Source organism: Streptomyces sp. MMG1533, assembly GCF_001279775.1.
Lineage (GTDB): Bacteria > Actinomycetota > Actinomycetes > Streptomycetales > Streptomycetaceae > Streptomyces.
The window spans coordinates 113564-158414 of the sequence record NZ_LGDG01000003.1; the positions used below are offsets into that span (position 1 = coordinate 113564).

40 protein-coding genes and 2 pseudogenes (1 of these 42 only partly in view) are annotated in these 44851 nt (G+C 70.1%); 18 read left to right on the forward strand and 24 right to left on the reverse strand.

The annotated features are described in order from the left end of the window. The 4 genes in view from ADK57_RS02235 to ADK57_RS02250 are tightly spaced (at most 8 nt apart) and all read right to left on the reverse strand, a layout consistent with a single transcriptional unit that may run on beyond the window. Positions 1-1319, reverse strand: partial view of an acetyl/propionyl/methylcrotonyl-CoA carboxylase subunit alpha gene (locus ADK57_RS02235; RefSeq protein ID WP_053747601.1) — the 5' portion only. It extends 523 nt beyond the left edge of the window; the window shows 1319 of its 1842 coding nt (coding positions 1-1319); it begins with the start codon at positions 1317-1319; its stop codon lies off the left edge, out of view. A gap of 8 nt (positions 1320-1327) precedes the next feature. Beyond that, positions 1328-2926 (reverse strand): acyl-CoA carboxylase subunit beta, encoded by a 1599-nt coding sequence (locus tag ADK57_RS02240; RefSeq protein WP_053747602.1) that lies wholly within the window; start codon positions 2924-2926, stop codon positions 1328-1330. After that, positions 2923-4605 (reverse strand): acyclic terpene utilization AtuA family protein, encoded by a 1683-nt coding sequence (locus ADK57_RS02245; protein ID WP_053747603.1) that lies wholly within the window; start codon positions 4603-4605, stop codon positions 2923-2925. The genes ADK57_RS02240 and ADK57_RS02245 overlap by 4 nt, the downstream gene beginning before the upstream one ends. After that, complete coding sequence (locus tag ADK57_RS02250) at positions 4602-5396, reverse strand: TIGR03084 family metal-binding protein (protein ID WP_053747604.1); 795 nt, start codon at positions 5394-5396, stop codon at positions 4602-4604. The genes ADK57_RS02245 and ADK57_RS02250 overlap by 4 nt, the downstream gene beginning before the upstream one ends. Before the next feature lie 107 nt (positions 5397-5503). Between ADK57_RS02250 and ADK57_RS02255 the strand changes: the two genes are divergently transcribed. After that, positions 5504-6244 carry a class I SAM-dependent DNA methyltransferase gene (locus ADK57_RS02255; protein WP_053747605.1) on the forward strand — a complete coding sequence of 247 codons (741 nt, stop codon included), beginning with the start codon at positions 5504-5506 and terminating at the stop codon, positions 6242-6244. Between the two features lie 133 nt (positions 6245-6377). On the opposite strand, the gene ADK57_RS02260 is transcribed toward ADK57_RS02255, so the two are convergent. The 4 genes from ADK57_RS02260 to ADK57_RS02275 form a co-directional block, all read right to left on the reverse strand. Beyond that, positions 6378-7325, reverse strand: coding sequence for an EamA family transporter (locus tag ADK57_RS02260; protein ID WP_053747606.1), 948 nt, complete (start codon positions 7323-7325; stop codon positions 6378-6380). 179 nt (positions 7326-7504) lie between these two features. Continuing rightward, positions 7505-8626 (reverse strand): lipid II:glycine glycyltransferase FemX, encoded by a 1122-nt coding sequence (locus ADK57_RS02265; RefSeq protein ID WP_053747607.1) that lies wholly within the window; start codon positions 8624-8626, stop codon positions 7505-7507. 393 nt (positions 8627-9019) lie between these two features. Next, complete coding sequence (locus ADK57_RS02270) at positions 9020-9688, reverse strand: HAD-IA family hydrolase (protein ID WP_053747608.1); 669 nt, start codon at positions 9686-9688, stop codon at positions 9020-9022. A 41-nt stretch (positions 9689-9729) separates the two neighbouring features. Further along, the gene (locus ADK57_RS02275) at positions 9730-12666 is read right to left on the reverse strand and encodes an FAD-binding and (Fe-S)-binding domain-containing protein (protein WP_053747609.1); all 2937 of its coding nucleotides are present in this window, start codon (positions 12664-12666) and stop codon (positions 9730-9732) included. 104 nt (positions 12667-12770) lie between these two features. On the opposite strand from ADK57_RS02275, the gene serC reads away from it, so the two are divergent. Further along, on the forward strand, positions 12771-13889 hold the full coding sequence (gene serC, locus ADK57_RS02280) for a phosphoserine transaminase (protein ID WP_053747610.1): 1119 nt from the start codon (positions 12771-12773) through the stop codon (positions 13887-13889). An 81-nt stretch (positions 13890-13970) separates the two neighbouring features. Here the strand turns inward: serC and ADK57_RS02285 are convergent. Further along, positions 13971-14192, reverse strand: a pseudogene (locus tag ADK57_RS02285) (SAM-dependent methyltransferase); the annotation flags it as partial. Between the two features lie 74 nt (positions 14193-14266). Between ADK57_RS02285 and ADK57_RS02290 the strand changes: the two are divergent. Together ADK57_RS02290 and ADK57_RS02295 are read left to right on the forward strand one after the other, a co-directional pair. Further along, entirely contained in the window at positions 14267-15019 is a 753-nt protein-coding gene (locus ADK57_RS02290) for a DUF6879 family protein (protein WP_053747612.1), read from the forward strand. A gap of 10 nt (positions 15020-15029) precedes the next feature. Further along, complete coding sequence (locus ADK57_RS02295; RefSeq protein ID WP_053747613.1) at positions 15030-15881, forward strand: helix-turn-helix domain-containing protein; 852 nt, start codon at positions 15030-15032, stop codon at positions 15879-15881. Between the two features lie 16 nt (positions 15882-15897). Here the strand turns inward: ADK57_RS02295 and ADK57_RS02300 are convergent, their stop codons facing one another. After that, positions 15898-16170, reverse strand: a complete 273-nt coding sequence (locus ADK57_RS02300) for a GntR family transcriptional regulator (protein ID WP_234389919.1) — start codon at positions 16168-16170, stop codon at positions 15898-15900. 320 nt (positions 16171-16490) lie between these two features. Between ADK57_RS02300 and ADK57_RS49720 the strand changes: the two genes are divergently transcribed. Both ADK57_RS49720 and ADK57_RS02305 read left to right on the forward strand, forming a co-directional pair. Further along, the gene (locus tag ADK57_RS49720; protein WP_159049993.1) at positions 16491-16667 is read left to right on the forward strand and encodes a hypothetical protein; all 177 of its coding nucleotides are present in this window, start codon (positions 16491-16493) and stop codon (positions 16665-16667) included. A gap of 196 nt (positions 16668-16863) precedes the next feature. Next, positions 16864-17061, forward strand: coding sequence for a hypothetical protein (locus tag ADK57_RS02305; protein ID WP_053747615.1), 198 nt, complete (start codon positions 16864-16866; stop codon positions 17059-17061). A 48-nt stretch (positions 17062-17109) separates the two neighbouring features. Here the strand turns inward: ADK57_RS02305 and ADK57_RS02310 are convergent, their stop codons facing one another. Further along, positions 17110-18618, reverse strand: a complete 1509-nt coding sequence (locus tag ADK57_RS02310; RefSeq protein WP_053747616.1) for a cellulase family glycosylhydrolase — start codon at positions 18616-18618, stop codon at positions 17110-17112. 236 nt (positions 18619-18854) lie between these two features. Then, entirely contained in the window at positions 18855-19847 is a 993-nt protein-coding gene (locus tag ADK57_RS02315) for a hypothetical protein (protein ID WP_053747617.1), read from the reverse strand. A 99-nt stretch (positions 19848-19946) separates the two neighbouring features. Here ADK57_RS02315 and ADK57_RS02320 point away from each other — a divergent pair, with 99 nt between their 5' ends. From ADK57_RS02320 to ADK57_RS02335, 4 genes are all read left to right on the forward strand, one after another. Further along, positions 19947-20627: a GDSL-type esterase/lipase family protein gene (locus ADK57_RS02320; protein ID WP_053747618.1), complete on the forward strand. Its 681-nt coding sequence runs from the start codon at positions 19947-19949 to the stop codon at positions 20625-20627. A 129-nt stretch (positions 20628-20756) separates the two neighbouring features. Continuing rightward, positions 20757-21344, forward strand: a complete 588-nt coding sequence (locus ADK57_RS02325; RefSeq protein ID WP_053747619.1) for a Uma2 family endonuclease — start codon at positions 20757-20759, stop codon at positions 21342-21344. Positions 21345-21392: 48 nt separating this feature from the next. After that, on the forward strand, positions 21393-22388 hold the full coding sequence (locus ADK57_RS02330; RefSeq protein WP_053747620.1) for an aldo/keto reductase: 996 nt from the start codon (positions 21393-21395) through the stop codon (positions 22386-22388). Positions 22389-22774: 386 nt separating this feature from the next. Further along, entirely contained in the window at positions 22775-23269 is a 495-nt protein-coding gene (locus ADK57_RS02335; protein ID WP_053747621.1) for a hypothetical protein, read from the forward strand. A gap of 105 nt (positions 23270-23374) precedes the next feature. On the opposite strand, the gene ADK57_RS02340 is transcribed toward ADK57_RS02335, so the two are convergent. Together ADK57_RS02340 and thpR are read right to left on the reverse strand one after the other, a co-directional pair. Then, on the reverse strand, positions 23375-23602 hold the full coding sequence (locus tag ADK57_RS02340; RefSeq protein WP_053747622.1) for a hypothetical protein: 228 nt from the start codon (positions 23600-23602) through the stop codon (positions 23375-23377). Between the two features lie 52 nt (positions 23603-23654). Then, on the reverse strand, positions 23655-24263 hold the full coding sequence (gene thpR, locus ADK57_RS02345) for an RNA 2',3'-cyclic phosphodiesterase (RefSeq protein WP_053747623.1): 609 nt from the start codon (positions 24261-24263) through the stop codon (positions 23655-23657). Positions 24264-24420: 157 nt separating this feature from the next. Between thpR and ADK57_RS02350 the strand changes: the two genes are divergently transcribed. Beyond that, on the forward strand, positions 24421-24942 hold the full coding sequence (locus tag ADK57_RS02350; protein ID WP_053747624.1) for a GNAT family N-acetyltransferase: 522 nt from the start codon (positions 24421-24423) through the stop codon (positions 24940-24942). 31 nt (positions 24943-24973) lie between these two features. Here ADK57_RS02350 and ADK57_RS02355 read toward each other — a convergent pair whose 3' ends face one another. Together ADK57_RS02355 and ADK57_RS02360 are read right to left on the reverse strand one after the other, a co-directional pair. Then, on the reverse strand, positions 24974-26245 hold the full coding sequence (locus tag ADK57_RS02355; protein ID WP_053747649.1) for an MFS transporter: 1272 nt from the start codon (positions 26243-26245) through the stop codon (positions 24974-24976). A 103-nt stretch (positions 26246-26348) separates the two neighbouring features. After that, the gene (locus ADK57_RS02360; protein WP_053747625.1) at positions 26349-26786 is read right to left on the reverse strand and encodes a MarR family winged helix-turn-helix transcriptional regulator; all 438 of its coding nucleotides are present in this window, start codon (positions 26784-26786) and stop codon (positions 26349-26351) included. A 146-nt stretch (positions 26787-26932) separates the two neighbouring features. Here ADK57_RS02360 and ADK57_RS02365 point away from each other — a divergent pair, with 146 nt between their 5' ends. Further along, positions 26933-27121 carry a hypothetical protein gene (locus tag ADK57_RS02365; RefSeq protein ID WP_053747650.1) on the forward strand — a complete coding sequence of 63 codons (189 nt, stop codon included), beginning with the start codon at positions 26933-26935 and terminating at the stop codon, positions 27119-27121. 7 nt (positions 27122-27128) lie between these two features. Here ADK57_RS02365 and ADK57_RS02370 read toward each other — a convergent pair whose 3' ends face one another. Further along, positions 27129-28580 (reverse strand): NCS2 family permease, encoded by a 1452-nt coding sequence (locus ADK57_RS02370; protein WP_053747626.1) that lies wholly within the window; start codon positions 28578-28580, stop codon positions 27129-27131. Positions 28581-28730: 150 nt separating this feature from the next. On the opposite strand from ADK57_RS02370, the gene ADK57_RS02375 reads away from it, so the two are divergent. Together ADK57_RS02375 and ADK57_RS02380 are read left to right on the forward strand one after the other, a co-directional pair. Continuing rightward, a complete protein-coding gene (locus ADK57_RS02375) occupies positions 28731-28997 on the forward strand; it encodes a DUF2530 domain-containing protein (protein WP_053747627.1) in 267 nt (88 codons plus the stop codon). 298 nt (positions 28998-29295) lie between these two features. Then, a complete protein-coding gene (locus ADK57_RS02380; protein WP_053747628.1) occupies positions 29296-31695 on the forward strand; it encodes an HAD-IC family P-type ATPase in 2400 nt (799 codons plus the stop codon). A gap of 96 nt (positions 31696-31791) precedes the next feature. On the opposite strand, the gene ADK57_RS02385 is transcribed toward ADK57_RS02380, so the two are convergent. The 4 genes from ADK57_RS02385 to ADK57_RS02400 form a co-directional block, all read right to left on the reverse strand. Further along, entirely contained in the window at positions 31792-32643 is an 852-nt protein-coding gene (locus tag ADK57_RS02385) for a hypothetical protein (RefSeq protein ID WP_053747629.1), read from the reverse strand. Between the two features lie 194 nt (positions 32644-32837). Further along, entirely contained in the window at positions 32838-33710 is an 873-nt protein-coding gene (locus ADK57_RS02390) for a DUF5707 domain-containing protein (RefSeq protein WP_053747630.1), read from the reverse strand. 232 nt (positions 33711-33942) lie between these two features. Beyond that, positions 33943-37065 (reverse strand): sacsin N-terminal ATP-binding-like domain-containing protein, encoded by a 3123-nt coding sequence (locus ADK57_RS02395; RefSeq protein WP_053747631.1) that lies wholly within the window; start codon positions 37063-37065, stop codon positions 33943-33945. A gap of 448 nt (positions 37066-37513) precedes the next feature. After that, a complete protein-coding gene (locus ADK57_RS02400) occupies positions 37514-38545 on the reverse strand; it encodes a helix-turn-helix domain-containing protein (protein ID WP_053747632.1) in 1032 nt (343 codons plus the stop codon). A gap of 200 nt (positions 38546-38745) precedes the next feature. Between ADK57_RS02400 and ADK57_RS50795 the strand changes: the two genes are divergently transcribed. Both ADK57_RS50795 and ADK57_RS02410 read left to right on the forward strand, forming a co-directional pair. Next, positions 38746-41391: a hypothetical protein gene (locus ADK57_RS50795; protein ID WP_063785913.1), complete on the forward strand. Its 2646-nt coding sequence runs from the start codon at positions 38746-38748 to the stop codon at positions 41389-41391. Beyond that, positions 41391-41756: a toxin-antitoxin system YwqK family antitoxin gene (locus ADK57_RS02410; RefSeq protein WP_053747633.1), complete on the forward strand. Its 366-nt coding sequence runs from the start codon at positions 41391-41393 to the stop codon at positions 41754-41756. Before ADK57_RS50795 ends, ADK57_RS02410 begins: the two co-directional genes overlap by 1 nt. 79 nt (positions 41757-41835) lie before the next feature. Here ADK57_RS02410 and ADK57_RS02415 read toward each other — a convergent pair whose 3' ends face one another. The 3 genes from ADK57_RS02415 to ADK57_RS02425 all read right to left on the reverse strand — a co-directional run bounded on the left by ADK57_RS02415 (position 41836) and on the right by ADK57_RS02425 (position 43580). Further along, positions 41836-42324, reverse strand: coding sequence for a hypothetical protein (locus tag ADK57_RS02415; protein WP_159049994.1), 489 nt, complete (start codon positions 42322-42324; stop codon positions 41836-41838). 171 nt (positions 42325-42495) lie between these two features. After that, positions 42496-42705, reverse strand: a complete 210-nt coding sequence (locus ADK57_RS02420; RefSeq protein WP_053747635.1) for a DUF397 domain-containing protein — start codon at positions 42703-42705, stop codon at positions 42496-42498. Next, positions 42702-43580 carry a helix-turn-helix domain-containing protein gene (locus ADK57_RS02425; RefSeq protein ID WP_053747636.1) on the reverse strand — a complete coding sequence of 293 codons (879 nt, stop codon included), beginning with the start codon at positions 43578-43580 and terminating at the stop codon, positions 42702-42704. Before ADK57_RS02425 ends, ADK57_RS02420 begins: the two co-directional genes overlap by 4 nt. A 154-nt stretch (positions 43581-43734) precedes the next feature. Between ADK57_RS02425 and ADK57_RS02430 the strand changes: the two genes are divergently transcribed. Together ADK57_RS02430 and ADK57_RS02435 are read left to right on the forward strand one after the other, a co-directional pair. Further along, positions 43735-44199, forward strand: a complete 465-nt coding sequence (locus ADK57_RS02430; protein WP_078972900.1) for an ATP-binding protein — start codon at positions 43735-43737, stop codon at positions 44197-44199. Between the two features lie 208 nt (positions 44200-44407). Continuing rightward, positions 44408-44851: pseudogene (locus ADK57_RS02435) on the forward strand (helix-turn-helix domain-containing protein); the annotation flags it as partial.

The following is a 44851-nucleotide window of genomic DNA, read 5'->3' on the forward strand; positions in this document are numbered from 1 at the left end:
GCGGCTGCCAGGGGGGCGTGGGCATCGGGGCTGGGCTTCGTGAGGTCCGGGAGGTGGCGGTCGTAGAAGCCGGTGTCCATACGGGCGGCGGTGAACTCCGGGTGCCGCAGCGACCGTACGAGGAGGTCCCGGTTGGTGACCGGACCGTGGAGGGTCGCCCGCTCCAGGGCGCCCGACAGTCTGCGGAGGGCCTCCGCGCGCGTGGGGGCGTGGGCGACGACCTTGGCGAGCATGGGGTCGTAGTGGACGCCGATGGAGTCGCCGTCCTCGTAGCCGGTGTCCAGGCGGACGCCTTCGGGGACGGTCAGGCGGTGCAGGGTGCCGGTCTGGGGGGTCCAGTCGTTCGCCGGGTCCTCGGCGTAGAGGCGGGCCTCGACGGCGTGGCCACGCGCGCGTGGGGGGTCGCTCGCGAGGGCGTGGCCTTCAGCGACGCGGATCTGCTGGGCCACCAGGTCGATGCCGAAGACGGCTTCGGTGACGGGGTGTTCGACCTGGAGGCGGGTGTTCATCTCCAGGAAGTGGGCCTTGCCGCCGGCGACCAGGAACTCGACCGTGCCGGCTCCCACGTAGTCGACGGCGCGGGTGGCCCGTACCGCCAGCCGGTGCAGTTCTTGCGCGAGCTCGTCGGGCAGGGCGGGCGCGGGCGCCTCTTCGATCACCTTCTGGTGGCGGCGCTGGAGGGAGCAGTCGCGGGTGCCGAGGGCCCACACCGTGCCGTGTGTGTCGGCGAGGACCTGAACCTCGACGTGGCGCCCGTTCTCCACGTACGGCTCGACGAACACCTCGCCGTCACCGAAGGCGCTCGCGGCCTCGGCGCGCGCGCCCTCCAGCGCGGCGTCCAAGTCCTCCAGGCGTCGCACGATCCGCATCCCGCGCCCGCCGCCGCCCGCCGCCGCCTTCACCAGCACGGGCAGGTCGTCCTCGGTGACCTCGCGCAGGGGCTCGAGACCCATCAGTTCCTTGGCTCGCGTCTTGGACGCCATCGCCTCGATCGCCTCCGGGGGCGGGCCGATCCAGACCAGGCCCGCGTCGAGGACGGCACGCGCGAAGTCCGCGTTCTCGGAGAGGAAGCCGTACCCGGGGTGCACGGCGTCCGCGCCGGCGGCCATGGCGGCCTTCACGATCAGGTCGCCGCGCAGATACGTGTCGGCGGGCGCCGCGCCCGCCAGTCGTACCGTCGCGTCGGCCACGCGCGCGTGGAGCGCGTTCCCGTCGGCGTCCGAGTGCACGGCGATCGTGCGGATGCCGAGCTCGCGGCAGGTGCGGAAGACGCGGCAGGCGATCTCGCCACGGTTGGCGACCAGCACAGTGGTGATCACTGAATCCCTCACATCCGGAAGACGCCGAAGCCGCCCCGCGCGCCCTCGTAGGGCGCGGTGTGGAGGGCGGACAGGCACAGGCCGAGGACGGTGCGGGTGTCGCGCGGGTCGATGACGCCGTCGTCGTACAGCCGCCCGGACAGGAACATCGGGAGCGACTCGGACTCGATCTGCTGCTCCACCATGGCGCGCAGGGCGGCGTCCGCGTCCTCGTCGTACGGCTGTCCCTTCGCCGCCGCCGACTGCCGGGCGACGATCGAGAGCACGCCCGCGAGCTGCTGGGGGCCCATGACGGCCGACTTGGCGCTGGGCCAGGCGAAGAGGAAGCGGGGGTCGTAGGCGCGGCCGCACATGCCGTAGTGGCCGGCGCCGTAGGACGCGCCCATGAGGACCGAGAGGTGCGGGACCCTGGAGTTGCTGACCGCGTTGATCATCATCGCGCCGTGCTTGATGATGCCGCCCTGCTCGTACTCCTTGCCGACCATGTAGCCGGTGGTGTTGTGCAGGAAGAGCAGCGGGATGTCGCGCTGGTTGGCGAGCTGGATGAACTGGGCGGCCTTCTGGGACTCCGCGCTGAACAGCACGCCCTGCGCATTCGCCAGGATGCCGACGGGATAGCCGTGGAGGGTCGCCCAGCCCGTCGTGAGGCTCGTCCCGTACAGCGGCTTGAACTCGTCGAAGTCGGAGGCGTCGACGATCCGGGCGACGACCTCGCGGGGGTCGAAGGGGGTCTTCAGGTCGCCGGGGACGATCCCCAGGAGCTCGTCCTCGTCATACTTGGGAGGGGTGGCAGGACCCGGATCGTCGTACGCCTTGCGGTGGTTGAGGCGGGCCACCACGCGCCGCGCCTGCCGCAGCGCGTCCTGCTCGTCCACGGCGAAGTAGTCCGCCAGACCCGACACGCGCGCGTGCATCTCCGCGCCGCCCAGCGACTCGTCGTCGCTCTCCTCGCCGGTGGCCATCTTCACGAGGGGCGGCCCGCCGAGGAACACCTTCGCGCGCTCCTTGACCATGATCACGTGGTCGGACATGCCGGGGATGTACGCGCCACCGGCGGTCGAGTTCCCGAAGACGACCGCGACGGTGGGGATCCCGGCGGCGGAGAGCCGGGTCAGATCCCGGAAGATCGCACCCCCGGGGATGAAGATCTCCTTCTGGGAGGGCAGGTCGGCCCCGCCGGACTCCACCAGGCTGATGCAGGGCAGCCGGTTGGCGAGCGCGATGTCGTTGGCCCTGAGCGCCTTCTTCAGGCTCCAGGGATTGCTGGCACCGCCGCGCACGGTCGGGTCGTTGGCGGTGATCAGGCACTCCACGCCCGCCACGACCCCGATGCCGGTGACGAGCGAGGCGCCGACCGTGTAGTCGCTCCCCCAGGCGGCCAGCGGCGACAGCTCCAGGAAGGGCGTGTCGGGGTCGAGGAGCAGCTCGATGCGCTCACGGGCGAGGAGCTTGCCGCGCCCCCGGTGCCGTTCGACGTACTTGGGGCCGCCGCCCTCGATGGCCTTCGCGTGCTCGGCGTCGAGGTCGGCGAGCTTGGCGAGCATGGCCTCACGGTTGGCCCGGTGGTCGGGGCTGCCCGTGTCCAGGGCGGATCCGATGACCGTCACAGCAGAGCCTCCGGAATGTCCAGGTGGCGGGAGCGCAGCCATTCGCCGAGGGCCTTGGCCTGCGGGTCGAAACGGTGCTGCGCGGCGACGCCCTCGCCGAGGATTCCCTCGACGACGAAGTTGAGGGCGCGGAGGTTCGGGAGTGTGTGCCGGGTGACCTTCAACCGACGGCTCTCGGGTATCAGTTGCTGAAACCTGTCGACCGTCAGTTCGTGGGCCAGCCACCCCCAGACGTCGTCCGTACGCACCCACACCCCGACGTTGGCGTTCCCGCCCTTGTCCCCGCTGCGGGCGCCGGCGACGAGGCCGAGAGGGGCGCGGCGGGTCGGTCCGGGCGGTGGCGGCCCGGGCAGGGGCAGCTGCGGCAGGTCTTCGAGTACGAGGGTCTCGTGGGCCGGGGGCACAGGATCCCGGCGTCCGTCCGGGAGGACGGCCACATGGTCGACGGCACCATGGGGGACGTACACATCCTCGAAAACCCCATAGGGTGCGCCCTTCCCGGGTGGCGCCACCATATGGAAGCCGGGGTAGCTCGCCAGCGCCAGCTCGACGGCCGCCCCGCTGAGCACCCGGCCGACGACCCCCTGGTCCGGGTCACGTACGACGAGCCGCAGCAGGGCGCTCGCGGTCTCCTCGGTCGGGGCGTCGGGGCGGTCGGTGCGGACGAGGTCCCAACGGACGTCCGCGGGGCGGGACTTGGCCATCGCGTCGGTCATCTGCTCCCGTACGAGCTCGGCCTTGGCCTCGATGTCGAGGCCGGTCAGGACGAAGGCGACCTCGTTGCGGAAGCCGCCGAGGCGGTTGAGGCCGACCTTGAGGGTGGGGGGCGGGGGCTCGCCCCGCACGCCGTCGATCCGGACTCGGTCGGGGCCGTCCTGGGTGAGCCTGATGGTGTCGAGGCGGGCGGTGACGTCGGGTCCGGCGTACCGGGCGCCCGACGTCTCGTAGAGAAGCTGGGCGGTGACCGTGCCGACGTCGACGAGGCCGCCGGTTCCGGGGTGCTTGGTGATGACCGCCGAGCCGTCCTCGTGGAGCTCGGCGAGCGGGAAGCCGGGCCGGTGCAGCCGTCGTACGTCATGCTCGGTGAAGAACGCGTAGTTGCCGCCCGTGGCCTGCGTCCCGCACTCCAGGACGTGCCCGGCGACAACCGCGCCCGCGAGCCGGTCGTAGTCCGTCGGTGCCCAGCCGAAGTGGGCGGCGGCGGGCCCGGTGACCAGCGCCGCGTCCGTCACTCTCCCCGTGACCACGACGTCCGCGCCCTCCCGCAGACAGGCGGCGATGCCGAAGCCGCCGAGGTAGGCGTGGGCGGCGAGGCTGCCGGGACGGCGGGCGGTGAGGTCATCGCCCTCGACGTGGGCGACACGTACGGGGATGCCGAGGCGGGCGGCCAGCTCCCGTGTCGTTTCCGCCAGTCCGGCGGGGTTGAGGCCGCCGGCGTTCGCCACGATCCTGACCCCCCGTTCGTGGGCCAGCCCCAGGCACTCCTCCAACTGCCGCAGGAAGGTGCGGGCGTATCCCCCTCCGGGGTCCTTCAGCCGGTCGCGCCCCAGGATCAGCATGGTCAGCTCGGCGAGGTAGTCGCCGGTGAGGACGTCGAGTTCACCGCCGGTGAGCATCTCGCGCATGGCGTCGAAGCGGTCGCCGTAGAAGCCGGAGGCGTTGCCGATGCGGAGGGTCACTGCGCGGAACCCTTCGGCGGGCGCCCTTCGCCCGGCGGGCCGGCGAAGGCCTGGGCGATGTCGAGCCAGCGGTCGGCGTCGGGGCCCTCGGCCACGACCGCGAGGGCGGTGCGGTGGGCGCGGCGGGTGACGAGGAGGCAGAAGTCGAGGGCGGGCCCGGTGACGCGCTGGCCTGCCTTTTCGGGCCCGTAGGCCCACACGTCCCCGCCGGGCCCGACGAGTTCGACGCGGAACTCCTCGGCCGGCGGGGTCAGTCCGTGCACCCCGAAGGCGTAGTCCCGAGCCCGCACACCGATGCGCGCCACATGCCTGAGCCTGTCGGTGGGTGGCCGCACCACACCCAGTGTGTCCGCCACATCCTGCCCGTGGGCCCAGGCCTCCATGAGTCGGGCGGTGGCCATGGAGGCGGCCGACATGGGCGGGCCGTACCAGGGGAAACGGGCACCGGGAGGGGAGGCGCGCAGTGCGCTGTCGAGTGCGGTACGCCCCTCCCGCCACCTCGGCAGCAGTTCGGCGGGCGGGATCCGGGCCCCCTCCTCCGCGCCCTCGTCGACGAAGGAGTCGGGAGCGGCGAAGGCCCTCTCGACCAGGGTGTGGAACTCGTCCCGGTCGGTGACCGCCAGCAGGGCCGCGCGGTCGGTCCAGGTGAGGTGCGCGATCTGGTGCGCGATGCTCCAGCGGGGCGCGGGGGTGGCGAGGGCCCACTGGTCGGGGCTCAACTCGGCGACAAGGAGGTCGAGTTGGTCGTTTTCGGCACGCAGGTCGTCGAACACGGGCGTCGGGTCGGCCATGGGGCGAGCATGGCAGCGGACCAAGAAACAAGCAAGCATGCTTGCATGAATTGACCCGGGCGGAAAATCGCGCGCGCCGCCCGCCGCTCCCGCAGTACGGTCGGCCGATGCTCGATGAGGACGGTCACTTCGGAGAATCCGTCGCGGCGCGGTACGACGAGTCGTCGGCGGAGATGTTCGCGCCCGATGCCGTGGAGCCGGCCGTCGATGTCCTGGCGGAGCTGGCCGGTGCCGGACGGGCCCTCGAACTGGGCGTCGGCACCGGACGCCTCGCATTGCCGCTGTCGCGGCGCGGTGTCGGGATCCACGGCATCGATCTGTCCCGGGCGATGACGGACCGGCTGCGTGCCAAGCCGGGCGGTGACGCGATCGGTGTGACGATCGGAGACTTCGCGACGACACGGGTGCCCGGCAGCTTCTCCGTCGCCTATCTGGTCTTCAACACGCTCATGAATCTGACGACGCAGGACGCCCAGGTGGACTGCTTCCGCAACGCCGCCGCCCATCTCGGGCCCGGCGGGTGCTTCGTCGTCGAGGTCATGGTCCCGGACCTGCGCCGGCTTCCGCCCGGGCAGAACACCGTGCCGTTCCACGTGGGCTCGACGCGGCTGGGCTTCGACACGTACGACGTCGCCACCCAGTCGATGAGCTCGCACCACGTCGAGGTCGAGGGCGGTCGCGGCTCGTTCCGGTCCATACCGTTCCGGTACGTCTGGCCCGCGGAGCTCGACCTGATGGCCCGGCTGGCCGGGATGCGGCTGCGCGAGCGGTGGGACGGATGGACACGGCAGCCGTTCACGAGCGAGAGCCGGCAGCACGTCTCCGTGTGGGAGAAGCCCGGCGGCTGACTCCCGTCAGACCTCGGCCGGCTCCCGTCACGCCTCGGCAGATTCCCGTTCAGACCTCGGCAGATTCCGTCGGACCCCAGCCGAGCCCCGTCGGACCCCAGCCGAGCCCCGTCAGACCTCCGACCGAGTCCCGTCAGACCTCCGGCATCGCCGCTTTCCCCCGCCCCACCTGCGTCCGCACGGCCCCCATGCTCGCCCCGATGACCAGGGCGATCGCGGCGGCCTCCGTGGTGGTCAGAGCCTGGTCGAGGACGAGGAAGCCGGCGAGGGCGGCGATGGCCGGTTCCAGGCTCATGAGGACGGCGAAGGTGGAGGCGGGAAGGCGGCGGAGGGCGAGGAGTTCGAGGGTGTAGGGGAGGACGGAGGAGAGGAGGGCCACCGCCGAGCCCAGGGCGACGGTCGTGGGGTCGAGGAGCTTCGTGCCGGACTCGGCGATGCCGAGGGGGAGGAACGCCAGGGCCGCCACCGCCATCGCCCACGCGAGCCCGTCGGCCTGCGGGAAGCGACGGCCCGTACGGGCGCTGAAGACTATGTACGTCGCCCACATGGCCCCCGCACCCAGGGCGAAGGCGACACCCAGGGGGTCGAGGTCGCTGAACCCTCCGCCGCCGAGGAGGAAGACACCGGCGAGGGCGAGGCCGGCCCAGACCAGGTTGAGCGCGCGGCGGGAGGCGATGACCGAGAGGGCGAGGGGGCCGAGCACCTCCAGAGTGACCGCGGGGCCCAGCGGGATGCGGTCGACGGCCTGGTAGAAGAGGCCGTTCATCGCGGCCATCGTGAGGCCGAAGAGGACGACCGTGCCCCAGTCGGTGCGCGAGTGCCCACGCAGCCGGGGACGGCAGACCACCAGCATCACGAGTGCCGCCGCCAGCAGCCGCAGGGTGACCACGCCCAGCGCGCCGGCCCTCGGCATGAGGGTCACGGCGAGAGCGCCACCGAACTGCACCGAGACGCCGCCCGCGAGCACCAGGCCCACCGGCCCGAGGGAACCCCGGCGGCCCGGGGTGCCGGCCGGGGTGGGTGCGGGACCGGTCGGGGTCGGAGCGGAGGAGGGGGCGGCGGCATCGCTGGGGGTGGTCACGGGGCCTTCCGGGGCGGCTCGGAGTTCGTACACCTCACTGTACGACGCAGTCCAGGGTAGTGGACTTCGTCAGGTGTGTGAACCCTTTATACGACTGTCCCCGGACGGGCTGATACCGGTTTGCGCACCTGTCCCAGGTCGGGCGGCTGATACCGGTTTGTGCGATGTCCCCGGTCGGGCTAGCGCCGGGCCATGTACAGCCCCAGCGCCTTGTGCAGCAGCCGGTTGAGCGGGAAGTCCCACTCCCCCAGGTACTCGACGGCCTCACCGCCCGCGCCGGCCTTGAAGCGCAGGAGCCCCAGGAGGTGGTTGGACTCCTCCAGCGTGTCGGTGATGCCCCGGAAGTCGTAGACGGCGGCGCCGAGTTCGTGGGCGTCGGTCATCATGCGCCACTGCATGGCGTTGTTGGGCTGGACCTCGCGTTTGCGACTGGTGGAGGCGCCGTACGAGTACCAGACGTGGTCGCCGACGGTGAGCATGGTGGCCGCGGCGAGGACGTCGCCGTCGTGCTGGGCGAGGTAGAGGCGCATGCGATCGGGGTGTTCGGTGGTGAGCGCGGTCCACATGCGCTGGAAGTAGGACAGGGGACGCGGAAGGAAGCGGTCGCGCTCCGCGGTCTCGGCGTACAGCTCGTAGAACGCGGGCAGGTCCTCGTAGCCGCCGCGGACGACCTTCACGCCGGCCTTCTCCGCCTTCTTGATGTTGCGCCGCCACTGCTGGTTGAGGCCGCCCTGGATGTCCTCCAACGAGCGTCCGGCGAACGGCACTTGGAAGACGTAGCGCGGCTGCCCGGCCGCGAAGCCGTCCTCGCCGCCCGGTTCGGTCTGCTGCCAGCCGGCGCGCCGCAGCCGGTCCGCCACCTCGGCGGCACGCGGCTCGTACGAGGTCGCCTCCGCGTCCCTCAGCCGCCGCGCCGACGGGTCGGCGATCGCCGCCTTCACCGCGTCGGCGCTCCATCTGCGTACGACGACGGGCGGGCCCATCTTGACCGAGAAGGCACCCTGTCGCTTGAGGTGGGCCAGCATCGGTTCCAGCCACCGGTCGAGGTCGGCCGCGTACCAGTCGATCAGCGGCCCCTCCGGCAGATACGCGAGGTACTTCCTCACCTTCGGCAGCGGCCGGAACAGCACGAGCCCCGCCCCCACCAACTGCCCCTCCTCGTCGAACCACCCCAGACTCTCCGGCCGCCAGTCCGGCTTCACCTCACCCCAGGAGGGGACCTGCATGTGGCTGGCGGAGGGGCGGGCCGCGACGAAGGCCAGATGCTCGTCGCGGGAGACGGGCTGGATACGGAGAGTCATACGCAGGCTCCTTGACGGTTGCTGAGCGTGTCAGCCTAGGAGGTCGGCCGCGTCCGTCCCGGGACCCGGACGGCGCGAGTACCTCCGCGTCCGCGGCGCGCGCGTGGAGGAAGTGGTCGGACGGACCGTCCGGCGATGTCCGGCCGGGCGCAGTCCGCGCCCAGTCCGCCACGAGCCGGCCGACCGCCGCGGGGATGCCGTACGGCGTCACCCGCAGGCCCGCTCCCGGGCCGAGCAGGCACCGGTGGGCACCCGCGCGGCCGTACGGCGTGCCGGCGCGTCCGCGTTCACCACCGGATCCGTACGCGACCGCTTTCGCCGGGCGCCCAGCGGCGACGCGGATCACCGCGCGCCGTGCACGAGCCCCCCACACACGCCCCCCACACACCCCGATCACCCCACCGCGGCCTGCCCCTCCGCACGGGCGAACGCGAGGATGTCGGGGACCGCTGCGCGCAGGCTCCCGAAGTGGCGGTGCACCCCGGCCACGGCGGTCGGGGCGTTGACTCCCCACACCGTCATGCCGGCCCGCAGCCCTGCCTCGACTCCGGACGGGGCGTCCTCGACGACCAGGCAGTCCTCGGGGCGGGCACCGAGTCGCTCGGCGGCCAGCAGGTAGGGCACGGGGGACGGTTTGCCTTCCGCCACCGCGGCGGCGTCCACGACGAGGTCCGGCACCGGCAGGCCCGTCCGGGCGAACCGCCCGCGCACCCGGTGCTCGTAGTTCGAGGTCACCAGCGCCCACGCGCCCGGCGGCAGGGCGCCCAGCAGCTCCGACGCGCCGTCGAAGGCCGTGTAGACGCCGGACCGGACGTCCTCGTCCTCCAGTTCGTGCAGCGCGGTCAGGCACTCCCCCGGATCCTGGTCCGGGGCCACCGCCGCGAAGGTCTCCATCGGCCGCGTCCGCAGCGCCACCCGGTGGACCGCGTCCGCGTCCAGGCCGTACCGCCCCGCCCACGTTCCCCAGACCCGGCGCTGGTTGTCCACCGCGTCGATCAACGTGCCGTCGACATCGAAGAGGACGTACCTCCTGGGCCCGGGCCGCACAGACTCACTGGTCACGCCGTGATCATGCCAGGAAGCGCATGTCAGAAGGCCCGGGATCAGTCATTCCCCCTCCCCTGTCCCTCCCTCCGGCTTCTCCGGCCCTCCGGCCTCTCCGACCCTTCCAGCCCTTCCAGCCCCTCCAGCCCCTCCGCCAACACCTCAGCCAGATGCCGCCCCCGCACCCCCGCCAACTGCTCCAACTGCGTCCGGCAGGAGAAGCCGTCGGCCAGGATCACCGTGCCGTCCGCCGCCTCTCGCACCGCCGGCAGGAGCTGCTCCTCCGCGCAGGCCGCAGACACCTCGAAGTGGCCCTTCTCGAAGCCGAAGTTGCCCGCGAGGCCGCAGCAGCCGCCCACCGGCTCACCGGTCAGGCCCGCCGCCAGGCGCAGTCGGCGGTCGGCCTCGTCTCCCAGCACCGCGTGCTGGTGACAATGGGTCTGACCGGCCGAAGGACGGTCCAGGCGGGGCGGGAGCCAGTCGGGCGCGAGGCGTTCCAGGGTCTGGGCGAAGGTCAGGATCCGGGACGCCAGGCGGGCGGCCCGGGGGTCGTCGTGCAGAAGTTCGGGCAGGTCCGTACGGAGGGCCGCCGCACAGCTGGGTTCCAGGACGAGGACCGGTGCGTCGGTCTCCAGCACCGGCGTCATGAGGTCGAGGGTGCGACGCATGACGGTGCGGGCCCGGTCCAGTTGACCGGTGGAGACGTAGGTCAGACCGCAGCAGACCCGTGCCCGCCCCCGGACCAACGAGAGCGGGTTCCATGCCGCCGACCTGCCGTCGCCCACCGGCCGCCCCGGCAGTCGTAGCGTCGGGGGGAGTGCCACCCGCAGGCCCGCCGCCTCCAGCACGCGTACGGCCGCCCGGCCCACGGACGGCGAGAGGTGTTCGGTGAAGGTGTCGGGCCACAGCACGACCAGTTCGCCCGTGTCGGAGGCAGCGGGCGGCCGACGCCGCCACCACCGGCTGAACGTCTCCGTCGCCACCCGGGGGATCCGCCGCTCGCCCGCGATCCCGCCCAGCCGTTTCGCCGCCCACGCGAGCGGCCGTACCGAGGCGAGCCCGTTGACCACCACGCCCGCCCGCACACGGGACACCCAGCGCAGCCACACCGGCAGCCACCCCATGCTGTAGTGGGCCGCCGGGCGCCGCCGCCCCGCGTAGTGGTGGTGGAGGAACTCCGCCTTGTACGTGGCCATGTCGACCCCGACCGGGCAGTCGGAGCGGCAGCCCTTGCAGGACAGGCACAGATCGAGGGCGTCCCGTACCTCCTCCGACCGCCACCCGTCCGTCACGACCTCGCCCGCGAGCATCTCGTGCAGCAGCCGGGCACGCCCGCGCGTGGAGTGCTCCTCCTCGCCGGTCGCCCGGAAGGACGGGCACATGACAGACGACCCGGACACGGACGTCGTACGGCATTTCGCGACCCCGACACACCTGCGCACCGCCGCCGAGAAGTCACCGCCGTCCGTCGGATAGCCGAAGGCCACGTCCACCGGACCGTGCGGGAGCACCGAGAAGCGGAGGTTCGCATCGAGGGGCGCCGGGCGTACCAGCATCCCCGGGTTGAGCAGGTCGTCCGGGTCCCAGATCCCCTTGGCCCGTTCGAACAGCCCCACCAGTTCCTCGCCGTACATACGCGGCAGCAGTTCGGCCCTCGCCTGCCCGTCCCCGTGCTCTCCGGACAGCGAACCGCCGTGGGACACGACCAGCTCGGCCAGTTCCTCCGAGAAGTGCCGGAAGCGGGCGACTCCCGCCTCCGTCAGCAGGTCGAAGTCGATGCGGACGTGGATGCAGCCGTCCCCGAAGTGGCCGTACGGCGTGCCGCGCAGCCCGTGCGCCCCCAGCAGCGCCCTGAAGTCCCGCAGGTATGCGCCCAGCCGGGGCGGCGGCACCGCGCAGTCCTCCCAGCCGGGCCAGGCCTCGGAGCCGTCCGGCATCCGGGTCGCCGTACCGCTCGCGTCCTCCCGGATGCGCCACAGGGCGCGCTGCCCGGCCGGGTCCGTCACGACGAGCGCGTCGACGACGTCCGCCGCCCGCACGATCGCCTCCGCACGCGCGCGTGCCTCCGTCTCCGTCCCGCCGCCGGTCTCCACGAACAGCCAGGCCCCGCCGCGGGGCAGGTCTGCCGTGGACGGGACGAGATCCGCCGCCATGCCCTCGACCGTCAGGGGCCCGTGCGGGAGCAGACCCGCCGCCGCCTCGGCCGCCGCGTTCTCGTCGGCGTACGCCAGCACGGCCAGGGCACGCGCGCGTGGCGCCCGGACCAGCCGTACGACCGCCTCCGTCAGCACGCCCAGCGTGCCCTCCGAGCCGCAGAAGGAACGGGCGACGTCGGCGCCCTTCTCGGGCAGCAGCGCGTCCAGGGCGTAGCCGGAGATACGGCGGGGCAGCTCGGGGAAGCCGGTGCGGAGTATCGGCAGTTCCCCTTCCACCAGCTCCCGCAGGCCCGCCGGCGCGCCCGCCCACCCCTGCCCGAGCCGCAGCCGCTCCCCGCGCGCGGTGACCACCGACAGCTCCCGCACGCTGTCCGCGGTCGTCCCCCACGCCACCGAGTGCGAGCCGCACGAGTTGTTGCCGATCATTCCGCCGAGCGTGCAGCGGCTGTGGGTGGAGGGGTCCGGACCGAAGCGCAGACCGTGCGGGGCAGCGGCCTCCTGGAGGCGGTCGAGGACCAGCCCCGGCTGCACGACCGCGGTGCCCGTCGCCGGGTCGAGGGACAGCAGACGGTTCATGTGCCGGGTGAAGTCCAGTACGACGCCGGTGCCCGTGGCCTGCCCCGCGATCGACGTCCCTCCGCCCCGCGGCACGACCGGTACGCCGTGCTCCCGGCACACGGCCACTGCCGCCGCCACGTCGTCGGCGTCCCGGGGAGCCACGACACCCAGCGGGACCCGCCGGTAGTTGGACGCGTCCATGGTGACGAGGGCCCGGGAGGTGACGTCGAAAGCGACCTCGCCTCGGACGACCTTGCGAAGCTCGACCTCGAGATCCGTCATGCCTCCAGCAAACCAGGCCGTCCAGTCAGTCCGTCAACACCGGCGCGTCTCACCCGACGGACTACGTTTCGACCAGGTTTCCCCCAGCGGCTACCCTCCCTTCCGTGGCTGAGATCCAGATTCCTTCTGACATCAAGCCCGCGGACGGACGTTTCGGCGCGGGACCCTCCAAGGTGCGGACGGAGGCGCTGGACGCACTCGCCTCCACCGGTACGTCCCTCATGGGCACCTCTCATCGCCAGGCTCCGGTCAAGAACCTGGTCGGCAAGGTCCGCGAGGGCATCTCCGAGCTGTTCCGGCTCCCCGAGGGCTACGAGGTCGTCCTCGGCAACGGCGGCTCCACCGCCTTCTGGGACGTCGCGACCCACGGCCTGATCGACAACAAGTCGCAGCACCTCAGCTTCGGCGAGTTCAGCTCGAAGTTCGCCAAGGCCGCGAAGCTCGCCCCGTGGCTCGCCGAGCCGACCGTCATCTCCTCCGACCCGGGCACCCACCCGGAGCCGCAGGCCGAGGCGGGCGTCGACGTGTACGCCTTCACCCACAACGAGACCTCCACCGGTGTCGCCGCGCCCGTCAAGCGCGTGCAGGGCGCCGACGCGGGCTCCCTCGTCCTGGTGGACGCCACCTCCGGCGCCGGCGGCCTCCCCGTCGACATCGCCGAGACCGACGTCTACTACTTCGCCCCGCAGAAGTCCTTCGCCTCCGACGGCGGCCTGTGGATCGCCGTCTTCTCCCCGGCCGCGATCGAGCGCGCCGAGCGCATCCACGCGTCCGGCCGCCACGTGCCGGAGTTCTTCTCGCTCCCGACGGCGATCGACAACTCGCGCAAGAACCAGACGTACAACACCCCGGCGCTGGCCACCCTCTTCCTCCTCAACGAGCAGCTGGAGTGGTTCAACGGCCAGGGCGGCCTCGCCTGGTCCACGGCCCGCACGAAGGACTCCTCGACCCGCCTCTACGGCTGGGCCGACGAGTCCAAGTACGCGACCCCGTTCGTCACCGACCCGGCCAAGCGCTCGCAGGTCATCGGCACGATCGACTTCTCGGACGAGATCGACGCTGCGGCCGTCGCCAAGGTGCTGCGCGCCAACGGCATCGTCGACACCGAGCCCTACCGCAAGCTCGGCCGCAACCAGCTCCGCGTCGCCATGTTCCCGGCGGTCGACCCGGCGGACGTCGAGGCGCTCACCAAGTGCATCGACTACGTGATCGAGAAGCTGTAGACGTCGTACGTACGAGGAGGGCGCCCGGCGAACACCGGGCGCCCTTCTCTGTTCTTTCCCGGCCGCCGGGACGGCATGGGGTCACCCGACAGCCGAGGGCACTTGCGCACGGACGATCAGTGTGCCGATGTGGCCGGGCGTCGGAGCGTCAAGCACGCGCGCTTCGGCGAAGGCGAACCCCGCCCGGGTGAGCAGGCGCTCCCAGACCGCCGGACGGTAGCTGTAGCGGTAAGTGAACATGGCCTTCCCCGCGAAGCCGCCCTTGTACATGCCCTGTGGGCCGTACGCGCCGGGGACGGCAGGTCCTCACTCCGTAGTGCCGGACTGAGGACCCGTCCATGCTGATTGGATCAACGTCTCTGGAAAGGACAGCGTCCATGGCTCGTCAGCTGCTCTTCACCGGCACGGACAGCAAGGTCGATGGGTGCCCTGCACTGCACACGGACGTCAGCACCGGCGAGATCGTCGTTCAGGGCACGCCGGTCACCGACCCTGAGGACATCGCACAGCTCCGGCACTTCGGGCCAGGAGAGGCCGCGGTGCTCGTGCCGCGCGAACTGCTCGTGAACTGGGGACCGAAGGAGATGGAGCGGGTGCCGGAGCTGGTCGACCGGGACACCTTCCTACGCCTCTTCGAGACTTTCGAGCACACCGCCTGGCGCTTGGAGACGCGGCGCGGTTACGCGTCAGACCGTCAGGACCCCGATTACCAGGCTTTCCTGGCCACCGGATCGTCGACCTGGGATCCCAGCGAGCCATGGTTCACGAACATCCGCCGCCAGACCGAGGCCGGCAAGACCGTCGGCCGCGTCCGCATCGCCGACAGGCCACCCACCACGGAACAGCTGTTCCTGCTCGATTACAGCAGGCACAACGCATCCGTCGGAGAGGACATCCGCTACCTCTGGCGAGAGGAGGCGGACCGCGCCGGTCTGCCCGCCGAGGACTTCTGGCTCTTCGACTCCCGCCTGGTCGCCCTGCTGAACTTCGACGACGACGACAACCTGCTGAACATCGAGCTGATCACGGAGCCGGCGGAAGTCGTGCGGTACTCCATGGTGCGCGACGCGGCCACGCACCACGCCGTGCTGTACGACCAGTTCGCCGCGCAGGTAGCCGCGACCGAATAGCGCGTGACCGGTGAGCACTGACTACCAGCAGGCACGGGAGGCGTTGGGGACGCGGCTCCGCGAACTCCGGTTCTCGTGCCCTGGCGGCCGACTCACCGGTCAGCAACTCGCACAGCGGCTCGGCTGGCAGGGCTCCAAGGTCAGCAAGCTGGAGAACGGCAAGCAGACGGCCACCCCCGAGGATCTCCAGGCGTGGGCCGACGCGACCGAGCAGCCGGATGTCTATCCCGAACTCGCTGCGCGCCTCGCCGGATTCGAGTCCCACATCAGGTCGTGGCGCCGCGCCCTGGCGAACGGTTTCAAGCCCCTCCACGAGGGTCTCAGCAGGGAGATCGAGCGCTCTTCGGAGATCTGGGTGTGGGAGGAGGCAGTGGTCGCCGGTCTGATGCAGACGCCGGAGTACGCACGCCACGTCATCGGGCGCTATTCGGAGCTACTGGGCCCGGCCGCTGACATCGAGGACGCCGTGCGCGCCCGGGTGCAGCGCCAGGAGTGGTTGTACCGGTCCGGCCGCAAGCTCCACGTGCTGATGTGGGAGGCAGCGCTGCGTTCGCTGATCTGCCCGCCCTCGGTACTCGCCGCGCAGCTCGACCGGCTGACCGGCATGATCGGGATGGACACGGTCGAGCTGGGCATCATCCCGTTCACTGCCTCCGTGAAGATCGTGCCCGCCAACGGCTTCTGGGTCCTCGACGACCGCTTGGTCGTTGCGGAGGACTGGCACGCGGAACTCTGGCTGGACGACGCTGACAATGTCGCCTTGTACGGGAAGGTCTGGAGGACGCTCCGGGAGTCCGCGGCGTACGGGGCCGACGCCCACAACGTGATCAGCTCTGCACGGCGTGCGCTGAACCCGCGCTGAGCGGCGGCCGCCCCGTCTACTCCCCGCCCTGGCCACTCTCGGCAGCGGGGAGTTGCTCCACCACGAACGACCCGCGCGCCCTCACCGTGATGATCAGTCCGCGTTCCCTCAGGATGTCCAGCGCGCGGCGCACGGTGTTGGAGCCGACGCCGTACTCCTGAGACAGGATCAGCTCACCGGGCAAGCGTGATCCGGCGGCGAACTCCCCGGTCCGGATCTTGTTCTCAATGATCTTCGCGAGCTGTTCGTAGTGGTAGGACGCGGCGGCTGGATTGATCTTCTCTTCCACACTGTCGAACGTAAACGTCCGACAACTGGCGTGCATCTTCGAAAGTTGTCAACTACTGCCGTCTACTGCCGACCACTTTCGAATGTGGTTATGGTGACTGACGTACACAACCAAGACCCCCGCGACGGGTGCAACCGTCCGGGGGCGTGGTCCTCAATCCTCAGGAGGTTGAAGACATGGGTAGTCGTATCACGGCTGCACTCATTTGGGCATTGGTGTCCCTGCTGTGCTGGGCTCTTCCGGCCGCGGGAAGGCATCGGAAGCCGTCGGCAGCAATCCGAAATGCCGTGACCTGCGAAAACGTAAACGATCGCGTCCGCATGGTCGCCACCCCCAACCCGGAGTTCACCGCCTCACGGGTACGGCCCTACTGGACAGCGAGGGAACGCGCACTGAGGTGGAAGCGGCGGCGGATCCTGGTCATGGCCGCTCACTTCCGCCTCGACCTCGACACCCGAGACATCCACGCCGTGCCGGTCGTGAGTGGAGTCCGGTGATCCACACGACCAAGAGCGCCGAGGGACACCTTGATACGGAGTCCCTGTCGGCCGAGTGCGCATTGGCGCAGTGTCCCGAGTACCGGGGAGTGCACGCCGCCTGCCGCCAGACCGAAGACGTCCCCCTGCCCCACTCCACGGGCCTACTGCTTGTGCGCCGCTGTCAGTGCCCCTGCCACGCTGCGGAAGGTGCCCGATGACCAACGTCCCCGATCCGGTCTGGGCACCGGAGCCCCCGTACGTGTCCGGTCGCTGCACGATCGGCACCCATGACCGCTGCCGGGACGCCGAACCCCGTGAGTCGGGTGTTCCCGGGGTGCGCCTTCTGGTGTGCACCTGCCCTTGCCACCGCCTGTCCTGGCACGCCCAGGTGCCGACGGTCGAGAAGCTCTGATCGCATGTCCCTGAGGGGCGCCCGGCAGAAACCGGGCGCCCCCTCGGTTCACGTCGCCGTACAGCTCACGCTCGGCACGCCCCCGCCCCCGGGCGCGCCCCCGAACCCGAAGCTCGCCGAACCGCCCGCCGCGACCGCCCCGTTGTGATCGGCGTTGGCGGCCGTCACGCTCGCCCCGCTCTGGGTGTACGACGCGTTCCACATGCTGGTGACCTTCTGCGCACCGGGCCAGGTCCACGTCACCTTCCAGGACTTGAGCGCGGTCGTGCCCGAGTTGGTCACCTTCACCTCGGCGTTGAAGCCGCTGCCCCAGTCGCTGCTGACGGTGTAGGCGGCGGTGCAGGCGGCCGTACCGCCTCCGGGATCACCGGGATCGCCCGGATCACTTCCCCCGGCCGGAAACCCCGGCGCCTTGATGCTCGCCAGATACCCGTCCTTCACGGTGTCCACGGTCTGCCAGTCGTCCTTCAGGATCCCGCCCGTGTCACCGGAGTTGGGGTTCCAGGACCAGAAGGTCCAGTGGAAGGAGTCGGAGCCGTACGTCGACGTGGGCCGCAGGTAGTTCACCAGGGCCGCCAGCCACTTCTGGTCCACCGTCGACTGGAGCGTCGTGCCGAACTCGCCGACCCACACCGGCGCGATGTTCTGCTTGAAGATGTAGCCCCAGTACTTGTCCCAGATCCCCGGCATGTTGTCGGGGAAGGACGGGTCGCTGAACCAGCTCTGCTGGGCCACGCTGGTGGCGTAGTCGTGGGCGGAGTACACGACCCGGTTCGGGACGTCGAGGCGTACCGGGTACTCGGCGACGCCCATCAGGTTGCCGCCCCACCAGCCGGAGACGCCGTTGAAGGTCTGCACGCCCTCGACGAAGACCAGGAGTTCGGGGTTGACGGAGAGTACGGCGTTCCCGGCCCGCTCGGCGGCCAGGCGCCAGTCCCGTGTCGTGTCGCCGCAGCCCCAACAGGCGGGATCGTGCGGCTCGTTGTGCAGGTCGATGCCGATGACGGTGTCCTGACCCCGGTAACGGGTCGCCAGGGCCTTCAGATTGGCGATCCACGTCGACTCCGGGACCGCCGAGGTGTACCAGAGCGCCGACTGGCCGGCCGCGTCCGGACGATGCCGGTCGAGGATGATCTTCAGGCCGTCCTGACCGGCGTACGAGACGATCCTGTCCAGGATCTGGAGGGAACCCAGCCCCTGAAGGTCGGCGTTCTTGCCGCCGGAGAAGTCGATGCTGTTGGGGACGGTGGAGCTCTTGAAGACGTCGTCGCTGAAGGGGATGCGGATGGTGTTGTAGCCCAGCGACTTCATCTGGTCGATCATGCTCTTGTAGTCGCGGGACCAGAGGCCGTGGGGGGCGTAGTTGGCGGTCTCGAAGCCGAACCAGTTGATCCCGGCGATCCGGACCGGCTGCCCGGCCGCGTCCAGGATCTGGCGGCCGCTGGTGTGCCAGTAGCCCGCCCCCGGCTCGGCCGCCTCTGCCGTCTGCGCGCCGGCCAGCGGTAACAGGAGCGCCGCGGCAACAGCGCACAGCGCTCTTCGCAAGCTGCGGAACATGTCGCTGCTTCCTCTCGGGGAGGCGCGTGCCCGGAACCGATGGGAGCGCTCCCACCGCACCACGCACCCCCCATGGAATCCATAGCCCATGAACACGTCAAGACAGTCGACGTCACCTGCTCAGCTTCCGGAACCTCCGTACCGCCGACGGAAGGAAGATCGCCGTCAGCACCACCGGCCACACCCCCGCCAGCAGCAGCGCAGTCACAACGCCGCGCACAGCAGTGACCGGGGAGTCATCCCCGCCGTCGCAGCCGCCGGAGCCCCAGCAGGGCGACGAAGGCGACGGCCACGGCGAGGGCACCGACCTTGATGGTGCCGCCGTCCGAGCCGTCGCCGCCGGAACCGCTACCGGCGTCCGAGGAGCCCGAACTCCCGCTTCCGGAGGACGAGTCGGAGCCGCTGTCGCCGGGCGCGTCCTCAGCCGTCACCGGACTGTCGGCGCCCTCACTGCCGTACATCAGCTTCGTACCGTCGGCGGAGTAGCTGACGGACTCCCCCTGCCCCTGCAGGGGCACGTCGAGCCGGCCCTCGCGCTTGATCTTCCCGGCGTCCCAGTCGTACCAGATACCCCCCAGGTAGCCGCGTACGGCCAGTTGCTTGCCGTCCGGGGAGAGGGCCGCGTCGGTGGCCCACAGGTCGACGGCGGCGACGGGCTTGAAGACGTTGGTTCCCGAGGCCGAGAGCTCGGCGGGCCCCTCGTACAGGTGCCCGCCGTCCTCGTTCTTGTCGATGATGTAGGTGCGCCCCGTGTCGGGATCGACGATGAGCGACTCGGCGTCGCGGGACCCGTCCTCGTACTTCACGACGTACTGCGTGGCCCGGATCGTCTGGTCCTTGAGCTCCTTGGGCTCGGCCAGCCGGTAGATCCACACATAGGACCAGGTGACTCCGTCGTTGTCGCCGATGTCACCGACGTAGATCTGGTTGTCCGGCCCGATGGAGACGGCCTCGACGTCACGCGGGGTACCGACGCCGGTGAGGGTGATCGTGGCGACGGTCTTGCCGGTGGCGCTGTCGACCGCGTAGAGGTACGGCCCGTCGTCGCTGTCGTTGTGCGTCCAGTAGATGCCGGGGTGCAGGCGCGAGGCGGCGAGTCCGCTGGACTCGGTGATCCGCGGGTCCGTGATGGTGAACCCCTCGTCGCCGTCGGCGGCGGCCGCGGTCTCGGGAGCGGCGAGCACGCCGACGAGGAGGCCGGCGGCCAGGAACGCAAGGGAGCGACGCATGCCCCAAGCCTGCCATCCCCGTCGCCGGCTTGAGGGCGCGTGGTGGGCTTCACACCTCCGTGCTCCCCGCCCACGGCGGGGATCGTCCATCATGAGCGGATGCTTAGGATCATGCCGGTCGGCGACTCTATGACCATCGGAAGCGCCGGCGAACACACGTGGCGCCACCGGATGTGGCGACACCTGGGCACGACGTACGGCGGTCCGTTCACCCTGGTCGGCCCACGCGAGACGCTGTACGACAAGGTGGCGGAAGCCCCCACGTCGTACGACTACGCCGACCCCGACTTCCCGCGCGCCCACCTCGCCGGCTGGGGCGAGGGCTGGCTGCACATGGCCCCGCAGATCGGCGAGGCGGTACGAGGCTGCGGGGCGGACGTCCTCCTGGTCTCGCTCGGCCTCATCGATCTGGGCTTCTACACGAACGCGGAACAGACCGCGGCCAACGCCCGCACGTTCATCACCGAGGCCCGCGCCGCCAACCCACGGCTGTACATGGTCCTGCTGCCGGTCATCCCGAACGTCCGGGCGGAGTCGGACGCGGACTTCGCCGCCCAGGTGGCCCGCTTGAACGAGCTGCTGGCGAAGACGGTGGCCGACCTCGACGAGCCGCGCTCACCACTCCTGCTGGCGTCGACTCCGCCGTCGTACGACATCAACCTCGACACCTACGACGGCACGCACCCGAACGAGAGCGGCGAGCACAAGATCGCGGCAGCGTTCGCGCACGCGATGTACCAGGGGTGGGACGTCGGGGAGCCCTATGAGGCTGACGCCTGACGCCTGGCGTCGGCGCCGCGGCCCTCTGCCCTCTGGCATATGCGTGTCCCCGCGTGTCCTGGTCACCGTGCGTAGCGTTGTACTGCGCGGCTGTGCTCGTCGGTGGGACAGCCGGGGAGGAGCGCCACGATGACCGTCCTTGAAGACAGGATCGAGATGGCCGACGAGAGCGGCGAGCTGACTCTGGACGTCATGTTCGAGTCGCTCGAGAAGATGCCCATCCCCGAGGGAACCAAGGTCGAGATCGTCGGGGGGAACATCTTCATGTCACCGCAGCGGCAGACGCACTGGGAGATCATCGCGGCGATCTATGAGCAGCTGCGCGACAAGTACCCGCGGAAGCGGCTCGCCTCGGACGTTCGGATCGACTTCCCCGGGCACCTGAACGGCTTCGCGTGCGACGTCGCGGCGATGGCCGAGCGATCGGTGAAGGACGGCAAGGGCCGCTGGCGCTACCAGGACGTCGAGTTCGTGGCCGAGGTCGTCGCCCGCGACACGGCCGCCAACGACCACGGCCCCAAGATGCTCGCCTACGCCGTCGCCGAAGTGCCCGTCTACCTCATCGCCGACCCGTACCAGGGCAGGTGCCACCTCTACACCCAGCCCAAGGACGGCGAATACCTCAGCGAGCTGTCCGTCGCCTTCGGGGCGGACGTCGACATGACCACCACACTCCTCGGCCTCACCCTCAAGACCGACGAGTTCCCCCGCGACTGACCGACGCCGCTTGCGTAGAGCGCACTCCAAGTCGTTGGCTTGAGGACCATGAAGTACACGCAGCTCGGACGCACGGGACTCAAGGTCAGCCGACTGGTGCTCGGCACCATGAACTTCGGTCCGCAGACCGACGAAGCGGACAGTCACGCGATCATGGACGCGGCGCTGGACGCGGGAATGAACTTCTTCGACACAGCAAACGTGTACGGCTGGGGCGACAACAAGGGCCGTACCGAGTCGATCATCGGGAACTGGTTCGCCAAGGGCGGCGACCGGCGCGAGAAGGTCGTCATCGCCACCAAGGTGTACGGCAACATGGCCGGGGACGGCGTCGCCGCGTGGCCCAACCACGACAAGCTGTCCGCCCTGAACATCCGGCGGGCGGTGGACGCCAGCCTCAAGCGGCTGCAGACCGACCACATCGACGTCTACCAGTTCCACCACATCGACCGTGCCACTCCCTTCGAGGAGATCTGGCAGGCCATCGATGTCCTCGTGCAGCAGGGGAAGATCCTCTACGTGGGGTCCTCCAACTTCCCCGGCTACAAGATCGCCCAGGCCAACGAGATCGCCGCCCGGCGCTCCGGCACCATCGGCCTCGTCAGCGAGCAGTGCCTGTACAACCTCGCCGAGCGCCGCGCGGAGATGGAGGTCATCCCGGCCGCGCAGGACTACGGCGTCGGTGTCATCCCCTGGTCGCCGCTCCAGGGCGGCCTGCTCGGCGGTGTGATCAAGAAGGAGGTCCAGGGTGGCCGGCGGGCCTCCGGGCGGGCCGCCGACACGCTCGCGAACCCGGCCGTACGCGCGCAGATCCAGTCGTACGAGGATCTGCTCGAGAAGCACGGGATCGAGCCCGGCGAGGCCGCACTGGCCTGGCTGCTCACCCGGCCCGGCGTGACCGGCCCGATCGTCGGCCCGCGTACCGCCGAGCAGCTCGACTCCGCCCTGCGCGCGGTCGAACTGGAGCTGGGCGAGGAACTGCTGGCCGGGCTGGACGAGATCTTCCCGGGTCCGGGGCCGTCGCCGGAGGCCTTCGCCTGGTAGTGCCCGGAGCGTGACCGGTGGCGGCCGGTCCGTCGGCTACCTGCCGACCGCCGCCGCCACCGCCACCACGACGAACATCAACACAAGCGCACCGGCCATGATCCGGTTCCGGGTTTTCGGGTCCACGCCTTCGAGCCTAATTCCTTCTTGGGTACAGCGGTGGCCCCGGGTGGGGTTGCCGATGCGTTCGAGCCGTGAGGTCCGTTACGCCTTCTCCGAGCCGGGCTTGTGAAGCCTCCGGTTGGAGCGTGCGGGGCGGACCTCATGCCCGCCGTGGTGGCGGTCGTGTGGGCGCCGGGCGGACGTCTCTGCGTCTTCGTGGCAGATCCTGCACGGCCGGATGCAGGCCGCGGACAATGAGGTCGACCGAGGAGGGGAGGGGCGCTGTGTCCCAGGAAGAACGTGACGCCAGGCTGGGCCTCACGGGCTTGACCGGCGCAGAGCGAGAAGCTCGACTACGCCTGCTGCGGGAGCAGGTTGAGCGGGAGGCCGCTGCGGCGAGGGCTGCACTGCAGTTGAGGCGGAAATACAGGAGTGCGGCTGCCGGAGCCTCTGCCCTGGCGCACGCCGCCGGGGCGGAGGGCAGGGCGCAGGCCGGGGCGGAGGGCAGGGCGGCAGAGGGCAGCTACACAAGGACGCTCGAGGCGTTCTGGGCTGCGGCCAAGCGGAGCGCCGGGGACCGGGAGGGCACACGGCTGCTGGTTGAGGTCTTGTCGCTGCGCCGAGAGCTGCCCGCTCATGCGTTGGTTGCCGGCATCAATGCGGCCCTGAAGATCGGTTCGGTCAGTACGGACCTCGTCGCCGCCGAGGCCCGCAAGGCGTTCGAGGACACCGAACACACAGGCATGGACACCTGTGTCGCGGCCCACGAGGACGAGTAGACCAGCGCCGACGTCCCAACCACTCCGCTACGACGAGGCAGTGGTTTCCCGTCTACGCCGGAAGGATTCGAGGCGACCACCGCGTAGTCGAGGAATCGCCGGCCCTCATTCCGGGATGACCAGGCCGAACTCGCGCAGCCGGGGCAGGCAGACGTCCAGGCATGCCTCGACGGAGACGCCGTCCGTGCGCACGAGCAGGTCCTCGTGGACCGGGGCTCCGCTCGCGACGAACGTCCATGGCTTCACCCCCTCGCGCATGCGCTCGGCATCGGCCTTGAACAGGACCGTGATCCCCTGCTCGGCCAACGACTCCATGATCCGCGCCACGTCCACCGAAGCTCCCTCGGGCCCGTGATCGAACAGGCAGCAAAGCTACACAGACATCTCAGCCGTCCCTTGACGGCTTGGGGCCGTGAGGCGTCTGACGGGCCGGCCCGAGAGGCCAGCGGGCGACCGTCTCGTAGCGCGGCTGCTCGCCGGGTACTCCCGACTTCGGCAGGTCGCTGCGGACCAGCGTCAGCTCGTCCACCGTCCAGGTGCGGCTGGTGAAGGACTCCAGGGCATGCAGGTACGGCCGTACGTCGATGTCGTCCCGGCTGCGGGCCACCGTCAGGTGGGCCTTGTAGCGGCGGTGCTCCCCCATCGCCACGCCCGCCTTGCGTGCCGCCGACTCCGCCCGGTCGGCCAGCAGCCGCAGCGTCGGCAGGTCGCCCTCCGCGCCCGCCCACAGCGCCCGCCCCTTGCCGAACTGGCCGCCGCCGCGCACCGCCAGCGGGAAGGGGGCGGTGCGGTGGGCGGCCCGCTCCAGCCTCGCCGACAGGTCCGGGATCAATTCCTCGTCCACCTCGCCGTAGAACGCGAGCGTGTAGTGCCAGCCGGGGCGGCCGGTCCAGCGCAGGGCGTCCGCTCCGGGCAGCTTGCGCAACTCGGTGACCTCGGCGGCGAGTTCGGCGGCCACGTCCTCGGGTGGCAGCACGGCGGCGAAGAGTCTCATGTACGTCACCCTTCCAGGGAACGGATCATCCGGCGAGCGCCGCGCGCGACGGACACGGGGACGTCGTGGGGCGTCGTGGGGACGTCATGGGGGCGGCGCTCCGACCGCCTTCCAACTCGCCCTGGAACGCATACGGTTGGTCACCTAGGGTGCCGTCATGGAGATCATCATCAGAGCAGGCGGCCCCGACGACATCCCCGCGATACTCGGCATGCTCGACAGCTGTGTGGAGTGGCTGGTCTCGCAGGGGCGCACCGGACAGTGGGGGACGAAGCCTCTGTCGGAGAACCCGAAGACGGTGGAGTCGGTTGCCCGGTACATCGACGAGGGCGACTGTTTCATGGCCGAGGCCGACGGCGTGCCGGCCGCCACGCTCACCCTCACCGACTCGGCCGCCGCCTACCTGTCCCATCTCCCGCAGCCCGGCGAGCCCGAGCGGTACATCCACTGGCTCGCCTCCGACCGCCGCTTCAAGGGGCACGGCGCGGGCAGCGCCCTGCTCGCGCACGCGGTCGAGGAGACCCGGCGGGCGGGCGTCTCGCTGCTGCGGGTGGACTGTTACGCGGGCGACGACGGCAAGCTCGTGCGCTACTACGAGAGCAACGGCTTCACCCGCACCGAGGCGTTCACGGTCGGGGAGAACAACTGGCCGGGGCAGGTGCTGGCCCGGAGGGTGTGAGCCCTCCGGGTTCCGGTGGGGCCTGCGACGCTCAGGCCGCCGTGGCCAACTCCTCCTGCTCCCGCGGCACGAACCGCACCTGCGGGTGGCCGCCGTTCCAGCCGACCGACAGACGCAGGTTTCCGACGCGGGCCAGGACCAGACCGATCGTCACGGCCGCGGCGGCCGAGATGGCACCGCCTGTCGCCAGGCCCGCCCGGACGCCGTACGCGTCCGTGATCCAGCCGGCGATCGGCGCGCCCACCGGCGCGCCGCCCATGAACACCATCATGTACAGGGCCATCACACGGCCCCGCATGGCCGGGTCGGTGCTCAGCTGGACGCTGGTGTTGGCGGTGACGTTCACCGTCATGCCGAACATGCCGATCGGGGCCATGAGCAGGGCGAACAGCCACAGGGAGGGGGCGGTCGCGGCCACCAGCTCCATCGCGCCGAAGGCCACCGCCCCCGCGACCAGCACCCGCAGCCGGGCCGTGCCGCGCCGGGCCGCGAGCAGCGCGCCCGCCAGGGAACCCACCGCCATCAACGTGTTGAAGAGGCTGTAGGAGCCCGCGCCCGCGTGGAAGACGTCGTCGGCGAAGGCCGAGAGGTAGACGGGGAAGTTGAAGCCGAAGGTGCTGACGAAGCCGACCAGGACGATGGTCCAGATCAGCTCCGGACGCCCGGCGACGTACTGCAGGCCCTCCCGCAGCTGGCCCTTCCCGCGTGGGGCGCGCTCGACGACGTGCAGCTCACGTGCGCGCATCATCAGCAGGCCGGCGAGGGGGGCGACGAAGGACAGGCCGTTGAAGAGGAACGCCCAGCCGGTACCGACGCCGGTGATCATCACGCCGGCCACGGCGGGGCCGACCAGCCGGGCCGACTGGAAGTTCGCGGAGTTGAGGCTGACCGCGTTCTGCAGCTGGTCGGGGCCGACCATCTCGGAGACGAAGGTCTGGCGGGCCGGGTTGTCCAGGACGGTCGCGAGGCCCGCGGCGAAGGCGGCGACGTAGACGTGCCAGACCTGGACGTGACCGGAGAGGGTGAGGACGGCGAGCGCGATGCCGGTGAGGGCCATCGCGGACTGGGTGAACATCAGCGTGCGGCGCTTGGGCAGGCGGTCGACGAGAACGCCGCCGTAGAGGCCGAAGAGCAGCATCGGCAGGAACTGCAGGGCGGTGGTGACGCCGACGGCGGTGGCGGAGCCGGTGAGGCTGAGCACCAGCCAGTCCTGGGCGATGCGCTGCATCCAGGTGCCGATGTTGGAGACGACCTGGCCCATGAAGAACAGGCGGTAGTTCCTGACCTTCAGGGAACTGAACATGGACGAGCGGTCGGGTTGGGACAGGGAGTCGTGGGTGGTCGGTGCGGGGGCGGAGTCTGCTCCGGGTCCCGAACTCAAAGGGTCGCCTCCTTGTGAACGCTGCTTACAGGTGTGCGAGCTTCTCCAGCACGGGGGCGGCGGCACGGATCTTCGCCCACTCGTCCTCGTCCAGGCCGTCGACCAGGGTGGCCAGGAAGGCGTTGCGCTTGCGGCGGCTCTCCTCGAGCATCGCCTCGGCCTGCTCGGTCTTCGTGACGACCTTCTGGCGCCGGTCCTCGGGGTGCGGCTCCAGACGGACCAGGCCCTTGGCCTCCAGCAGCGCCACGATGCGGGTCATCGACGGCGGCTGGACGTGCTCCTTGCGGGCGAGTTCGCCCGGGGTGGCCTTGCCGCAGAGGGACAGGGTGCCGAGCACCGACATCTCGGTGGGGCTCAGCGACTCGTCGACCCGTTGGTGCTTGAGCCGACGGGACAGCCGCATCACGGCGGAGCGCAGGGAGTTCACGGCGGCAGCGTCGTCGCCATGGGTAAGGTCCGGCATCTCTTTAGCGTAACTCATTACTCTCGCTAAACAAGCTGGCGCGCGGACGGATTCCCGTGACGCACGCCACTGAAACCCGATCATCACCCGTACGAGTGAGTGCGCGGCGGAAAGTGAACGCCGCCCCGGACCCGCCCGCGACCCTCGTGTCCATGGGGACCAGCGTGCTCAGCCTGCGGATAGACGGGGAGCTGCTCGAGCGGCTCCGGGACCATGCGGCAAAGAGGGGAATGAGCGTCCAGGACTATGTCGTCCGGACGCTCGTTCGCGATGACTTCGACGAGCGGTTCCAGACCGCCGTCGAGGAGACGGAGAAGTTCTACGGGGTCACGTGAGCCCGGCTCACATCACTCCCAGCGCCGGCATCAGGTAGTAGAAACCGAACACGGCCGACACGACGTACATCGCGGCCGGGATCTCCTTGGCACGGCCGGCCGCCAGGCGCAGCACCACGAAGGTGATGAAGCCCATGCCGATGCCGTTGGTGATCGAGTAGGTGAACGGCATCATCACCATGGTGACGAAGGCCGGGATGGCGATGGTGTGATCGGCCCAGTCGATCTCCCTGACCGAGCCGGCCAGGATCAGGAAGCCGACCGCGAGCAGGGCCGGGGTGGCCGCCTGGGACGGGACCATCGTGGCGACGGGCGTGAGGAAGAGCGCCACGGCGAAGAGGCCGCCGGTGACGACGTTCGCGAAGCCGGTCCGTGCCCCCTCGCCGACTCCCGCCGTGGACTCCACGAAGGCGGTGGTGGCGGAGGAGGAGGCGGCACCACCGGCGGCGACCGCGAGGCCGTCGACGAAGAGGACCTTGTTGATGCCGGGCATCTGGCCCTGGGCGTCGGTCAGCTCGGCCTCGTCGCTGACGCCCATGATCGTGCCCATCGCGTCGAAGAAGCACGACAGCAGCACGGTGAAGACGAAGAGGACGCCGGTCAGCATGCCGACCTTGCCGAAGCCGCCGAAGAGGCTGACCTCGCCGATCAGGCCGAAGTCGGGGGTGGCGACGGGGTTGCCGGGCCACTTCGGGGTGGTGAGACCCCAGGAGGGGATGTTCGCGACCGCGTTGATGATCACCGCGAGGACGGTCATCGTGACGATCGAGATGAGGATCGCGCCGGAGACCTTGCGGACGATGAGGGCCAGGGTCAGCAGCGTGCCGAGGACGAAGACGAGTACCGGCCAGCCGTTGAGGTGGCCGTCGCCGCCGAGCTGGAGGGGGACGGTCGTCCGGGCGGCGTCCGGGATGCGGGAGACGAAGCCGGAGTCGACGAGGCCGATCAGCATGATGAACAGGCCGATGCCGATGGAGATGGCCTTGCGGAGGCCGTAGGGCACGGCGTTCATGACGCGCTCACGCAGGCCGGTGGCGACCAGCAGCATCACGATGAAGCCGGCGAGGACGACCATGCCCATGGCGTCCGGCCAGGACATCCGGGGTGCGAGCTGGAGCGCGACAACCGAGTTCACACCGAGGCCGGCGGCCAGCGCGATCGGGACGTTGCCGACGACACCCATGAGGAGGGTGGTGAACGCCGCTGTCACGGCCGTCGCCGTGACCAGTTGGCCGTTGTCGAGCTGGTGCCCGTACATGTCCTTCGCGCTGCCGAGGATGATCGGGTTCAGCACGATGATGTAGGCCATCGCGAAGAAGGTGGCGAAACCGCCCCGGATCTCCCGGGACAGCGTGCTGCCCCGCTCGGAGATCCGGAAGTGGCGGTCGAGGGCGCCGTGGGCGGGCGTGCGGCCCGACGGCTGGGGTGCGGGGACCTTGGCGGGGGCCGAGGTGGACATGCGTGACCTCATCACCGGCGGGCTTCCCCCAGAGACCCTTGGTGTTTCGTACGAAGAGAAATGGCCGGACACAAACGGTTTCAGTATGAACATATATCCCGGGCGATGCCATCTCCGCGCGTAGACCTGATCGCCTCGTAAGCTGTCCCCATGGAGAAGTGGACCCCCGAGCACGAGGCGCCGGAGCCCCTGGAGGGCCCCATCGTCCCCACCATCATTGGCGGCACGATCCTCTGGTTCGCCCTCTTCCTGGTACAGCTCCCCTTCTACGGCTGGTTCGACGACCACGGCCACACCTGGTGGGTGTGGACCTGCCTGGCCGGGGGCGGCCTGGGCCTGATCGGCATCTGGTACGTCCGCAAGCGGGACGCGGCGATCAAGCGGGCGCCGGCTGTCCGGGCACCGTCGTCGGAGTAGGCACCCGGCGCAGGTGCGGGGCCTGCCGGGCGGGCGAAGGTCGGCGGTCCAGAGGCGGAGCCCCCTGGGGGTGAGGAGCCCGCTGGGGATCAGGAGCCCGCCGGCGATGAGACGGGTAGCGGGCGACGGGGTCGAACCCCATCCGCAGCAGCCGCCAAGGACGCCCCGCCCCCGGCTGCCGAGCAACCAGAACCCCGTAGTACCACGGCATCACACACCCCCGTCCCCCTCCTCCCCAGGTCGGATCTTCCGCCCACTGGGCGGGTGAAGCCGTAAATCCGCACGTACCGTCGAATGCATGACGCACATCGACGCGGGCGCCACCGAACTCGATCCTGCGCACAAGACGACGGTCCTGGACGTCCCGGTGACGGGTCTCACCGCCGCCGAGGTCGCGGAGCGGGTGGCGCGCGGGCAGGTCAACGACGTGCCGGTGCGCAGCAGCCGGTCGACCGTCGAGATCGTCCGAGCGAACGTCTTCACCCGGTTCAACGCGATCATCGGCGTGCTCTGGCTGATCATGCTGTTCGTCGCGCCGATCCAGGACGGCCTGTTCGGCTTCGTGATCCTCGCCAACACGGGCATCGGCATCATCCAGGAGTGGCGGGCGAAGAAGACCCTGGACGCGCTGGCCGTGATCGGGGAGGCCCGGCCGACCGTGCGGCGGGACGGGGTCGCGGGACAAGTGAGTACCTCCGAGATCGTGTTGGACGACCTCATGGAGATCGGGCCCGGCGACAAGGCCGTGGTCGACGGGGTGTGCATCGAGGCCGACGGGCTGGAGATCGACGAGTCGCTGCTCACGGGGGAAGCCGATCCGGTCGTGAAACGACGCGGGGACCCGGTCATGTCCGGGAGTTTCGTGGTCGCCGGCGGCGGTGCCTTCCAGGCGACCAAGGTCGGCCGCGAGGCCTACGCCGTCCAGCTCGCCGAGGAGGCCTCCCGGTTCACGCTGGTCCACTCCGAGCTGCGCTCCGGCATCTCCACGATCCTCAAGTACGTGACGTGGATGATGGTCCCGACCGCGATCGGCCTGATCATCAGCCAGCTGTTCGTCAAGAACAACGACCTCAAGGACTCCATCGCCCGGACCGTCGGAGGCATCGTCCCGATGGTCCCGGAGGGGCTGGTGCTGCTCACCTCCGTCGCCTTCGCCATCGGTGTCATCCGACTTGGCCGAAAACAGTGCCTGGTTCAGGAGCTTCCCGCCATCGAGGGCCTCGCCCGCGTCGACACGGTCTGCCTCGACAAGACGGGCACCCTCACCGAGGGCGGCATGGACGTCACCGAGCTCAGGCCGCTCCAGGGGGCCGAGGAGCCGTACGTACAGAAGGTGCTCGGCGCTCTCGGTGAGTCGGACCCGCGGCCGAACGCCTCCCTCCAGGCGATCATCGACGCCTACCCGGACGTCGAGGACTGGCGCTGCACGGAGTCCCTGCCCTTTTCCTCCGCCCGCAAGTACAGCGGCGCCGCCTTCAGCGAGGGCAACGGCGAGAGCAGCACATGGCTCCTGGGCGCCCCCGACGTGCTCCTCGCCCCCGACGACCCCGCCCTCGCCGAGACCGAGCGGCTCAACGAGCAGGGGCTGCGGGTGCTGCTGCTGGCGCGGGCCTCCGGTGACCTGGAGGATCCCGAGGTCGCCCGGGGCGCCCGGCCCACCGCGCTGGTCGTACTGGAGCAGCGGCTGCGGCCGGACGCGGCCGACACCCTGCGCTACTTCGCCGAGCAGGACGTCCATGCCAAGGTCATCTCCGGGGACAACGCGGTGTCGGTGGGGGCGGTGGCCTCGAAGCTGGGGCTCATCGGCACCACCGTCGACGCCCGCCGGCTGCCCGCCGAGAAGGACGGCATGGCCACGGCCCTGGACGAGGGCACGGTGTTCGGGCGGGTCACCCCGCAGCAGAAGCGGGACATGGTGGGCGCCCTGCAGTCGCACGGACACACGGTCGCGATGACCGGCGACGGCGTGAACGACGTGCTCGCCCTGAAGGACGCCGACATCGGCGTGGCGATGGGCTCGGGGTCGGAGGCGACCCGGGCGGTCGCACAGATCGTGCTGCTCAACAACAGCTTCGCGACGTTGCCGTCGGTGGTCGCGGAGGGCCGGCGGGTCATCGGCAACATCACCCGGGTGGCGACGCTCTTCCTGGTGAAGACGGTCTACTCGGTGCTGCTGGCCGTTCTGGTGGCGTGCTGGCAGGTCGAATACCCCTTCCTGCCCCGCCACCTGACCCTGCTGTCCACGCTCACCATCGGCATCCCGGCCTTCTTCCTCGCCCTCGCGCCCAACAAGGAACGGGCACAGCCCCATTTCGTACGGCGGGTGATGCGGTACTCGATCCCCGGCGGGGTGGTGGCCGCGGCGGCGACCTTCGCGACGTATCTGCTCGCCCGCCACCACTACACGGGCGGCGGCGCTCTGGACGCGGAGACCAGTGCCGCGACACTGACGCTCTTCCTGGTCTCGATGTGGGTGCTGGCGATCATCGCCCGTCCCTACACCTGGTGGCGCATCGTGCTGGTGGCGGCGATGGGCGCCGCGTTCCTGCTGGTGCTGGTGGTGCCGTGGCTGCAGGACTTCTTCGCGCTGAAGCTGGTCGGGACGACGATGCCGTGGCTCGCGGTCGGCATCGCGGCGGTGGCGACGGTCGCCCTGGAGGTGCTGTGGAGGGTGGTCGACCGCCGCTTCCCGGCGTAGAGACGCGTAAAGACACGTGGAGACACGTGGAGACACGTGGAGACACGTGGAGACACGTGGAGACACGTGGAGCGGCGTGGGTAGCCGCCGGGGGAGTTACTTCACGTCGACGTAGTCACCGGTGGCGCTGACCGCCGGCGTGGTCGTGGTGCCCGCGAAGCTGAAGCGCCAGTAGCCGTCGTACTGCGCGGTGGCGGTGGCCTTCACATTGCCGTACGAGTCCGAGGTCACCGTCTTGATGGTGGTGTACGTGCTCGTGCCGGCCTTGCGGAACTGGAGCTTGACCGGCTGGCCGGTGTAGCCGTGGTACTGGCCGTCCTCCCAGTTGGCGCGGGAGAGCTTGCCCGTGGAGGTCACGGTCTTGCCCTTGTAGACGGGCTCGGGGCCGGCGTTGACGGTCAGCTTGGAGTAGCGCTGGACCTTGGTGGTGCCCAGGCTGCCCTGGGTCGTGCTGTCGCCGTTCTGGGTGATGGCGAGGCCGCCCGCGTTCCAGGTGCCGGCGTCGGCGTTGGACAGGTCGCCCTCGGCCGGGCGGATGTAGATGGTGGCCGAGCAGTTGAGGGTCGTCGACGACGTGGCGGTGCAGGTGCCCGGGTCGTCGCTGATGATCTCGTTGCTCGGGCTGGTCACCGAGGAACCGCGGTAGATGAGCGGACCGCTGGCGAAGTTGTCGTCGCTGGTGTCCATGCCGGAGGGGTGCGTCAGGGTGTACGTCACCGGGACGCTGACGACGTTGGTGGTGCCGACGACGATGTTCTTGCCGTTGTTGACCTTCATGTTGGAGAAGGTGACGTCGAGCGTGGCGGCGGTGCTCGTCGTTCCGTCGGCGGTGGCGGCGCTGAAGGCCGCGTTGCCGGACGGGGCGTCGGCGGCCTGCGCGGCCGGCACGACGAGGGCGGAGAGAGCCAGGGCGCCGGTGACGGCGGCCACGGTGGCACGAATGCGCATGTGCGTTCCCCAGGGGGAGAAGTGATCTAGGAGTCTGTTGACTCACGCGATCAGATCCGTGACGGCTGGGGCGGGTTGTACGGACGGATCCTGATTTTGTCAGTACATAGGCAATGTTTGGGAGCCGTATGGGGAAACGGAACGCCGGCTCCCGGAATCCCGGGAGCCGGCGGCCGTGCCTGTGCTGTCGGTGCTTACTTCACGTCGACGTAGTCACCGGCGGCGGTGGCCGTCCCGGTGGTGCCGGTGCCCGCGAAGGTGAAGCGGTAGTAGCCGTCGACACCGGCCGTCGTCGTGGTCTTCAGGGCGCCCGTCGTGGTGGACGTGATGCCCTTCACGTTCGTGTAGGTGGAGGTGCCGGCCTTGCGGAACTGCAGCACCACCTTCTGGGTGGAGTAGCCCGCGTACGTGCCCTTCTCCCAGTTGGCGCGGCTCAGCTTGCCGGTGACCGTGATGGTGCTGCCCTTCTTCACCGGCTCCGGCGAGGCGTTGACGGTCACCTTCGCGGCACGCTTGACCTTGTGGGTCTTGTAGAAGTCGTTCCAGTAGATGCTGCCGTCACCCGCGAGGACGCCGGCGGTCACGTGCCAGGTGCCGGCCAGCGCGTTCTTGTACAGGTCGCCGTAGATGCCCGGCGTGGCGGTGACGGTCAGCTTGCAGGTGGACGTGGTGGCGCTCGACGCGGTGCAGGTGGCGGCGTCCTCGTTGGGCAGCAGCAGGCCGTCGATGTCGCTCTCGACGTCGGTGCCGTGCCACAGGTCGATGTACGCGTCCTCGATACCGGCGGCGTGGCTGGCGGTCAGCGACACCGTGAAGGTCTTGGCGACCGTGGTGCCCAGAACGAGGTCCTTGCCGGAGTTGACCGTCACGCCGGACACGACGGGCAGGGCCTCGGCGGTGACCGACGCGCCGAATGCGGACTTGCTCGAGGACGCGCCGAAACGCTCGGCGGAGCTCGGCTTGTCGGCACCTGCGGCGCCCTGGGCGTCGGCCTGGGCGATGGGCGCGACGAAGGCGGAAAGAGCCAGGGCGCCGGAGACGGCGGCCACGGTGGCACGAATACGCATGTGTTCCCCACGTGGAGAAAGGGGCCCCGGCGGTGGTCGTCCCCCACGGCGCGAGTCTTCACGCCGGGGCCCAAGTGATCGTGGAGCCTGTTGGCTCACGTGATCAGATTCATGACGCATGCGAATGGTTGTACGTTCAGCAAGAAAGTTGTGCGGGAATCTTGAAGATCAGCCCCGCGGCCGGAACCGGCCTGGGATCGAGGTCAACCGAACCACCCGGTCCGGATCGCGGTCAGTCGAACCACCGGTCCCGAGCCAGTTCCTCCGTCCGTGACGGGTCCTCCATCAGTGCCGCGACCTCGAAGCGCCGTGGCCACTGCCCGGCCGCCCAGGCGAGTCCGGCGGCGACGCCCTCCAGGGTCGCGGCGTGGAGCACTCCGTCCGACGTCAGACGCCAGTCCAGCGCGACCCCGTCGACGACGAGTTCCTCGTGCTCGACGTACGTCGCGGGGGTCCGTGCCCCGAGCAGCACCCGCACCGACTCCGGTACGTCGTGTTCGGCGCCCTCGGAGTCCACCTCGCCGGTGACGGACTCGCTGAGCCGCCGCACCTGGAACAGCTCGGCCAACTCGGCGGCGCGCGCGGGCCGTACGGGCAGCAGCGGGACACCCTCGGTGAAGGGCAGCAGGTCGGGCGAGTCGACGACCACGGCGTCGGCCGCGTCCACGACCTCCACCCGCCCGTCGACCACAGCCCTCAACTCGTCCGGAAGGGTCACCTGCTCGGGGTCCAGGTCGGCCAACGCGCTGTACAGGGCGTGCAGTTGGGCGCCGGTGACATGCCGGTCCGGGTCGGCGAGCCGGTCCAGGAGTTCGGCGGCGCCGCCGGGCTCGTCGAGCAGCGCGGCCACCGACGTCCGTACACCCAGCGCCCGCAACACCTGCTCGTCGTCGAACCCGGTCGCGTCGGCCTCCTCGTACAGCCCTCGCAGGAGCGGGTCGCCGCCGGCGGCCAGCAGACCGGCGGGGCGACGGCCGTCGAGCACGTGGTGCCCGCGCAACCACCATGCGGTGTAAGGCCGTACGACCTCGTGCGTGCCGTCCGGCAGCAGCATCCGCACCTGCTGGGTGAGGGCGTCGCGCAACGGCGGCTTCGACAGCAGGGCGAGAGCCTCGGGCCATTTGTCGTCGTCCACCAGGTCCAGGTCGCGCACGGCGACCAGTTCGGTGGCGACGGGCGGAACCGGCGTGTCGGGGAAGCGGTCGAGGATGTCCTCGCACCACACGTCGACGGCGTCGAGCAGACCGGCGTCGTCCGGCTCGGCGAAGTCGCTGTCGCGGGGCTCCAGTTCGTCAGGGTCGAGGACGACGTCGGTGGCGCGGACGAGGGCGAAGTTGGCGAGGACGCCGCAGGCGGCCAGCGGCTGCTCACCCCACTTGTCGGCCAGCTCGGGGTCGATGGAGGCGAGTTCGTCCTCGCGCATGACCTGGTGGAAGGGGCTGCCGGGAAGGACGAGTTCGCCGGCCGGGGAGAGTTCACCGTCCTCGTCGGGGAGGGCGAGGGCGCCGAGCCAGGGCTCGTCGCCGGGCTCCAGGCCCGCGTCGCGGACGAGCCCGAGGACGGTGTCGGCAAGCTCCTCGGCGTCGGGGGCGTCCTGCTCCCAGTCCAGTCCGCCCTCGTCGTCGAGGGAGGCGGCCACGGCGGCCCGGACCTGCGGGGTCGTGAGCACGGCCCGGGGACTGGCCGGGAGGGCGCCGAGCTTCTCCAGCAGGGGGTGGGCGGCGTCCGGATGGGCGACCTTGAGACCGAGCCGGGCGAGGACCTCGGGGTCGATGCGGGCGGCGTCGACGGTGGGCAGCAGCACCTGCCGGGGCCCGATGGTGGTCCGCCCGTCGGCGAGCGGCACGGGCAGCCCGGACAACCGGTCCGGATCGACCCCGGCCAGGCTGTCGTACAGCCGCCGCCACCAGTCCGGCTCCTTCTCCAGCCCGGCCAGCCGGTCCACGGCGTCGGTCAGCGGGACCCGGGCGACCCCCAGCGTGCGCAGCTCCACACGCCGTTCGAGCCCGGCGGGCAGGAGGGTGGGCAGCACCTCGGCAAGCACCCGGACGGTGTCGGAACCGGCACCTTCGACGACCTCGGCGTCGCGGGGGCGGAGGGACTCGGGCAGGTCCTCGTCCTCGGAGGGTTCGGCGGCCGGCGGCAGGAAGGAGGTCCGCGGCAGCCGCTCGAGGATCGCCTGCCGCAGCGCCCCGTCCAGCTCGCCCTTGCCCAGCGGGCCGGGCACGAGGCCGATGATGCCGGCGGTCACCGGGCGCCAGTCGGCGAGGAGTTCGGCGTACGCGTCGGCCGCGCGCTGCACGAGGAAGTCGGTCAGCGGGCCGGGAGCCGCGTGCCGACGGGTGGTGTCCAGCGGGAAGGACGCGATGAGCAGGGCGGGGACACCGAGGGGCTCGTCGCTGGGGGTGGGAGCGTGCACGAAGGGGGTGGTGCGGGGCCGGGCGGGCGTGCCGTCCTCGTCGACCGGCACGGCCCAGGTGACCGACCAGTGCGGCCGCAGCCGTTCCTCGACGGGCCGGTCGGCGAGCAGGTCGGGCGTGAGCGGCCCGTGCGCCACGGCCGTACGCCACCGGGTCGTACCGTCCCGCGAGTCCTCCACGACGGTGAAGTCACCGTCGGTCCGCCGCCGCAGCGTCCGCGGGGCGTCCCCGTCGACCTCGATCACGACCTCCTCCAGCCCGGGCAGGGCGAGGAGCAGGGCGTCGTCCACGGCGGCCAGCAGTCGCCGGGCGAGGTCGGCGGCGGCCGGGTCGCGCAGGGGCAGGATGACGGCCGTGTCGTACGGGTCGGGGGCGGTGCCCTCGGCGGCGAACGGCAGCCGCAGCAGGGGCACGTGTCCGTCGCGCCTGCGAATCTCATCACCCAGCCCCGGACTGTGCCGGGCGACATCGGCGGCCAGCTCCCGGGCCTCGGCCAGGGACCAGCGGACCCCGCCGTGCCGTCCGACGACCGCGGGCTCGTCGGTGACGGAGAGAACGGCGGCGAACCCGACGCCGAAACGGCCGATCGTCTCTTCGCGGGCCTCGCGTTTGGCGGAGGCGCGAAGGGTGGCCAGCGACTCGACCCCCGCCGCGTCGAGCGGGGCGCCGGTGTTGCCGGCGACGAGGACGCCCTCACGAAGCGTCAGCCGGAGCCGGCCGGGCACCCCTGCCCGGGCAGCCGCATCGGCGGCGTTCTGCGCGAGCTCCACGACGAGCCGGTCCCGATACCCACCGAGGACGAGGTCCTCCTCGGCGTTTGCGTCCTCGCGGAAGCGAGCGGGACTGGTGGCCCAGGCGTCGAGCACGCCTCGCCTGAGACGGGCGGTCCCGAAGGGGTCAGCACCCTCGGCCGCGGGCCGCACGAACTTACTCACGTTGACTCTCCTCATCGGCGTGACGATGAAGGTACCGCTCAGAGTGCGGGGGTGCGCGACCTGCCCGACCGGGCCGACCGGGCTTACGTATCGACCATCGGCAGATCTGTGCCACCGCAGGCCTGGGCGAGACCGGCGCGGGCCCGGGTGAGACGGGCGGCATGTCGGCGCGAGACCGGTGGCATGTCCGCGCGAGACCGGCGGCAGGCCCGGGTGAGACCGGCGGCAGGCCCGGGTGAGACCGGCGGCAGGCCCGCGCCCGGGGTGCGCTCGCCGAAGAGGTGCAGCAAGAAGAGCATCCCAGGGCTTCGGGTCCCCCCACGGGACTGCGCCGCCACGAAGGTGTGCTCGTGTGGCGCAGTCCCGGGCCCGAAGCCACTGAGATGCTGTGATCCCACTGTCCCCGGCGCCGCTCCGTCCTGTCTTCGGCAGCGCGCGCAAGCATCCTTCACATCCGGCGCACGGGCATGTCCAGCGCACGGGCCCGGACATCGCTCGGGGAGACTCCGTACGCTCCGCGGAACGCCCGGCTGAAGTCGGCGGGGTGGCGGAATCCCCACCGGGCTGCGGTCTCGCCGATCGTGCGGTGCCGCAGTCCGGGGTCGGTGAGGTCGGCATGGCAGCGTTCCAGGCGACGCCGCCGGATCGTGGCGGCCACGGGCTCCGGTTCGCTGCGGAACAGCAGATGCAGGGTGCGTACGGAGATGTGGTGGTGGGCGGCGATGGCCGCCGGGCGCAGCTCCGGGTCGGCCAGGTGGTGGTCGATGAAGGCGTTGATCCGGGCGCGCAGGGCCGCCTTGCGTGTCTCGACGGGCAGTGCGTCCTGGTCACCGAGCCGCGCGGCCAGCAAGGAGGCGGCCAGGTCCACCCCTATGGAGCCGAGCCGGGCCAGCTCCGCCGGGCCGGAGGTGAGGGCGGCCTCCGGCAGCCCCGTCAGGTAGGGGCCGAGCAGTGCCGCGGAACCGGTCCCGGCGCGCAACGGCTCGGCCAGCAGCCGGTCCGCGCGGCCGCCGGCCAGGGGCAGCACGGTACGCGGCAGCCGTAGCACCGTCATGCGGCACTGTCGCCCGTGGTCGTGGAACTCGCAGGCCAGCGGGTGCGAACTGGAGTACAGGGTCATGTCACCGGCGCCGAGGCAGGCGACGCCGCCCGCCTGTTCCAGCCGGATGGAACTGCCGCCCCGGACCAGGATCAGGAAGTAGTCCTCGGGATCCTGACGGCGGATCTGGACCAGGGAGCGGCGGGCGGTCATCGGGGAGAAGGTGAAGGTCATCACCTGGCTGTGCGGCAGCCCCACGGCCGCCAACTCGCCCTGAAAACGGGTCGCGTGCGCACTGCGGATCGACACGGGCATGATCTCGTGGACCACCTCGGCCCACCAGCCGAACCGATCCGACGCCGGGACGGACCCGGCGTCCATCCTCACGACCGGCCCCGCCGCCGCGGCACCCTGTCCCGACGTCTCCTTGGAGATGGACATGCAGTGATAGTGCCCGGCGGGGGCGGCACCAGAGAAGGGCGTCGCCGGATCACGGGGGTCGGTCGCCTGCCCGACGGATCGAGGACAACGACCTTTGGCCAGAACCGCATTGCGGTTGCAACGCGTCGATTGATACAGATGATCGAGTCGGTGGCGTGACGTGACGTGGCGTGTGGGAGCAGTGGGGGGCGAGGGGCGGCGTGCTCAAGCCGGGGGAGATACCGCAGTTCCAGGGCGACTTGGATCAGCTGGAGATCGATTACGCGGACTTGAAGAAGGACGCGGGTGAGGTCCGCAAGACGGGCGGGGACATCCACTCCCGGTTCCAGGGTCTGTCGGCGTACTACACAGCTCCGGAGGCGGAGCAGCTGTTCGCGACGACGAAGCCGGTCAAGGACCGTGCGGACACGTTCGGGGACGACTTGGAGACGGTGTCCTCCGCCTTGTCCTCTTACGCGACGGAGATCCGCCCCCTCGTCGACAAACTGAAGCAGTTGAAGGCGGACGCGACGACGTTCGTGACGTCGGTCAAGGACGACGACGAGTGGGAGTACGACGAGGACAAGGTCGACGAGCACAACCAGATCCGGGACGAGATCACCGCGACGGTGGCGGCGTTCTGGGCTGCGGAACGCACCTGCCACAACAAGATCACCGCTCTGTGGGGCGGCACGCAGATGGTCGCCGGTGACGGCTCGGAGCGTAAGGACCAGTACGGGTTCTCCGCGGGCGACATGAAGAACGCCAAGGTGCCCTGGGGCGACCCGGTGGAGGAGAAGCACCACTGGTACGAGGTCGGCCACTGGGTGAAGTCGTTCGTGTGGGACGGCCTGATCATCGACGGCGTCTGGGGCACCCTCAAAGGCCTGGGCATGCTGGTCGGCTTCGGCGGCTGGGACGCCATGGGCCAGGCGTGGAAGGGCCTCGCCCAGCTCGGCGTCGGCATCGCGTTCACCATGAACCCGATCCTCGGCACGGCGTTCTGGCTGCTGCCGGAGGACAAGCTCCCCGCCCCGATCCGCGACTCGCGTACGGCGATGAAGGAGACCGGCAAGGCCCTGCTGGCGTGGGACGAGTGGGGCAAGAACCCCGCCCGCGCGGCCGGAGCGGTCACCTTCAACGTACTCACGACCGTCTTCACGGGCGGCGCGGGCGCCGGGGTGTCGGGCGCGGGCAAGGCGGGCGCGGCGGCGAAGGTGCTGTCCGCGCTCAGCAAGACCAGCAAGGCCATCGACCCGATGACCTACATCGTCAAGGGCGCGGGCGCGGGCCTGTCGAAGATCGGCGACATCACCAAGGGCCTGAAGGGCGTCGGCGCGATCGACGTACCCGCCCTCCCGGACAACGCGTTCACTCTCCCCGCGGGCTCTTTGAAGCTCCCGGACGGCACCGTGCGGCTGCCCGAGGGCGCCGCGATCCCGGACGGCGCGACCCGACTCCCCGACGGCACCATCCAACTCCCGCACGACACCCCGGTCCTGCCGCCCGGCACGACGAAGCTGCCGAGCGTGGACGGCTCCCCGGCCCAGTACATCGACGGCGACGGCAACCTCCTCGACCAGCACGGCAACGTCATCGACACCGCCGACAACGCGCCGACCGACGTAGTGGACAAACCGACATCGGTCACCCCGTCTGATGGGGCGCACGCGCCGCGGGTGGACTCCCCTGGCAGGGAGCCCGCCCTGGTGGGCGCAGGAGCCCACACCGAACAAGCTGGTCAGCACATCCGCCTAGGCGGCACCACGGGTGACGACCTTGGAGATGTGGGCCGCGTAGGCGACGATGTGCCCACTACACCTGCGGTCCACGCAGGCAGCGAGGTTCCCACCGTTCACGCTGGAGGTGACCTGCCTGGGGGCATCGCGGGTGACCACCTGCCGGCCGGTCGAGCCGATGATCTCGGTATGGGCCCCTCTGCCAGTCACGAACCGCCGAGAGGCGGAGCTGGACGCGATGAAGGCCACAGTGAAGCCTCTGGAGGGGAACATAATTCCACGCCACCTCACCGCGATGATCCTGCCGCGAACAGCCATGCAAGCGACGGTGCGCAGGGTGGCGGGGACGGATACGGAGCACATGCCGAAACCCACAGCAGCAATGGACAGTACGACCACATAACCGAATCCCCTGGGGGAAGCGGAGCACACCACGAAATCGGCCACGACGCAGCCTCCTCGCACGGCATCGATGGCCCCTCGCCTCTCGATGACATACGGGTCGACGACAACCCCCTACCGCCTCCTGGTCCTGGTGAGAAGCTCCTTGGCGACTTGCCGGAGAACCGAGTGCAGCGCACGGAGGACGGCCTAATTTCCCATGTTGACGGGCGATCAGTCACCGAGTTCCTGGACCAGCTTTCTCATCACCGTGCTTTGACGTATCTGGAGGCGAAGCAAGCCGGCACCTTCCCTCGCGCCCAAGTAGGAGCGTGTGCTGGATCGGTAGTCGACCTGCGCACCGGTCGAGTGGTCGAGGGAATCAACGGACCCAAGGGCGCGGCTGGACTGATCCCGCTGGAGAATCTGCACCCGACGTTGTTGGAACGCTACGAGCAGATCGCAGACGCGCCACCACACCGCGCGCCGATCCTTGCTCACGCCGAGATCAAGGCAACGAACGAGTTGCTGTGGGCACGCCGGGAACTCGGGCTCCCGGACGACGCCGCCGCCTTGCGCGAGATGCAAGCGTCGGTGCAACTCCCATTCCTGCCTCACCTGGAGACAGGGGTGCGTCCTCGCCCCGCACCCTTCTGCGGCAACTGCAACCATATGCTGGACGGTATGCCCAGTAGCCATGGGCGCTATCTGAAGGACCCACCCGTAGCGGAGAACTGGATTCCCTGATGGATCAGCGAATTGACATCGATGACCCAAACGTCACGATGGACGACGGAGAACATCTTTATTATCAAGGAATCCCGTTCACTGGAGAAGCCGTCGAATATCAGCGTGGCGCACTCGTCAGCCTCATCACGTACAAGGAGGGTGTTGAAGATGGGCCCGTCCGCGAGTGGTACACGGATGGCACTCTCAGGTCGGATGGGGTCATGCGAGACGGGTTTCCTGCTGGCGAGTTCCAGCGGTGGCATCCGAACGGCAGACTCGCAGCACGAACCATCATGAGCGACAACGGGCTGCGGCAGCTGGCGCAGTTCGAGTGGGATGAGCAGGGCAGCCTGACGAAGGAGTGGCACGCGGAGCGCGACTGACGTGCGGGTGTGCGGCGCTTTGACCTGCGAAGTCAAGCCGCAAATCCCACAGGTTGCTTCTCTGCGAGCCCTTAGCCGATCAAGAGATGCGGTCCGGGGAGTTGCTCCGCAGCACCTGGAGGGCCGGGAGCGAGAGATCGGCACGTACGGCGTCCAGATAGTCGTCAAACGCTTGCTGGACCGGCTCCCGGCGGAGGTGCCAGGAAGAGAAGGGGATCTGCTCCCGGATGGCGGTGCGACGCAGGGCCGACATTTCGTGATCGAGGGAGTAGGCAGTAGTAGCGGCGGACTCTGAGCCGTGGATCCACAGAGCGGTCAGCTGCTGATTCCATACGGCATGGTGTTCGCTGAGCACGCGGACGGCCTTCTCCTTCTCCGAGGAGTCGACGGGCAGAGCACTGCATCCCTGGATGAGCGCTCGGTGGTGGTAGAACTCCTTGGCAACATCCTCGTAACTGCGCACTCTGAGGTCGCGGCGCCAGCGGGCAGACTCGGAGCGACTGTCCCAGAAACGGCCTATGACGAGCCCGGCGAGTCCGGCAATCGCTGCGAGTAGTGCAGTTACCACGAAGTTCTCCATTCAGCGCAAAAGGCCGAGCTAGTGCTCCAGGAGAACGCGCAGGCACTGACCGACGGACTGGAGGCGGACTCCACCGGTCTGGGTGATGCCCGACTACCTCTCCAAGCACCTGCTCAAGGGGCACCTGGGTGGGCGGGTTCCGCACGGAAAGCGCAAGGGTCAGCCCTCGGACGCGTACATCACGAAGTCGGCCCACACGGCCGGAGTGACGGTGAGCCGGGGGCCCTCGGTGTGCTTGGAGTCGCGGACGTGGATGGTGCCGGGGGTGGGGGCGATCTCGACGCAGGACTCGCCGTCGGTGCCACCGCTGTAGCTGCTCTTGAACCACGCCAGTTCGGAGGCGTCCCGGGCGGAGGCCTTGCGGATCATGTTTCTCCCAGCAGTTGCTCGACGAAGGCCAGTGACTCCCGCGGCGAGAGAGCCTGTGCCCGGATGGTGCCATATCGCAGCTCAAGGATGCGGAGCTGCTTCGGATCGGTGATCGGCCGCCCGTTGAACGCGCCGTCGGAGCGCCCCACCGCCGTACCGTCCGGGAACTTCAGCAACTCGATCCTGCCGTCCAGCCCCGGATGGGCGTCGGTGTTCGTCGGCATGACCTGAAGCGTGACGTTGTGCAACCGCCCCACCTCCAGCAGATGTTCGAGCTGCTGTCGCCACACCATTGTGCCCCCGACCTCCCGGCGCAGAGGCGCCTCTTCCAGCACGAAGTGGATCGACGGGGCCGGGTGCCGTTCGAATACCGACTTCCGGGCCAAACGAGCGGCCACCATGCGTTGCACATCGTCCGGCGAGTACGGCGGCTGAGCGGCTTCGATCAAGGTTTGCGCATGCTCCGGCGTCTGCAACAGCCCTGCGATGATGTTGCACTCGTACACACCGATCTCAACCGCTGTGGCCTCCAGCTTCCCCAGTTCCCGCACCTTCTTCGGGTACCGGACCTTCTTCACGTCCTCCCACGTCGCGGCAATGAGCCCGCCCGCCTTCAACACCTCGTCGGCCCTGTTCAGGTACTCCTGCCGGGGGATCCGCTTCCCACCCTCGATCTTGTAGACCATGTCCTCGCCGTACCCGACCGCCTCACCGAAGTCTGCGGCCCGCATCCCCACCGTCTCCCGCCGCAACTTCAGTTGCCGCCCGACGGTCGCGATGACCGCAACTCCCCAGTCGTCGTCCGGATCGACCTCCCAACCCGGCTCGTCCGCCTCGGTCCTGAGCCGCCCTGCCACGCCGTCCACCTGCGTCATCCCGCACCCCTCCGTCGTACGACCGTGCCGCGACGCCCCTACCCGCACGGCCTCTCCCGACAGCCCGGACACCACCGGACAACGCCCGGACAGTCACCGTACGCAACGGAGTCGTCACTGTTCACGGTAGGCGCGGGCGGCCACTCTGAGTGACGTGATCCACGAAACCGCCGCCCCCGTCCGCAACTTCAGCGTGCAGCTGTCCCCCACGCCCCGCGGAGCCCGCCTCGCCCGTCTGCTCGCCACCGAGCAACTCCGCGCCTGGCAGCTACCGTTGGACCCGGCACGCCACCTCGTCGCCGAGCTTGCCGCCAACGCCGCCACCCACAGCCGCGTCCCCGGCCGGGACTTCCGGCTCACCCTCTACGTCGTCGCCGACACCCTGCGCATCGAGGTCACCGACACCTGCGGCGACCGCCTGCCCTGCCGCCAAGTCAGCGCCCCCGACGCCGAGTCCGGCCGGGGGCTCGTCCTCGTCGAGGCGCTCGCCGACCGCTGGGGCGTCGCCCAGGGGCCGCATCCGCGCAAGACCGTCTGGGCGGAGCTGAATCTCCCACCGGAGCACGGAAACGCGTGCTCCGGTGGGAGGGGCGCCCTTCCCAAAGCACCACGACGGTGAAAGCACCTCACCAAGCCCCACCCCACCCTCCCGCCGCGTCGCACGCCGCCTCACCCGGGCGAGTGAACATCACCAACTCGGCTGGATTTTCGGCTGGTTGCCGGCCTTACTCTCAGCGCAACACAACCGCAGACATGCGACGGCCCCCGCCGGGACTGCAATCCCAGTGCGAGGGCCTGACCGCCGAGGAAGAACGAGGCTCTTCCTGATGGATACGCACGACATTAGCGTGCCCCCGCACGCCCAGTCCCGCCCCGCGGGCAAAAACCACCCCCACCGGCACGCCCACCCCGGCGGCGGCCTGGACCACGACCACACCCGCCACACCACCCGCTTCACGGTGATCGGCAACCACCTCGCCCAGCACCCGGAGCTGTCACTCCTCGCGATCGGGCTCGGCGCCCACATCCAGTCGCTGCCCAAGGGCGCCCGCGTCGACATCAAGACCCTCACCGCCCGCTTCCCCGAGGGCGCGACCCGTATCGCCGCAGCCCTGCGCGAACTCGAAGCCCACGGCTACCTCCGCCGCAGCCGCGAACGCGCCCCCGGAGGCCGCATCATCACCCGGACCGTCTCCTGCAACCAGCCCGGACGACACCGCGAGGCCGACCACGCGCCCGTCGTACGCCCCTCACGCCCTACCCCGCAGAAG

Excerpts from the sequence above, each read along its gene's own strand:
- ADK57_RS02350 (WP_053747624.1), top strand. The coding sequence starts at position 24,421 with ATGGAGATCATCATCAGAGCAGGCGGCCCCGACGACATCCCCGCGATA.
- ADK57_RS02360 (WP_053747625.1), bottom strand. The coding sequence starts at position 26,786 with ATGCCGGACCTTACCCATGGCGACGACGCTGCCGCCGTGAACTCCCTG.
- ADK57_RS02325 (WP_053747619.1), top strand. The coding sequence starts at position 20,757 with ATGACCGTCCTTGAAGACAGGATCGAGATGGCCGACGAGAGCGGCGAG.
- ADK57_RS02265 (WP_053747607.1), bottom strand. The coding sequence starts at position 8,626 with ATGACTCTCCGTATCCAGCCCGTCTCCCGCGACGAGCATCTGGCCTTC.
- ADK57_RS02420 (WP_053747635.1), bottom strand. The coding sequence starts at position 42,705 with ATGATCCGCAAGGCCTCCGCCCGGGACGCCTCCGAACTGGCGTGGTTC.
- ADK57_RS02390 (WP_053747630.1), bottom strand. The coding sequence starts at position 33,710 with ATGCGTATTCGTGCCACCGTGGCCGCCGTCTCCGGCGCCCTGGCTCTT.
- ADK57_RS02305 (WP_053747615.1), top strand. The coding sequence starts at position 16,864 with ATGACCAACGTCCCCGATCCGGTCTGGGCACCGGAGCCCCCGTACGTG.
- ADK57_RS02250 (WP_053747604.1), bottom strand. The coding sequence starts at position 5,396 with ATGGCCGACCCGACGCCCGTGTTCGACGACCTGCGTGCCGAAAACGAC.
- ADK57_RS02320 (WP_053747618.1), top strand. The coding sequence starts at position 19,947 with ATGCTTAGGATCATGCCGGTCGGCGACTCTATGACCATCGGAAGCGCC.
- ADK57_RS02315 (WP_053747617.1), bottom strand. The coding sequence starts at position 19,847 with ATGCGTCGCTCCCTTGCGTTCCTGGCCGCCGGCCTCCTCGTCGGCGTG.
- ADK57_RS02400 (WP_053747632.1), bottom strand. The coding sequence starts at position 38,545 with ATGTCCATCTCCAAGGAGACGTCGGGACAGGGTGCCGCGGCGGCGGGG.
- thpR (WP_053747623.1), bottom strand. The coding sequence starts at position 24,263 with ATGAGACTCTTCGCCGCCGTGCTGCCACCCGAGGACGTGGCCGCCGAA.
- ADK57_RS02425 (WP_053747636.1), bottom strand. The coding sequence starts at position 43,580 with ATGACGCAGGTGGACGGCGTGGCAGGGCGGCTCAGGACCGAGGCGGAC.
- ADK57_RS02375 (WP_053747627.1), top strand. The coding sequence starts at position 28,731 with ATGGAGAAGTGGACCCCCGAGCACGAGGCGCCGGAGCCCCTGGAGGGC.
- ADK57_RS02380 (WP_053747628.1), top strand. The coding sequence starts at position 29,296 with ATGACGCACATCGACGCGGGCGCCACCGAACTCGATCCTGCGCACAAG.
- ADK57_RS02290 (WP_053747612.1), top strand. The coding sequence starts at position 14,267 with ATGGCTCGTCAGCTGCTCTTCACCGGCACGGACAGCAAGGTCGATGGG.
- ADK57_RS02255 (WP_053747605.1), top strand. The coding sequence starts at position 5,504 with ATGCTCGATGAGGACGGTCACTTCGGAGAATCCGTCGCGGCGCGGTAC.
- ADK57_RS02385 (WP_053747629.1), bottom strand. The coding sequence starts at position 32,643 with ATGCGCATTCGTGCCACCGTGGCCGCCGTCACCGGCGCCCTGGCTCTC.
- ADK57_RS02410 (WP_053747633.1), top strand. The coding sequence starts at position 41,391 with ATGGATCAGCGAATTGACATCGATGACCCAAACGTCACGATGGACGAC.
- ADK57_RS02310 (WP_053747616.1), bottom strand. The coding sequence starts at position 18,618 with ATGTTCCGCAGCTTGCGAAGAGCGCTGTGCGCTGTTGCCGCGGCGCTC.
- ADK57_RS02370 (WP_053747626.1), bottom strand. The coding sequence starts at position 28,580 with ATGTCCACCTCGGCCCCCGCCAAGGTCCCCGCACCCCAGCCGTCGGGC.
- ADK57_RS02355 (WP_053747649.1), bottom strand. The coding sequence starts at position 26,245 with ATGTTCAGTTCCCTGAAGGTCAGGAACTACCGCCTGTTCTTCATGGGC.
- ADK57_RS02275 (WP_053747609.1), bottom strand. The coding sequence starts at position 12,666 with ATGACGGATCTCGAGGTCGAGCTTCGCAAGGTCGTCCGAGGCGAGGTC.
- ADK57_RS02330 (WP_053747620.1), top strand. The coding sequence starts at position 21,393 with ATGAAGTACACGCAGCTCGGACGCACGGGACTCAAGGTCAGCCGACTG.
- ADK57_RS49720 (WP_159049993.1), top strand. The coding sequence starts at position 16,491 with ATGGTCGCCACCCCCAACCCGGAGTTCACCGCCTCACGGGTACGGCCC.